This is a genomic window from Paraburkholderia sp. GAS448 (genome assembly GCF_050435685.1).
In the GTDB taxonomy this organism is placed as follows: Bacteria; Pseudomonadota; Gammaproteobacteria; order Burkholderiales; family Burkholderiaceae; genus Paraburkholderia.
This window is the reverse complement of the sequence record NZ_JBNDKT010000005.1, coordinates 283710-339814: the sequence shown is the minus strand read 5'-3', so window position 1 is coordinate 339814 and position 56105 is coordinate 283710. Positions and strand designations below refer to the sequence as shown.

Here is a 56105-nt window from a genome sequence, read left to right as displayed (position 1 = left end):
AGCTTCAACGTCGCCAGGCTGCGATCGGCAGCACGCGACCCTCATGCGACGTTCATGTTATCGCGGCGAACTACCGCAGTAGCAGTGGGAGCGGACAGTCGTATGCCTTGGGGGCTTGACGAGCACAGTGTGACCCGCACTTCTGGCGTCATATTCCGTAAGCTGGCGACGTTATCCTATTGGGCGAATCCCGGCCTCCTGCGCCGTGCCTACGAAGCGCTTCGTGTTAGGTCCTCGGACGGCAACATTCAACGATATAGAACTTCCGCTCATGCATAGCCGTCACAACGCCGCTTTCACTGCTCTTCTGGCAGCCGCGCTATTCGGCGCAACCACACCTCTCGCCAAGACCCTGCTCGGCTCTCTCTCGCCCTTCATGGTCGCGGGTCTGTTTTACCTTGGTAGCGGTGTCGGTCTTGCCTTCGGAATTCTCTTTCAGCGGTTCCGTCGCACGGCCGGTGGACGAGAAAACGAAAGCCGGATTCAGCTCGCCGAGGTGCCCTGGCTCCTTGGCGCAATCGCAGCAGGCGGCGTCGCGGGACCTGCGCTGCTGATGCTCGGCCTCAGCACGACGCCTGCTGCAACCAGTTCCCTGCTGCTGAACCTCGAGGGCGTATTCACGGCGGTGATTGCCTGGGTTGTGTTCCGCGAGAATGTCGACGTGCAGATATTTCTCGGGATGGTCGCAATCGTGTCAGGTGGCGTCGTGCTGTCGTGGCAGCCGGGTGCCGCTGGCGTCGCGCCAGGTGCATTGCTCGTGGTCGCAGCCTGCGTTGCGTGGGCAGTCGACAATAATTTGACGCGTAAGGTGTCAGCGAACGACGCGATGGTCATTGCCTGTCTGAAAGGACTGGTCGCGGGCTCAGTCAATCTGTGCATCGCGCTGCTTCTCGGCGCGCATCTACCCGGCATCGGCAAGATTGCGGCAGCCATGCTGACCGGCTTCGCTGGGTACGGCGTAAGCCTGGTTCTTTTTGTCGTCGCCCTGCGAAATCTCGGTGCCGCCCGAACCGGCGCGTATTTTTCTGTCGCCCCAATATTCGGCGTCGCGTTATCGCTTTTCTTCTGGCCCGAAGTGCCATCGCTGTCTTTCTGGATTGCGGCTGCGCTCATGGCTCTTGGAATCTGGCTGCATATCCGTGAGTGGCATGAACATCCGCACACTCACGAGGTCCTGGACCATACCCATCGGCATCGGCACGACGAGCACCATCAGCACACACACGACTTTGAGTGGGACGGTGAGGAGCCCCACACGCATCCCCACCAGCACACGCCTATTACCCACACGCACGCGCATTTCCCCGATATTCATCACCGCCACATTCACTAAGGCCGCAAGCGAGTTCCCGCTTCGTCCAGGTGACGGCCGGTGCCTTCTGCAGCCGCCGCCAGAAACCGGTTCATCTTCAGACCCAACCTGATCCTCGACGTCGCTCCCAACCAGCTCTCCAGCTAGTTGTGCGAGCCCCGCCGGCCACAGCTCCCGGGCCCGGACTGCGGCGATCGTGATCGTCTCGAACATCCGCCAGGCTGGAGCGTGCGTGACATGGCTCGAGTTCGAGCCGGCTCCTTGTAAATCAAATGTCCTGGAAGCCAGGTCGTGCGCCAGTGCCTGGCAGCCGCATGCCAGGCACTGGCGCACCTCGGCCCTTCAATTCCACGACATGCATTGCGCTCCCTGCCGGAACTGAAACAAAAATCGTTTGTAAATAACGCTACACGCGTGTAGCTTACTTTACATGAATAGTCTAACCACCTGGTCTGTCCTCGTCCTGACGTTCCCAACCGAAAACGCCACCGCGCGCATGCGGGCGTGGCGGGCGCTGAAGGCGAAGGGGTGCGTCGTCCTGCGCGACGGCATCTACGTGTTGCCGCATACCGCGGAGCGTGAGGACATGCTGCGCGAACTCGCTGGCAGCATCGACGAAGCCGGCGGCACCGCCCATCTGCTGCGCGCGCAAAGCCTCGACGCGCCGCAGGAAGCGGACTTTCGGTCGCTGTTCGATCGGAACGACGACTACGCGACCTTCGTCGCGTCACTGGGAGCCGCGCGGAAAACGCTGGGAGGCCAGCCACCCGCAGAGGTCACCCGCCTCTTACGGCGCCTGCGCAAGGACTATGACGCGATCCGGACCATCGACTACTTCCCGGGAGCGGCATCGACCGACGCCGAAGTCGCCTGGGAAGACTTTCTGGGGCTCGCGGATACGGTCCTGTCGCCGGGTGAGCCGCATGCGGCCGAGCAGGCCATCCGGCCGTTACGGCGCGACGAGTACCAGGCCCGCACGTGGGCAACCCGGCAGCGGGTGTGGGTCGACCGCGTCGCCAGCGCCTGGCTGATCCGTCGCTTCATCGACCCGAAGGCGCGCTTCCTCTGGCTGGATTCGCCGGAGGCCTGCCCGCCGGATGCACTCGGATTCGACTTCGACGGCGCCGCTTTTACTCACGTAGGCGATCGCGTGACATTTGAGGTGCTGGTCGTGAGCTTCGGTCTCGGTGACGATGCGGCGCTTCTTCGGCTCGGTGAATTGGTGCACGCGCTCGATGTCGGCGGCGCACCGGTGCCCGAGGCAATCGGCTTCGAAGCAGTGATGGCCGGCGCGCGGCAACGCGCGTTGGACGACGATCAACTGCTCGACGAGATGGGTCGCGTGCTGGATTCAATCTACGCACACTTTACGGCGAGCACAAAAAACAGCAACGAAGGGGGCCGGTCATGAACACCACGACGGCGACCACACCAGACTATACGCTTGGCCAGTTGATCCTTTACATGCTGCGGCTCGGTACCTTCGGGTTTGGCGGCCCGGTGGCGCTCGTTGGCTACATGCACCGCGACCTCGTCGAACGCCGTGCCTGGATCAGCGAACAGGACTACAAGGAGGGGTTGGCTCTGGCTCAAATGATGCCGGGTCCTCTCGCTGCACAACTCGGCATTTACCTTGGCTACGTACATTACCGCGTCGTCGGTGCAACGGTGGCCGGTATCGCTTTCGTCCTGCCTTCGTTCCTGATGGTTGTGGCGCTCGGCTGGGCCTATGCCCAGTATGGCGGCCTCTCCTGGATGCAGGCAGTCTTCTACGGCGTGGGCGCCGCGGTGGTCGGAATCATCGCGATGAGCGCATACAAGCTGACCAGGAAGACCGTCGGCTCGAACAGACTTCTGTGGGCGATATTCCTGACGCTCGCGGTCGTCACCGTGGTCACCCAATCCGAGATCGCATGGTTGTTTATCGCGGGCGGCCTGCTCAACTGGTTCTGGCGTGCCCCACCGAACTGGTTCAGCAAGGGCGGACTGAATGCGCTTGCCGTGACGCAGGCCCCCGGCATGAGCGGCGTCCTCAGTGGTCTTGACCTGCCGCTGCTCGGCCAGATCGGCCTTTTCTTCGCCAAGGCCGGCGCGTTCGTGTTCGGCTCGGGACTCGCGATCGTGCCGTTCCTCTACGGCGGCGTGGTGACCGAACATCACTGGCTCAACGACAAGCAGTTCGTCGATGCGGTGGCCGTCGCGATGATCACGCCGGGACCGGTCGTGATCACGGTCGGCTTCATCGGTTTCCTGGTCGCGGGGCTGCCGGGGGCCTGCGTCGCCGCGCTCGGGACCTTCCTGCCCTGCTACCTGTTCACCGTACTGCCGGCGCCGTACTTCAAGAAGTACGGCAGGTTACCTGCCGTCAAGGCGTTCGTCCACGGCATCACGGCCGCTGCAGTGGGTGCCATCACGGGCTCAGTAATTGTCATCGCGCGGCGCTCCATCGTTGACTGGCCGACCGTTGTGCTCGCCCTTGCGACCGTCGTGCTGCTCTGGCGCTTCAAGAAGCTGCAGGAGCCGGTGATTGTCGTTGCGGCTGCCCTGTTTGGTCTGGCCGTCTATCCGCTCATCCATTCGCACGCCATCTGACGGCACGCGCGTGCGCGCAATCCAGGAGGAACGTAATCATGGCAACACGTCGTACCTTCCTGCACGACACCGCTGCGGTTGGCGCGGGCATCATGCTGGCCCAGGCACAAACTGTAAGTGCCGCAGAAGAGCCCGGTTACACCGACAAGCTCACTGACGCGGACGGCAAGTATGCCGCTGGACCGCTGCCATTTGCCTACGACGCGCTTGAACCGGTCATCGACGCGCGCACCGTCGAACTGCACTACAACTTTCACCACAAGCCCGCTGTGGTTGCCGCGAACAAGGCTGAAGACGGCCTCGCGAAGGCGCGGGACTCAAACGATTTCGCGCTGGTGAAGTTCTACCAGAAAGAACTCGCGTTCCAGCTATCGAGCCACATCCTGCACACGATTTACTGGACCAGCATCTCCGGTAAAGGCGGTGAACCGAAGGGCGACCTTGCAAAGGCAATCGACAGGAACTTCGGCTCCTATGCGAAGTTCAAGGCACAACTGGTTGCCGCAACGATTGCTGTAGAAGCATCGGGCTGGGGTGTCGTTGGCTACCACCCTGCGACGGGCAAGCTCATGATCCTGCAATGCGAGAACCATCAGAAGCTGACCGCCTGGGGCATCCAGCCCATCCTCATCCTCGACGTTTTCGAGCACGCGTACTACCTGAAGTACCAGAACCGGCGAAACGATTACGTCAATCAGCTTTTTAGCCTCATCAACTGGGACAACGCGGCGCTCAGGCTGCAGGCGGCGTTGCCTGCCCGGAGACCGTCATGAAATGGATCACGCGCGAACGTCCGAAGGTCGACCGGATCGCCTGTCCCTGGCTGATCGTCAGGTTCATCGACAGTCAGGCCGAGTTCCTTTACGTGCCGCGTGATGACGTGCAACGGGTGGCACAGGAAACGGGTGCCATTCCCTACGACGTGCCGAATGTCGAACTGGGTCACCACGGCGAACTGTGCAGCTTCGACGCGTTCCTGCGCAGGTATCGGCTGACCGACCCGGCTCTACTGAAGCTCGCGCAGATCGTACGTGGTGCAGATACCAGCCGGCTCGACCTCGCGCCCGAGGCGAGCGGCCTTTACGCAATTTCGGTGGGGCTGTCGCGCCATTTCGCCGACGATCACGAACAGCTACGTTACGGCATGGTCGTCTATGACGCGCTCTACGCATGGTGTCAGGGCGATGCGCACGCCTAGGACAGCGGTCTCGACCGCAAGCCACCATGCGGCAATACGCCTGATGCTGCCGGCTGGTGCCGACGCAAGCGCGTTGCCGATCCTCATCGGTCGCGGATTACGTGGCATTTGCGACGGGTTTGTCGCCGTGTTGCTGCCCGCTTACCTGCTTGCGCTCGGTTTCGGTCAACTGGACGTGGGACTGGTCAGCAGCGCCACACTGATCGGCTCGGCGGCAGCAACGATCCTGGTCGGCATCTTCGCCCGTCGTTATGCACTGCGTCGCATGCTCATTCTGGCGGCAGGCCTGATGACCGCGACCGGCATGGGTTTCGCCGGCCTGTCTGCATTGTGGCCGTTACTGCTTGTTGCGTTCGTCGGCACGCTTAATCCCAGTTCAGGTGACGTTAGCCTGTTCCTGCCGCTGGAACTGGCGCGTCTCGCCGGTGCGGCCGCCGGGGACGCCCGTACGGCGATATTCGCCCGTTACAGTCTGGTGGGCGCGGTGTGCGCCGCGACAGGCGCATTGGCTGCCGCGATTCCCGGCTGGCTCGTCGCGCATGCGGGCCTGTCACTGCTCGCAGCCATGCGCGCGATGTTCGGCGTTTATGCGCTGGTCGGCATCGCGCTATGGTTCCTCTATCGCAAGCTGCCCGAGCCGCAGTCGCAGGACCGGTCGCGCAGTGCGCCGCTGGGTCCGTCGCGTGGGATCGTCACGCGACTCGCGCTGCTTTTCAGCGTGGACGCATTTGCCGGCGGCCTCGTTGTCAACTCGTTGCTATCGCTATGGCTGATGCAGCGCTTTGGACTTTCGCTGGCGGGCGCAGGCCAGTTCTTTTTCTGGGCAGGGCTGTTGACGGCCGGCTCCCAGCTCGCCGCGGTGCCGCTGTCGCGCAAAATCGGTTTGCTGAACACGATGGTGTTCACCCATATCCCGTCCAGCCTCTGCCTGATCGCTGCTGCCTTCGCACCGTCCTTGCTGTCGACACTGGCACTACTGCTCGTGCGCAGCGCGCTGTCGCAAATGGACGTACCAACCCGGACCGCCTACGTGATGGCAGTCGTGACGCCGCCCGAGCGCCCGGCGGCTGCGAGCTTCACGTCGGTCCCCAGAAGCCTCGCTTCGGCGCTCGGTCCCACGCTGGCTGGTGCACTGCTGGCGCTGGGCTGGGCCAGCGCACCGCTTGTTGCCTGTGGGCTGCTCAAGATTGGCTATGACCTAACGCTGCTGGGAGCATTCCGGCGCGTGAAACTCACCGATTGAAATTCCCATCATGAATGCGCTTCGGACCCGGTCCGCTGCCCGTTGGCTGCTTCCCGTCGCGTGTGCTATCGCTGCCGCGCTGGGGGCGGTGGTGTTCTCCGCATCAGGCGCAGACAACAGTGTTGGAATGGACGCTCTTCCGTTGAAACAGGTCGCCGACGTTCCGCTGGGCGGACGGCCGACCCGACTCGACTACGCAAGCGTTGACACGGATCGCCATCTGCTGTTTATCGCCCATCTGGGTGACGGCGAGGTGGTCGTGTTCGACACACGCGCTGCGCGCGTGATCGCCCGGATTCCAGACGTGGCCTCTGTCCACGGCGTACTCGCCATTCCCGAGCTGTCACGCGTGTATGCGTCGGCCACCGGCTCAAATGAGGTCGTCGGGATCGACGAAGCCACGCTCAAGATCACCGCGCGCCTGCCGGGCGGCATTTATCCCGACGGCATGGCTTATGCGCCCGACACCCACAAGCTGTATGTCTCCGATGAAACAGGCGAAACCGAGACAGTGATCGACGTTCGCTCGAACACTCGGGTCGCGACGATCCCGCTAGGCGGCGAGGTCGGCAATACCCAATACGATCCGGTTTCCCGGCATATTTTCGTCAACGAGCAATCACGACGACAACTGGTCGAGATCGATCCCGCCACCGACCGGATCATCACGCGCATCGATTTGCCGGGCGCGCGAGGCAATCACGGACTGCTGATCGACCCGAAGCAACGACTCGCCTTCATCGCCTGCGAAGGCAACGACAAGCTGCTAGTGCTCGACATGCAAACGATGCGCGTCACTTCATCTTTCGACGTCGGCGAGGATCCGGACGTCCTCGCCTTCGACCCGCAACTGCATCTGCTCTACATTGCCGGCGAAGCCGGCATCGTCTCCATGTTCAAGACCGACGCAGGCCATGTGTCGAAGGTAGGCGACGGCCACATCGGCCCCAATGCGCATGTCGTCGCAGTGGATGCCTCGACGCACCGCGCCTACTTCCCGCTCAAGAATATTCAGGGGCGAACGACGTTGCGCATCATGGAGCCGAAAGGCTGAGCCCGGCGTGGTAGATGCAACGCCTCTATCCCTCATCAGATCACAGTCTGGTTAGCAGCTTCTCACCATCCGGCCGCAACTCGCCTTTGGGCGGCACGTAACGGTAGAGCGTCCGTTGGGTGATGCCTGGTTCCTCACACAGCCGGCTCACCTTGCTCCCCGGTAATTCGATCACCGCCATCGCAAGCCGCAGCCTGGCGGTCGGCATCGTGAACGGGCGGCCTCCCTTTCGCCCTCTTGCACGGGCAGAGGCCAGGCCGGCTACGGTACGCTCCGAAATGAGTTCTCGTTCGAACTCGGCCGGTGCCGCGAAGGTACCGACGACCAGCCTGGCAGCCGCGGTCGTGGTGTCGACGGCGTCCACGACGAGTGTGTCTCCTTCCTCCGGAGGCTCACTGGGCAATGCATCAACCGCCACCGACGGCGGCCCGGCATGGTTACCCGACCGCCCTGCAGCAGCAGCGGCGCTGCTGCTGCATCGGCGGGCACTTCACGGAACCGAACGAGCAGAATACGCAGCAGTCCCCCGGATTGGCGCGCAACAGGGCCTTGCAGTGGCTGCACTCGTAAAAGAACTGGCAGGCATCCGTGGGCATGGTTTCCTGTCGGGCAAAACCACAGTGCGGACAGGTCAGCACGGATTCCAGGACGATCGCATCCATCGCAGCCTCACTTCTGTAGAGTCGAGGGATAGCCCGCATTCGTGGCCGCCCTGGTCAGAGCCTCGGGTTGTGCCTTGCCGGGATCATAGGTGACCGTGGCCGTCTTCCTGCCGAAATCGACTTTGACGACGCTCACGCCGGGCACCTTTTCGAGCGACTTCCGAACTGTGACCGGACAAAGTTCGCACGTCATGTTCTTCACGTCGAGCGTGACAGTTTTCGGCGCAGCGGCCAGCGCCAGGAGCGGCAAGGCGGCAAGCGCGGTAATCAGCAGTTTGCGCATGGGAACCTCCTTTCAGGAGAACAGTGAGGCCAGTGACGGCACGGCCAGCAGTCCGAGCAGCAGCACGGTAACGATCCAGAACGTTATCCGCCGTCGCTTCACCACGCCTGGATCGATGCAGGGTGCGCCCGGCGCACAGACCTGCGGCACCAGGTAGAGCCTGCGAAAAGCCAGACCGAGAAACAGCAGTGTGAGCCCGATGAAGATGGGCCGGTACGGCGCCATCGCGGTCAGGCTACCCACCCACGTGCCGCCGATGCCAAGCGCCAGCAGCACGAGCGGTGCGACACAGCACACCGAGGCACCGAGGGCGGCCAGTACGCCGGCAATCAGTGAGCCCTTTCCGGCAAGCGGTGTCATTTCCATTTCCTTGAAGCGGTTTGTCCGCGTGAGTCCCCGGATTCCGTGGCGTCGCCAACCTTCAGGGCCCCGGCCCAAGGCGCACCTTCGCCAATCGTCCCTGTCGGTCCGACTCATCCCTGCGGCGCCACCCAGCCGAACAGCCGGCGTCCGTACAGGCCGCTGAGAGCCAGGAGCAGCGTCGCCACGCCGAAGTTCCACATCAGGATCATGACCGTCGCATCGAGCGGATGGAACAGCGACAGAGCGGCCGCGGTCGTCGCGGCAACTGCGAGGCTTCCCGTCATCACCACAGGTGTCGGAGCCAGGCGCGCCACGTACCGCAGCATGATGAGCATCACCAGCGACAGCGGGATCCCGGTGATCGCGAGCGTCGCGAAGCAGCGCGCGGTTTCGCCCGGCGACATCCCGTCCGGCCCGATGCTCACCCAGTTCGTCAGACAGCCATAGCCAATCGTGGAAATCCACACCACGACGGCGGGTGCAGGCAGCCAGAGCCACCGTCGCGACCGGCCCGGCACGCTCGCAATGAACGACGCCGTCGAGGCGAGCGCGGCGGTGATCAGCGCTGCCGCCACGCCAATGACAAAGGTAGGTTGACGCAGCTTGAGCATCAGGTCAGGGCGAACGCCATGCACGAGCGCGACCAGCGTCAGCATCAGCGCCGCAAACAGCAACCAGCACAGAGCCCGTGTCACAGGCGGTCGCAGGCGCCGCACCGGCTTTGCGTCCGCGACCAGCGAATCGATCAGATCGGAGGTTGAGGTCATGACCGGCCACCCCGCTTTTCGATCAACCGGCGCAGATTCGTCAAGGCCCGATGCGTTGCCACTTTCAGCGCAGCCACGGACATGCCGCTCGCGGCAGCGGCTTCCTTCAGCGACATTTCTTCAAGTTTCAGCATGCGTATGGCGTCCCGCTGTCCGGCCGGCAGGCGCTCAACCGCGTCGCGCAGGGTGCCAGCATCCGCCGCCTCTTCCTGTAGATTCGCTTCGGCAGCCTGAAAGGTTTCATGTTCCGGATCGAACTGTGCTTCGTGCGCGCCGAGACGCCCCTGACGCCGCAGCCTGTCGACGATGCGCCGGTTGGCGATGGTGATCAGCCAGGGGCCAAACGGAAGGGCTGGGTCGTACGTCTGACGCACCGTGTGGAGGGTCAGCAGAATGTCCTGAACCGTATCTTCGACGTCGCTCCGGTTACCGATCTGGCGGGCCGCGAGCGCCCGCAGATACGGTGTGATCGCTTCGAGCAGGCGCCGGTACGCGTCCCGGTCGCCCGCCTGCGCGTGAGCCATCAGGATCGACCAGTCGAGCGTGCCATCGGGGCGCGTCTCCGACGTTTCGGGAGCGTGATCAGCCTGTGCCGCATCGCGAGCATTCCGTACGACGCTCAGCGTTGGGCCGGGGCGGTGTGTTCTGAAGGACATGCACCAATTTTGCACGTCGGGCAGCCGTTTTCGTAAAAAATAAATTTTGCGAGCGGCGTAACCTTTGCACCTTGCCCGACGAATCTTCCTGCAGGTTGCGATTCTGCGACCTCAACCTCAGGAGGATGCGAAATGAGCAAGCAACTGGGTAAGCCGCTACTGGCCGCTTCGACCCTCTCCGCCGCGATCGGTCTCGCGCTTGCGATGCAGGCGTTGCCAGGACAGGCGCAGGAGATGAAGGACATGAGCAAGATGCCGCAGGTCGTCCAGGACAACATGGCGCGGATGCAGAAGAACAAGCTGGAAAAATGCTACGGCGTCAATTCGGTCGCGAAGAACGACTGCGCCGAGGGCGCCCACTCGTGTGCCGGTCAGGCGACCCAGGCGCGCGATCCGAAGTCGTTCGTGCTGCTGCCGGCCGGTGACTGCTCGAAGATTCAGGGCGGCAAGCTGCAGGCAAGCTGAGCCGATACCCACTGATGAGCGTTCCCATGGTCCACGCGCAGCGGGCTTCCAGCCCGATTCCGATGAAAGCCGGCATCGGGCTGCGCTTTCGCCATCACCAGGCGGTGCTCGACACGCGACCCGCAGTCGCCTGGTTCGAGGTGCATACCGAGAACTACATGGGCGGCGGCAGCGCACCCCAATACCTGGACACAATTCGCCGCGACTATCCGGTGTCGCTGCACGGCGTGGGGCTGTCCCTCGGCAGCGCCGAAGGGCTTGATGCCGCGCATCTGGCGCGGGTGCGCAGTGTAGTCGAGCGGGTCGACCCCGGCCTCGTTTCCGAACATCTGTCATGGAGCGTCGCCGGCGGCACGTATATGGCCGACCTGTTGCCGCTGCCGATGACTGAAGAGGCGTTGAACATTGTTTGCCAACATGTCGATGAAGTGCAGGCCTGTCTCAGGCGGCGCATCCTGGTGGAGAACCCGTCGACCTATCTGCGGTTCAGTCACTCGACGATTCCGGAGTGGGAATTCCTCGCCCAGGTCGCACAGCGCGCGGGTTGCGGCATCCTGTGCGACGTCAACAACATCTACGTGAGCGCCTGCAATCACGGCTGGAATGCGATGACCTACCTCGATGCCTTGCCTGCGGCCGCGATTGGCGAAATCCATCTCGCCGGGCACAGCATCCGGCTGCTCGATCACGGACAGAGCTTGCGTATCGACGACCACGGTTCACGCGTCGCACCGCAGGTCTGGGCGCTTTATCACGAGGCGCTCAAGCGCTTCGGGCCGGTTCCGACGCTGATCGAATGGGATACCGACGTGCCGCCGATTGAAACCCTGATCGAGGAGGCAGCCCTTGCCGACACCGAACTGGACAGACGACGCCATGGACGCGCAGACGCCAGCGCTGCTTGAATTGCAGCGCGCGATACAGCGAAGCCTGCTGGAACGTGCGGACGGCGACGCGTCGGCCTGGGTGATCGCGGACGGCCTGGACGCGGGCGCACGGCTCGACATCTATCGCAACACACGCGCCAACGTCCTGGCGACGGCCCTCAGTCTGGCTTTCCCGGCGGTGCAGCATCTGGTCGGTCCGGAGTTTTTTGAGGGCGCCGCGGGGCTATTCATCGCGCAAGCTCCACCGCGCAGTGCGTGGCTCGATGAATACGGTGCAGAATTTCCGGACTTTCTCGGCGGGCTACCGCAGGCGGCGTCGGTGCCTTACCTCGCCGACGTGGCACGTCTGGAATGGCACGTCAACGTTGTCCTGCACGCCCCCGACGCCCCTTCGCTCGATATCGCGCGCCTGACGGCACAGAGCGAAGCCGGGCCGGCGCAATTGCGCTTCCAGTCCCATCCGGCGGTGCGACTGCTGCGATGTGAATTCCCGGTCGACATCATCTGGTGTGCGGTACTGAAGCGCGATGACCGGGCCATGGCAGCGATCGATCTCGCGGAGGGACCTGTCTGGCTGCTCGTTCACCGGACGCGGAGCGGTATCGAGGTAACGCGTATGGGCGAGTGCGAATGGCGCCTTACGGCAGGCCTGTTTTCGGGAAAGCCGTTGTCCGCGGCACTGGAAGGGACGCCATGCGACGACGCGCACAGCGTGCTCGCCACGCTTCTGGCCAGCGGATGCCTTGCAGAGGTCAGCGTGGTTCCGGAGGCAGTTGCAAGCGAGATCCGGAGGACCCACCCATGACACGCTCTCATCAACCCATCACCCTGTCACCGGTCAATAGCAGTCGAATCATGCGTCTTGCCGGATGGCTCGAGCGTGTACCCTACGCGCTCCTCGCCATCCCTTTACGCATTGCGGTTGCCACGGTCTTCTGGAACTCCGCGATGACCAAACTGGCGAACTGGGAAGCCGCCCTTGCCCTGTTCCGCGACGAATACAGATTGCCGCTCCTGCCGCCGGAGCTTGCCGCCTACATGGCCGTGTCGATCGAGTTGACAACGCCGGTATTGCTGATACTCGGCCTGGCCACCCGGCCCGTGGCGTTAGTGCTTCTGGGGATGACAACCGTCATCGAAATATTCGTCTATCCCCAGGCATGGCCCACGCATATCCAGTGGGTGGCCATGCTGCTGGTGCTCCTATGCCGCGGTGCCGGACCCTTGTCCGTCGATCATTGGCTACGAGACCGCTGGATCGGCTAATTCGTCAACGACTGGCCGACTTCAAAGAATCTGATGTTGTCTAACGGAAACTTCACAGCCCCCTTGCGTAGCATCCATCTCTGGCGCCATCTCATCATGCTGCCAGGGGCGCTGTCCGAGCGCGATCTGCGGCTGCCTGGGACCGGGATCTTCGAAACGTTCTGGGACGCACTCGCATGTCCCAGTGCAGGTTTTGCAGCTTGCAACGAACGTGTGCGACGCGCGCTACATTTTCAAGTGGATGTGTCCGTAGACGCCGTCCACTTCCCCGCTGGTTCCTGCTGCAGAACTCCCGAAACAGGCTGGCTTTAGCTACCGGCCTTCGACCGATTACCCTGAGCGCTTCTATTTGAACTGACTCTCTGCTTAACCCATTCGCGTCCACCATCCCCGAACGACCTCACGCCATCGGGGAAAGCGAATCGTGGTGCATCAAAGCCCCATGACGCAGGCAGGTCAGGGCGTGACGACCAAAGAGGCATGCAAACCCATCGAGTAATGGCCGGGTCGGTTGCAAAATAACACGTAGTGGCCCGGTGCCAACTTGAGTGTCATATGTTTGCTCGTCCCCGGCGCTATGTCCTCCACCTCTCCCAACTTTTTGAACTGGCTCTCTGGCACCTGTCCGTTTTTAACCGGCAACTTGTCGGCGGCCAGGTCCGTTTTGAGGACCACGAATTCGTGTGTCATACCGGTGTCGGGTGCGTTGCTCACGTCGAACGCGACTGACCCGGCCTTCACTTGACTCGTATCAAGCTGGATCGTCTTGGTTTTGAGCAGCGTGGCTTTTATCGTCTCCTCTGCGTAACCAGGGCTGCAAACGAGGCCGAGCGCGGTCACACCAAGAAAGATCGCGGTGCGTGGACTGGGGATCATGATGTTTTCCTCCAGAAATCGCCTCGAGCATCGTGCGTGTGGCTGACCGCGCTACGCATGATGGCGCAGCGGGGCGATTCATTGTTAAGGTCCGGACGAAGTGCCATGAACCGACGTGCACTGTCGATCGTCATCAACACGCGTTCAGCGCAGCCTGGTTATTCCGATTTTCCAGATAGCGCGACTGGGACAATCATCGACCTTCGCGAGTACAAACGGTCTGAACCCCTTGCATCCGAAATAGCCCAAAGGGGCCACTTAAAAACGAACTGCGTAACAAGCTACGCAAGCCGCTCAATGATTCAGGAGTGCTGCCGGTCGCTGTTAGCCGGTGGCGATGTCGACGTCAAGCTGATGGCAAAAACGCTCATTGAGGAGTACGTCGTGGCAGTCTGACATACAAAGGGAACCGCTTGTCTGGGTTTACGATGGACCAGGAATCTAGTTCCATGACGACGTCCAGCAGTGGAAGCGGCGGTGGCAGTAGCGGTAGCAGTGGCGGATATTGATGACCGCGCCGGGGTTGCAGGGACCAGGATTACTTCCATGAGTCTCGAAGCCGGACGGGTAGGCCGGGCGAGCGCGACGGGCTGGTTCTGCGCAACGTGCATTGCAGGCACCATTGCCTGCCCGTCGGGCAACCCCGGATCCGGCCGTTGGCCCATGCTCGACATTCCGTTATCACGAGGCCCCGAACCGGGGTAGTGTGAAACGCGCCATGAACGACGATAGTGACTGGGAGAGGCAAGGCTCGGACGCGCTGGATCTGCGGCCGCTATCGGCGTTTGCCGACAATGAGCTGTCCGCCACTGATCGCTCAGCCACGCTCGTCTGGCTGACGATCGACCTCGGGGCGGCCGACCGCGTGGCCGGTTACCGCGCGCAAAAAGCTGCGTTGACTGCACTGATCGGGAACCCGCGAGACGATGGGCGATGTATCGTCGTGCGACACCGCGTGCCGTGGTGGCGGCAGGCAGGCGTGGCAGCCTCCTGCATGGCAATGGGATTCGCTGATCGGCGGTCGCCTGCTGCCCGGCGAGTCCGGCCCGGCCGCGCAATTCATGTATCAGAGCACGGCCGGCGCCCGGCGCACGATGTACGTCGCAGCGGTTCCAAAGGACGCGACGGCGTTCCGCCCGTTTCGTGACGGCAACCGCAGCACGTTCTACTGGGGGAGTCAGGGGATGGGATGCGCGCTGACCGGCCAAGGCTCCGAAGCGCAATTGCGATCCATGGCAATCGACGTATGCAGCGCACAGTGGGGGCCATTGCGAAGCCTGGCACTCGGCGATGGTTTGAACCCGTGATGCTTTATGGATCTCGGCTTGCTGTTCATCCAGCAAGCCGGAGCACGCTGCCTGCTGCAGGATGGCAGGCAACCGCGCGGACGTTGCTGCGTGCGCTCGCGTTCACCTGCATGATCATCTCAGGTGGCGCTTTTGCCCAACCGACCAGCCCAATTGAGCCGGCTTCATCCGGTACGTCGGCGAGATGCACCGATGCTGCCACATCGGATGCCGTGAGCGCAGACGTCGACCAGTTCCGGTGTCTGACCGCAGACAAACAGGCGGCGTCATTGCGCACGCGGATCGAAAACCACTCCCTTCTGGCCCTGACGGACGAGCAGATCCTGTCCCTGATGGACGCGATGAAACCGGAGGCCTTCGTCGATTACGCAAAGTCGGACATGGTCCTCGACGACGCCTACGAATACCGGATGTTCCGGCAGGAACGCGTATCCGGCAGATGGCCCGACCGTCCCGATCACATGGTTATCCGATACCAGGACAATCCACGAAAAGTCTACGCAAAATGGCTACCGGACGGTGCCCATGCTGGACAGGAGATTCTTTACGACGAAACGGCCGATCCAGATAGTATCTTCGGCCATCTGGGTGGCCCACTGCATATCGTGTCAGGGAAGATCGCAATCGATGGTCTGTTCGCTCACGCCCAGTCCCGCCATAGCGTCCGCGATCTCGGTCTGCAGTTCATTGCGCGCACCGTCGAGCACGACGTCCGCAGCTTTCGTGACGAGGGCCTTACTGAAAAGCCGACCCGCATCGAGCTCGTGAACGTGCAAGGCATGCGGTTGCTTGCCTGGACATGGACTGCTCCGTCGGGCCCCCCCGCGCACTACGCGCAGCGTGTGAGACTGCTATTCGATCTTCAACACCTCTGGCCGATCGGCGAAGCCACGTGGGATGAACGCGGCAGACTATTAGAGCTGATCCATTTCGAAGACGTCGTGCCTCGCCACTGGAGCGAATCCACCTTCGATCGGCGTAACCCCGAATACGGTTTCCACTGACGCCGAGTCCAGCGAACCGTCCACGCAACGGTCTCTCCACTCGAAACGTATAAGAGCCCAATTCCGGTCACGCAACGCTGATTGCAATCCTGCCCGACACGGCGGCGACCCTGACCTGGGCCGACGCCCAGTATGGCGGCCTCTCCTGGATGCAGGCGGTCTTCTATGGCGTTGGCGCCGCGGTGGTCGGAATCATCGCGATGAGCGCATACAAGCTGACCAGGAAGACCGTCGGCACGAACAGACTTCTGTGGGCGATATTCCTGACGCTCGCGGTCGTCACCGTGGTCACCCAATCCGAGATCGCATGGTTGTTTATCGCAGGCGGCCTGCTCAACTGGTTCTGGCGTGCCCCACCGAACTGGTTCAGCAAGGGCGGACTGAATGCGCTTGCCGTGACGCAGGCCCCCGGCATGAGCGGCGTCCTCAGTGGTCTTGACCTGCCGCTGCTCGGCCAGATCGGCCTTTTCTTCGCCAAGGCCGGCGCGTTCGTGTTCGGCTCGGGCCTCGCAATCGTGCCGTTCCTCTACGGTGGCGTGGTGACTGAACATCACTGGCTCAACGACAAGCAGTTCGTCGATGCGGTGGCCGTCGCGATGATCACGCCGGGGCCGGTCGTGATCACGGTCGGCTTCATCGGTTACCTGGTCGCAGGACTGCCGGGGGCCTGCGTCGCCGCGCTCGGGACCTTCCTGCCCTGCTACCTGTTCACCGTACTGCCGGCGCCGTACTTCAAGTAGTACGGCAGGTTACCTGCCGTCAAGGCTCGGTTTTCGCCATACCGGACCAGGCGCCGGCGGCCATTGCTCGCCTCGTGAAGGAACGTCTGCGTAAAAAATAGACCTCGATCTGAGGTTTCACCGACGTGCGAGCAGCATGATTTGCGTAGCCAACCCCGTCACCAAGCATCAGGATGCGACGTCGGGCAACTGGAGCAAGTCCAGGAAGGCCCGGGCAAGTGGTGTCAGCTCGTTGCGCACGCCGCCCCTGAATACCGCCGCAAGCTCCCAGCAGGGTTCCTCGCTTTCGCGCAACGTTGCAGTCGCGATCGACGCGCCGCGCGTATCGCGCACCCGTGCGGCGGCCACCGATTCAGGCACCATGGTGATCGCAAGGCCCTGCGCGGCCAGTTCGAGCAACATCGGCAGATCGTTGACCTCGAAGCCGGTTCGACGGTGCAGCCCGGCAGCCGCAAAGCTTCGATCGACGAGGCGCCGCACGCTCCAGTCAGAACGGAGGTCGGCAAACGTTTCTTCGCTGAGATCGGACAGCTTGAGGTCGCTCGCGCCCGCGAGCCGGTGATTCTCCGCGCAGACCACGACCATCCCCTCACACGCGAACATGTGCATCCCCAGATCGTCGGGCAAGGGATCCGGCGGCTGCGTGAATGCGAGATCGAGGCGGCCTTCGCGCACCTGATCAATCAACGCGCGCGAGCCGTCGAGTGTCAGTTCGATGTCGATCCCGCTGAACGCGGCCCGAAACTGCCCCAGTGAAGCAGGCAGATCGACGAAGGGCGCAAGGCTATGAATCGCACCAATGCCAAGCCGACCGCGTGCGAGCCCATGCACCTGCGTCACGGCGTGCCGCGCCTCGCGCGCTGCGGCGAGCACGCGCCGCGCCTCGTCGAAGAGCACTTCGCCAGCGGGCGTCAGGCCGACACTCCTCGTGCTGCGGACAAACAATGGTCCGCCGAGGTCCTCCTCCAATGACCGGATCGACGCCGACAACCCGGACTGAACCAGGTTGAGACGCCGCGACGCGCGCGTGAAATGCCTTTCTTCCGCGACTGCCACAAAATGTTCAAGCTGCTTCAGATCCACGCCGCGTCCCTCGCACTCTGGTTCCACGATTAAGCACTACAAGTGCACAATTTAATCACATATTTCTGTTTGAATGATAATTCAATCTCCTCTATTGTTGAATGCCTGACCGCGCTCTCGCAACGACATCGGGCACGCTTTGTCCGCGAAGATGATCGAAACGGCCCCGCGCGGGTCCTGGATTCTTGGCAACAGCTATAGGAGATGGCTTCAACATGGAATATCGTCAACTCGGCCGTTCGGGTCTCAAGGTATCGACTATCACCCTTGGCACCATGACGATGGGCGGCAAAGGCAAATTCGCACAGGTCGGCGAGGTCGGCCTCGAAGAGGCGCGCCGGCAGATCGACATGTGTATCGACGCCGGCGTCAATCTGATCGATACAGCGGATGTCTATTCGAATGGCGCGTCGGAGGAGATCGTCGGCGCGGCGCTCGGTGGCAAACGCAAGGGTGGCGTGCTGATCGCCACCAAGGCGCGCTTCCCCATGGGCGACGGTCCGAACGATCGGGGCCTGTCGCGGCATCATCTGATAGAAGCGTGCGAAGCGAGCCTCCGGCGCCTCAAGACCGATGTGATCGACCTCTACCAGGTTCATCAATGGGATGGGATAACGCCGCTTGAAGAAACGCTCGAAGCGCTCGATCTGCTGGTCCGTCAGGGCAAGGTCCGATACGTCGGCTGCTCGAACTACTCGGGCTGGCACCTCATGAAGGCGTTGCATGTGAGCGAACGAGACCGCCTGCCGCGTTTCATAAGCCAGCAGATCCACTACACGCTCGAAGCACGCGAAGCGGAATACGAGCTCGCGCCGATCGCACTCGATCAGGGGCTCGGCATTCTCGTATGGAGTCCGCTCGCAGGCGGCCTGCTATCCGGAAAGCACCGTCGCAACGCGACGCCTGGGGGCACGCGCCAGCTTGCTGGCTGGACCGAGCCACCGATCCGCAATGAGGAGCGGTTGTGGTCGATCGTCGATGTACTCGTGGGGATTGCCGACGAGCATCAGGTCTCGGCCGCTCAGGTTGCGCTTGCGTGGACGCTTGGGCGCCCCGCCGTCGCCTCGGTCATCATCGGCGGACGCAACGAGACCCAGTTGCGCGACAACCTCGACGCCGCGAATCTCACATTGACCGCCGGGCAACGCGCACGACTCGACAAGGTGAGCGCGCCGCCTCTGCTCTACCCCTACTGGCACCAGGTACAGACCGCACACGACCGTCTTGGAGGCGCCGACCTGCCGCTACTGGGACCGTATCTGCGCGGATAGGCCGACTGCGTCGGCGTCGTCTGTCAACCACGCCGAAAGGGCCGCGCCACAGCGAGAGGGCGATCGCTCCCACTGAAGAACCGTGAGCGCATCGTGTCAAAAAGCAACGCACGGAACCGGCGCCAGAGGATGTTTGACTGGCGCCACCGTCTTTGCCCTCATACTTCCACGATCACTTCAAAGCCGCCGTAGATCAGCCGCTTGCCGTCGAAAGGCATGGGATTCGTGTCAGGCTGTACCCGCGGGTCGGCCATTACCGCTTTCATTCCCTTATCTCGCGCCTGACGCGAAGGCCAGACAACCCAGGAAAACACCACCGCCTCATCATCCTGACGTTTGACCGCCATCGGAAAAGACGTCAACTTACCTTCCGGGACGTCATCTCCCCAGCACTCGACCACGCTCAGTGCGCCGTGCTCCTTGAAGACAGCCGCTGCCGATCCGGCATGCTTTCTGTACGCTTCACGATTGGCCACGGGCACGGCGGCGACAAATCCATCTACGTAAGTCATGAACGATCTCCTTTCGAGTAGAAAAGGAACAGGGGCCGCAATGCGGCGCCTTTTCGATGGGCGCCGCATTGCCACAGCCCTCCCCTAAGACACGACGAACGACGCCTTGAGAAATCGACAACACTCACCATCGATTTCGGGATTCTCCGAAACATACACACGGGCGGCGCAGAACCATTGCGTTCCCGAAAGCGACTAATCCGCGATAGAGACGTATTCTTCAAACAGTCGACCCAGGTCCGAATTCATGCATCAATCTGGATAGGGGAACGGAAGTCGAGCGCGGCTCATGACAGCCGCGGTGCGCTTGCTCAATTCGCCATGGCCACCTTCGTCGCAGCCGGCTTTGCAGTCTTCACCTGCGCCGTCTTCACCGTCGCCTCCATCTCGTTCTGCCCGATGATCTTCGCGATCTCCGCATCGGCCTGTTCGCCGTACTTCGCAAACACATCGGTGTGATACGTCGTGTTCACCGCAGCGGCGAGCTGCGTGCCGGAGTCGTCGCGCGTGTCGGCGTCGACCACCATCGACAACCCGATGCGCAGCGAATGCGCATCCAGTTCCTTCGGGTCGAGCTGGATACGCACCGGCAGGCGCTGCACGATCTTGATCCAGTTGCCGGTCGCGTTCTGCGGCGGCAGCGTCGCGAACGCGCTGCCCGTGCCCGCCGAGAAGCCGATCACCTTGCCGTGGTACTTGACCTTCGAACCGTAGACATCCGCCGTCATCGTGACCGGCTGGCCGATGCGCATCCGGCGCAGCTGCACTTCCTTGAAGTTCGCATCGACCCACACGCCGTCGAGCGGCACGATCGACATCAGCGGCGTGCCCGGCCCGACGCGCTCGCCAACTTGCACCGAGCGCTGCGCCACGTAGCCCGTCACCGGCGCCGGCAGCGTATTGCGTGCGTAGTCGAGATAGGCGTCGCGAACCTTGGTGGCAGCGGCCTGCACGTCCGGATGCTGCTCAACCGACGTGCGGTCGGTCAGCGCATGGTTCGATTCCGCCTGCTGGTGAGCGGCATCGAGCGCTGCCTGAGCGGCAGCCACGGCGTCACGGGCATGCGAGACATCTTCCGCCGACACCGCGCCGGTGCTTTCCACGGCGACACGGCGCTTCAGATCGTCCTGCGCACGCGCCAGGTCCGACTCGCGCTGCGCCACGTTGGCCGCGTAGTAGCTGTTGTTCACGTAGAGCGTGCTCACCTTGCGCACGGCCTGGCCGAGCGCCGCCTCGGCGTTCAGCAGCACGATCCGCGAATCGGCCGGGTCCAGCGTGACCACCGGGTCGCCCACCTTCACGATCTGCGTGTCGTCCGCGTTGACCGCGTTCACCGTGCCGGTCACCTGCGGCGTGAGCTGCACGAGGTTGCCGTTGACGTACGCGTCATCGGTCGACTCGTGATATTGCCCATAGTTGAAGTAGTACCCGCCATACGCCGCGCCCGCGACCACGATGCCGAGGCCGAGCAGCGCCAACCACAGCTTGCGCTTGCCTGAGGCCGCGAGCGGCGTCGCGTTCGGCGAGGTGCCGGCGGGGGCATTGGCAGCGCCGTTGTTGTTCGATTGTGCCCGGTCCGCATTCGTGCGGTCAGAAGTGATGGTATCGCTCATGTCAGTTCACCAAGGAGTTTGCAAACGTGCCGGTTCAACGCGCGGCGGCGACGGGGGTGGAAGGCGCAGCGGAATCCGCGCTGCGTGTTGCATCGGCAGACGTATCGACATAGCCGCCACCGAGTGCCGATGCGAGCGCGATCTGCTGGTCGCGCCGGTCCATCAGCAGGTTGGCGACCGCCTGATCGGCCTGCAGCGCGTTCATGTCGGCGTTGAGCACGGTCAGCTGGTTCGTCAGGCCGCCCTTGTACTGCGTGATCGCCAGACCGTCGGCCTCGCGTGCGGCCTGCTGCGCCGTTTGCGAATCGCCAAGCTGCACGTCGCTCGAGCGGATCTGCGCAAGCTGCGTCGCCACGCCGCTCAAGGCGCCGATCAGCGTCTGGTCGTAGGTCGCGACGGCGTCGTCGAAATCGGCGTAACGGCCCTTCAACTGCGCACGCAGTTCACCCGCGTCGAAAATCGGCAGATGGATCGCCGCTCCTGCCGAACCCGTGCGGCTCGCAGCGGTGAGAAACCGGCCGAAACCGAACGCATCCAGGCCGATTGCGGCGCTCAGATTGATGTTCGGGTAGAACTCGGCCTTCGCTTCCTTCACTTCGTGCGTGATCGCATCGACGCGCCAGCGGGCCGCGACGATGTCCGGACGGCGGCTCACGAGGTCGGCGGGCAGGTTGTCCGGCAGGCGCACCGCGTCGCCGACGCCCAGCGCAGGCCGCGCGATCGAGAGCCCGCGGTCCGGGCCCTCGCCCAGGAGCGCGGCCAGCTGGTAGCGGGTCGTCAGGATGCTGCCGTCGAGCGCGGCGAGCGCCGAGCGGGCGGTCGCGAGATTCGCCTGCGCCGTCTTGCGCTCGACCTGGGTATCGAGCCCGGTCGCGATGCGGCCGGCCGTGATGCGGTCGATCTGTTCGCGGCGCTCGACTTCCTGCTGGGCGATATCGCGCAGCACGTAAAGCCGCGCAAGCTGGTTATAGGTGCGGGCGACTGCGGTCGTGAGCGTGAGCTTCACGACTTCCGCGTCGGCCTCGCTTGCCTGCAGTTGGGAGACCGCCGTCTTCAGCGCTTCGCGATTCTTGCCCCACAGATCCAGATCGTATGAAGCGCTCAACAGTCCGCTGTTCTGGGTTTGCCAGCTGCCCGCGTAGGGCGGCGGCACTGCCGCCGTGCCGCTGAACTGCTGGCGTGTCAGCGAGTAATCGGCGTCGACGTGCGGCATCGTGCTGGCCTTCGCGGTTTCCGCATAGGCTTGCGCCCCGGCGATGCGGGCGCGCGCCTGCGCAATCGTCGGGCTGCCCTTGAGCGCTTCTTCGAGCAGGGTCTTCAGTTGCGCGTCGCCGAACTGGTCGGCCCAGTTGGCCGCCGGCCAGTGGCCGCTTTCGGCCGGCAGGCTTTGCGTCGTCGCGAACTGTTGCGGCTGGGCCATTTTCTGGTCGCTGTGAATGCCCGCATAGTTGACGCATGCCGAGAGCAGCGCCACCAGGATCGCCGACAACCCCGCTTTGATCGCGCGGGCCCCGCTTGCGGATTTACTAATCTGCGTCTTCATCTTCTGACCTGTCAGATAAATGGTGAAAAAAAGGGGGAGCGCTACGGCGCTCACTCTCCAATGAACTTGTTAAGCAAAAAACACAACCCTTCGAACTCCGCCTTCGTGAACTTCTTCAACCGCGCGTTCAGCACTTCGGGCGCGATATTTGGAATCTCGGCCGCGATTTCTGCGCCCTTTTTTGTCAGCACCAGGTTGACCACCCGGCGATCGTCCACGCTGCGCGAGCGTTCCAGCAACCCCTTCGTTTCCAGCTTGTCCAGCATCCGCGTCATCAGTCCGGTGTCGACGGACAACAACTTCGCGAGCTCAAACGGCGTGGAGGCCAGGCCGCGTTGCATCGCAAGGAAAATGCCCATCTGCGAGCCGGTGACGTCGAGATCCTTGAGGGCCGTGTCCACTTCCGCGGTGATCAGGTTGCGCGCCTTGGTCAGCAAGTACCCGACGCTTTGCGTCAGCGAGAAACTTTCGGGTGTGTAGTGCTTCATGGCGCGTCCTCAGGGTGAATGACTATGACAATAACTGCAAAGTCAGATTTATACAAGAGGTATTTCTGCGATTTTTCCGTTCAGGCGGCGCGCTGCTCAATGACCGCCCGCGCCCGCTGCGTTCTTCGCGCCGTCCTTGCTGGGTTGGGTGATCCAGATGAGCGGAATGATCAGGACAAAGATCACCGCCGACAGCCAGAACACATCGTTCAGGCCGAGCATCGATGCCTGCGCGTTCAGTTGGGTTTCGAAAAAGACCTCGGCTTTGAAGAGACTCGCGTGCAGCGTCGTCTGAATACCGGCGAGCGCGTGCATATAGGCCGGGTTATTGACGCTGGTCTGCTCGGCAAGCTGCGAATGGTGCTGGATCGTGCGGTCGTTCCAGATGGTGCTCAGGAGCGAGGTGCCTGCCGCGCCGGCGAAGATCCGGGCGAAGTTCGACAGTCCCGCGGCCGCCGGGATCTTCTCCGGAGGCAGGCCCGACAGGACGATCGCCGTGAGCGGCGTGAAGAACAGCGCCATCGGGATGCCCTGCAGCAGCGTCGGCAGAACGAGCGTGTAGGGGTCGATGTCCGTCGTGTACCACGAGCGCATCAGGAACACGCCCGCAAAGCCGAGGAAGGCAAGCGTCGCCAGCACCCGCATGTCCGATTTCGGCATGATCTTGCCCATCACCGGCGCAAGAATCACAGCGAAGATGCCGAGCGGCGCTGTCACGAGCCCCGCATCGACGGCCCGGTAGCCCAGGTATTCCTGAATCCACGTCGGCAGGATCACGAGGTTGGCGAAAAAGACGGCGTACGCGATCGATATCGCGACGGTACCGCCCAGGAAGTTGCGTCCCTTGAACAGGCGCAGGTCGACAATTGGCCTCGCCTCGGTCAGCTCCCAGATCACGAAGAACAGGAACCCGACCAGCGCGACGATCGTGAGCGCCCAGATCACCGGCGAATTGAACCAGTCGAGATCCTTGCCCTTGTCGAGCATGATCTGAAGCGCGCCCACCCAGACAATCAGCGAAATGAGCCCCACCTTGTCGATTGGCAGCTTGCGCGACGGCGTTTCGCGCTTGCGGTACAGCGCCCAGATCACCGCGGCGGCGAAGAGGCCGACGGGCACATTGATGTAGAAGATCCACGACCAGTTGTAGTTGTCGGTGATCCAGCCGCCCAGCGCCGGCCCGGCGATCGGCCCGACCGTTGCGGTCATCGCCCACAGAGACAGCGCGCTCGAGCTTTTTTCCTTCGGAAACGAGGAGAGCAGGAGCGATTGCGACAGCGGCACCAGCGGCCCCGCCACCGCGCCCTGCACGATACGCGCCACGAGCAGGATAGGCAGGCTGGGGGCGAAGCCGCACGCCGCGGACGACAGTACGAACAGCAGGATCGCGGCCACGAAGAGCTTGACCTGCCCGACCCGCTGCGTGAGCCAGCCGGTCAGCGGAATCGACACCGCGTTGGCCGCGGAGAACAGCGTGATGACCCATGTGCCTTCGTCGACCGACACGCCCAGGTCACCAGAGAGTGTCGGGATCGCGACATTGGCGATCGACGAGTCCAGCACATTCATGAAGGTGGCGAGGGCCACAGCGAATGTGCCCAGTGCGAACTGCCAGCCAGCTAATGGCGCCGGAGTGCTCGCGTTGTTTGGCGGGTTCATGTTGCGTCCTTTAAGGGGCTTGATGGGCGGCTGTTCTCAAGCCGTCGCCGGGTATCTGATGTGTCAGATATTTGGTTAAAAAAATGGCTCATTCATCCAGCAACCTGCCGAGGAGGCGGCATAAGGCCGCGAACTCCAGCGGGGTAAAACCTGCCAGGCGCCGGTTCAGCACCGCCGGCACGATCTCTGCGATCCGCGCGGCAAGATTCCGACCGGCTTCGGTCAACGTCAGGTTGACCACCCGCCGGTCCGGACTGTTGCGATCCCGGCGCACGAGGCCCTGCCTTTCCAGATGGTCGACCACTCGTGTGACGAATCCCGAATTGATGCCCAACTGCCTGGACAACCCGACCGACGAGCGCGCAATGCCCCGCGACAGGACCAACAGCGCGCTGATGTGCGAACCACTGACGCCCGTGCCCGCAAGCGCGACATCCATTTCCGCTGTGAGCAGGTTGCGGGCTTTGCTCAGCGCATAGACGATGCGCTGAACCGGCAAAAAACTGTCTTCGCGGCAGTGACTCATAGCTGATATCTCCATTTCTGATTCGAACTATATCTGACTTATCGGATATATGCAAAGACTTTTTTAAGACGCCGGATGGTGGCCGCGATGCCCACCATGTGGCTGTCATTCGCGCCGCGTCTATCTGCGGCGGGTCGATCTTTGCGGACGGTTGTGAATCGCGGCCGCGCAGAGCTGGATTGATCGCGCAGATCGCGGCGCTACACCATGTGCCCCAGCGGTTCGCCGAACTGGAGGGCGGCAAGCTGCGCGTAAAGCGGTGAGGTCTGCAGAAGCTCGGCGTGACGGCCCTGCGCGACGATGCGACCTCGTTCCAGCACGACAATGCGGTCGGCCTGTTGTACGGTAGCAAGGCGGTGCGCAATGACCAGCGTGGTGCGGTTCTGTGCGGCATTGTCCAGCGCCTGTTGTACGAGCCGTTCGCTGGCGGCATCAAGTGCGCTGGTGGCCTCGTCGAGCAGCAAGATGGGCGGATTCTTCAGGATCGCGCGGGCGATCGCAATGCGTTGACGTTGCCCGCCAGAGAGCCGCACCCCGCGCTCGCCGAGAAACGTGTCGTAGCGTTGCGGCAACTCTTCGATAAAACCGGTCGCAGCGGCCATGTCTGCAGCGTGCTGTACTTGCGCGAGGGTGGCATCGGGCGCGCCGTAGCGGATATTGTCGAGCACAGTGCCTGAAAAGATCACCGACTCCTGCAGTACCACGCCGATTTCCCGGCGCAACTCGGCGAGCGGCACCTGCCGCGTCGGGACGCCGTTGATCAGGATGCTGCCGGACTGCGGATCGTAAAAGCGCAGCAGCAGCTGGAACAGTGTGGTCTTACCGCCACCGGATGGCCCAACCAATGCGACATGCTCGCCCGGACGGACATCGAGCGAGAGTCCAGAAAGCGCGGCGATGCCCGGGCGCGAGGGATACGAGAAGCTAACGTTGTCGAAACGGATGCCCTCCCCGCGCGTCGGCAGCGGTACAGTGGCCTCGGCCTGCGCCACCGGCGAGCGCGCCGCCAGCAGCTGCAGCAGCCGCTCCGTGGCGCCGGCGGCTCGCTGCAGATCGCCCCACACTTCGGCGACCGCCCCCACCGCCCCGGCGGTGACCACCGCGTAGAGGATGAACTGGGACAATTGGCCCGCCGTCATGCTGCCAGCCAGTACCGCCTGCGCCCCGAGCCACAGCACGAACACAATGGCGGCGAACACCAGCACGATCACCACAGCGGTCAGCCAGGCGCGCGCCCGAATCCGCGTGAGCGCCGTCTCGAATGCGACTTCCACCGCGCCGGCGAAGCGCCTTGCCTCGCGGGGCTCCTGCGCAAAGGACTGCACGGTTGGCATGGCGTTGAGTACCTCGCCCGCCAGCGCGCTTGCGTTGGCTACCTTGTCCTGGCTGGCGCGCGAGAGCCGCCGCACGCGCCGCCCGAAGATGACGATGGGCGCGACCACGACGACCAGCGTGGCCATGATGTAGCCGGACAGCACGGGGCTCGTCACAGCCAGCATCGCGACGCCGCCGGCAAGCAGGAAGAAGTTGCGCAACCCCATCGACAGGCTGGTGCCCACTACCGTCTGGATCAGCGTGGTGTCAGCGGTGAGCCGCGACAGCACCTCCCCGGTCTGCGTGGTCTCGAAGAACTGTGGACTCATCCCGAGGATGTGCTCGTAGACCGCGCGCCGCAAATCAGCCGTGACCCGCTCACCCAGCCACGACACAAGGTAGAAGCGCAGCGCTGTGGCGGCGGCCAATACCAGCGAAACGACGAACAACGCCAGAAAATAACGATCGATATGCGTCCGGTTGCCGCCCGCGAAGCCCCGGTCGATCAGGTATTTGAATGCCACTGGCAACGTCAGTGTCGCACCCGCCGACGTCACCAGCGCCACGAAGGCCAGCGCCCAGCGCCCGGTATAACGACGCAGGAAGGGCAACAAGGCGAACAGCGGACCGAGACGCGAAGCGCGCGGGGCGAGATCTGGCATGAGGATTCCTGAGCGGATCGAATGTCTCCCGATTTTGCCAGTCCTGCGGATTCGAAGGCGTCCGACGTAGAAGCCTGGCACGGATCCGTGAGTACCGCGGTGTGCACTTGTGCCGTTCCGGAAGTCCCGCCTGTCTGGCTATGCGGCGCCCGGTAGACTGCTTCCGCGAGCTTGCCGCGACTGCCCATCTGTATCAAGATCAAGTCGACTCATCAGCCGTAAGCCATTGCCATGACAGACAGTCCGGATCCTGACAAACTGAAAGGCCCCGGCGGCTTGACGTTCCGCCAGATCCACGAACAGGTGCTAAAGAGCGTCGAGCGCGACCGCGAAGCGCAGGTAACGCGCAACGCTCCCGCTCCGCCGCAGAGCCGGTGGCGACGTTGGGTGCGCTATGTGTGGGGCCGCAGCGGGCGTCGCTAGAAGCCATTCGTCCTGGCATCTTCGCACCGGGGGACCGCATGCCCTCGCAGCGTGCGATTGCCGGCGATCTGGGCTTTCACGTCAATACCATCAATGCGGCGTTTCGCGAAGCGGCGCGGCGCGGGTTCGTCCGCGGCTGTGCGCGTCGCGGGACCATGGTGCTTTGAGGGTACCCGGTCAAGTCGAGGTCGATCACCTCGACTTGCGTCGCCTCGCCGCTGAAGACGCCGCGCGCGCGGACCGGATCGCGGCGAATGACTCTGTTACGACGCCGTGGTCTTCAGGAGCAAAGGGGCGTTGAGGTACAGATCGGGAAACATCTTTTTCAGGTTGTCGACTTTCGGTAAGTCGTTGATGACGATGTACGGGTCCTTGGAATGCAGCGCGAGAAAATTCTGGTGGTAGGCTTCGGCCGGATAGAACCCATTGAAGTTCTCCACGCGAGTGACGACCGGCGCCGAAAATACATGGGCTTTTCCGAGTTGCGCGATATACGCCTGAGCAACGCTGCGCTGATCCTGATTGACCGGGAACACGGCCGAGCGATATTGCGTGCCGCGGTCGGGACCTTGGTAGTTCAATTCAGTCGGATCATGCGCGACCGAGAAAAAGATCTGCAGCAGACGCCCATACGTGATCTGCGTCGGGTCGTAAGTGACCTGTACCGATTCCGCATGACCGGTGTCCCCTTCTTCGACGGTGTCGTAGTGTGCCGTGCTGGCCGCACCGCCCGTATAGCCTGACGCGACCTGTTTAACGCCGCGCACGTGCTCGAACACACCCTGCATGCCCCAGAAACAGCCGCCGGCGAACACGGCGGTTTCGCTATGCGCCGCGACGACTTTTTCGTCCTGGGCCGGAGCGGGAATCTTCGTTGCCGGTTCGGCCGAATTCGCGAAACGCTGCGATGCGATTACCCCCACGGCCAGCGTAACGAGGCCGGCAAGTCTGGCCATGGACGAACGGCTTCGCCGGGAAGCGGTGATGGTCGGTGTCTTGTTCACGGTTGTCAGTCCTTTGAGTGATCAGTGTATGTGCGCCGGTCCGCAAGGCATCAGCCGAACGTGAATGCATAGGCTTCGACGCCCGGGTCCAGAAACTCGATCGAGAAAGTGTGATCCTTGACGTCACCGGTCTGCCGCACCAGTTGATAAAGCCGCTGCCCGGTCACGGTTCCGCTGCCGTCGGCGGTGACGTCTGTGCCGTGCGCGTCGCCAGGCGGAGCACCGTCGATGCTGACGCGAAACCGAACCGGCTTGCCGTCGCTGCCCGGTCCGAGCACCAGATGCAGATCGCGCGCATGAAACTGGTAGACGATGCGCCCGGACGCTGCCGCAAGCGTCGCGTACTCGGCACCGACCTTCCACGTGCCTCCGAGCCCCCAGTCATTCAAGGCAGGCTGCGCGGGTGCGGTGTACGTATGCGGCTGGTCCTGCGTTTCGCCGCCGGGTGAAGCGAAATTCTCAGCGCGCCCGTAGCCGATATAGGTTTCCGGCGACTGCAGATCGGCGGAGTCGGCAGCCGCCTGCACGCCCTCTACGCTGGCGTTTGTCAGCCCCGCCGCGATCCTTGCTGCATCCGGGTGACCCGCTTCGGTCAGCAACTGCTGGATGACCTTTTCCGACTGTGCATCGTCGCCTTCGCCAAAATGGTGGTAGCGGATTTGCCCCCTGGCGTCGACGAAATAATGCGCCGGCCAGTACTGGTTGTTCAGCGCGCGCCAGATCGCGTAGTTGTTGTCGATCGCGACGGGGTAATCGATGCCGAGGTCATGCGTAGCCTTCTTCACGTTCTCGATGTTGCGTTCAAACGCGAATTCGGGCGCATGCACGCCAATTACGACGAGTCCCTGATCCTTGTATTTCTGCGCCCAGGCTTTCACGTACGGCAGCGTGCGCAGGCAGTTGATGCACGAGTACGTCCAGAAATCGACTAGCACGACCTTGCCGCGCAGCCCCTGCGCGGTCAGCGGCGGCGAGTTCAGCCACTGAACCGCGCCGCCTAGCGTGGGCAGCACGCCTTCGACGGGGAGCGGCGCTGCGTTGTCCGCTGAGACCGCGCGGGCGGGTGTCGCGCTGGGAGAGAACCGGTCGATCAGTTTCTGTTCAAGGCCGCCCGTGGCAATGGTCGATACGCGGGTCAATGCCCCGGTGTCGAGGCCAAGTGCAATGGCCGCCACGCCGCACAGCATCGCCACGCCAATCGCTCGGCGGATCCATTCGCCGGCACCAAGCGAACGTTTCATTGCAGCAAACACCCGGCCGCCGATCAGCAGTGCCACTGCCAGAGAGGTCGCCGCTCCGGCCGCGTAGGCGAACAGCAGGAGCGTGGTGCCAACGCTCGCGCCGCGCAGGGCCGCACCCGTCAGCACAAGACCGAGGATCGGTCCGGCGCATGGTGCCCACAGCAAGCCGGTTGCGATACCCAGCAAAAACGAGGAACCCGCGCGAACCTGCTGGCCGTTACCCTGGGCGAACGTCGAAAGCCGGTTGCCGGCGCTCACCAGCGGGCGCATCAGATAGTCGGCAAAGCGCGGCAGCAGCAGCGTCAGTCCGAACACCGCAAGCAGCGCGATCGCGAGCCAGCGGCCGTATCGATTGGCCTCGGCGACCCAGCCGCCGCCGACGGCCGCGAGCGTCGCCACGACGGCGAACGTGAGTGCCATGCCGGTAAGCAGCGGCAAGCCGCTGCGAACAAAAGGCTGGTCGGCGCGAGCGAAAACGAAGGGCAGCACGGGCAGGATGCATGGGCTGAGGATCGTGAGGGCACCGCCCAGGTAGGCGAGAACGATGAGTAACATGATTTGTTGAGCCGTTTGTCTTCGTAGGCATCTGGGGCACGCGAAAACGCGCGTGCGATGGTCGTCATCGAACAGGGCGCTGTGAGGCCGTTCGGTGCCCTCGTGAGGCAGTACGGTGTACTGTGCCAGCGTCAGCAGCCGGAGCCATTGGTCATCCGCGCGGGTCTTCGAAGCTGTCGGCGTCGGCCGTAGCGGCAGCGGCAGCGGCTGCGGCTACGGCTGCGGCAGCGGCAGCGGCAGCGGCAGCGGCAGCCAGCGTGCGCCAACGGCGTTATTGGCCGAAGTAGATCGGCTTCATGCCGTCATCAGTTGCGGAGCGGGCGGCCACCAGGGCACCTGATGCCGACGAACCGCCGACAGTCCCGCCCATGCCGCCTGTCGCATCGTTTTGCGCAGCCACGCGGGCTTCAGCAGCCTAGATGTCGTTCGGGTAATACGCATCGGCGCTGCGGGCCGGGTTAAAGCCGGCCTTTTCGAGCTGAACCAGTTCGGCGCGAACTTGCGCACGGGTCAGGGGCTGGCTCGACTGGGCGAAGGAGGCGAGCGGAGCAGCGAGCACAGCAGCAACGACAACGGCTTGAATGAGCGATTTCATGATGACTTATCTCCAGAGTGGGTCATGTCCTGCCAGAAAGACGTCCGGATCTCACGGACCACGGGCCGCAGTCTGGTTAGGATCTGCGAGGTGGAATGCATTTCGATTCCGGCGTTGATGCATTTGAACTCGCAGAGGTATCTGGCATGTGTCTGGATAGCCGGTCAATTGCAATGTTGTGTATCACATTGGCCGGCAGATACACTGAGACACAAATATCGCTCTGGCTCGCGTTCACGCTATAAAGCAGGCTCTGATATCGGAGGGGCGAACCGAGGAGATAGGTGTTGACGTCGGCGTTATCATGTTGACCGATCAGTCGCGTCGAGGTGATCGTGACGTACGAGGCGATCCGGTGCTGGTGCGACAAATTCGGGCCGGCTTGGCTCACCAGGTGAAAGCGGCACGACATGGCTGCCGCGCAACGCTTCTTCAAGCGCGCGCTGCGCTGCCAGCGTTTCGTCTCACTCCCGGCAAGTGGATAATGCCCCGCCCCGTTGCACGCCCTGTCGCTGAACCTCGACAGTCGTCAGCCTGTCTTCGCCCTGCCCGTCCGTTCTGTTCATTCACCCAGGGCTTCGTGCTCAAGCTGCTCACGCGGGATGTGGCGCACGTCCTTGCCTTTGACGATATAGATGATGAATTCCGCTATGTTCGTCGCATGGTCGCCGATGCGTTCAATGGCCTTGGCAATGAAGAGATAATCCAGCCCGATGGAGATGATTCGAGGGTCCTTTGTCATGCTCGTCACCAGCTTGCGTACGAACGCACGAAATTGTTCGTCGATAGCTTCGTCATCGCGGACCACTTGAGCTGCGGCAACGGTATCGAGGCGAGCGAAGGCATCAAGCGCACGGCGGAGGATGGTAACGGCCATCTCGCCGGACACAGTGACTTCCGCGGTGTTGATGGTCCCGGCCTTACCGTCTTCCGCAATTCGACGGGTTCGCTTCGCGACCTTCCGCGCTTCATCTCCGGCACGTTCGAGATTCGTGACGGTCTTCGAGATGGACATCAGCAGACGCAGGTCGCGTGCAGCGGGCTGGCGCCGCGCGATAATGTTGATGCACTCTTCATCGACTTCCGCTTCCATTGCATTGAGTCGACGCTCGTCGACGAGGATTCTGCTGACCAGGTCCAGATCGAAGTGGTTGAGCGCCTGTAGCGCATTGGCGACTTGTGACTCAACGATGCCGCCCATCTCGAATACCTTCGACAGTACCAGATTGAGGTCAGAATCGAATCGACTGGAAAGGTGCTTGTCGGGCATCGGACCCCCCACGTCAGCTGAACCGGCCGGTTACGCAATCCTTGCTCGATTTCGCGAGCGCCACATCACGGCACGCTGGCGTCGAAAGGAACGGTGGCCGAAGTTGCATGTAACGTGCGTAAGTATCCAGCAAAGCGCACTGCTCGCCTCCGGGCCGCATGCGCAGCCCGCCTGAGGTGACGTACAGCTACGATTTTGCTGGGCGCCCCGTCTTGACAGTTTCGACCGCCAAAATCGCCTCAACCAGACGCTTGGCAGGAGCCGAGTCCAGCAAATGCAGACCAGCGCGAAGAAGCTCACTCTTTTTCACCGAGACGCCTGCGTCGAGACACTTCTGTTTCAGTGACGCGATTTTCTCGTAGTCGGACTTTGGCATCGTGAAGCTGTCGCGTACCACCTTCTCTTTCCTGGCGCGTTTTGCTTTCACCTCTGCGGCCGGGCTGACTGGTGCAGCATCAACGGGTTTCCCGCGCTTCGGTTTGGCGGCCTTCGTCGGAGCCGGTTGGGCATCCGGGGCTGCGGCTGCGGGAGCGTTTTCCTCATTCGCCTGCTTCTCATCCGCCTTCGCGTGGCCGTTGGCATGCTTTGGAAAGTGAAAGGCCTTCTTCGTCGGCTTCCTCGTGCTGGGTTGACTCATCATCTTCTCCTGATTGATAAACGATATAAACAGTATATATCGTTTATCGATGATTACCAGACTGCATTGGAGATGCCATGCCCCACCGACGACCGCAAAGTTGTCCACATAATCTGTTTGCAAGGCTGTGGACAAGTTACGGGCAAGCGGAATAAGTCGCTGAAACGATTGAATTTGTGCGGTGCGCGTCCGGCGTGTGCATTTGCAGGCCGACAACACGAAACGCAGGACGGTGGAGTAAGCACACCCTGACCTGGAAAACACAGGCGCATCTCTCTACAGGCGGCAAGTCGCTTCCAGGCGTCGGACTTTGGCAGGCACCCTGAAAGCTCGTCGGGATCTTTGCGATCGCGTGCGTGCCCGTCGTCGACGCCGCCCGTATGGTCCGGTAAGTTCGTTGACCCAGAGTAGCCGCAGGACTGTACTGGATGACGGCAAGTTATGAAACAACCCGCGAAATTGAAATCGAACTGAATGGTTTGCGCTATCGAGCGCCGGTATCGTGTCATGGCCGGTACGGTCATTGCCTATTACGAAACGGAAATCAAGTTTGCCGAGTACGGCATGAATATGCCGGAAGTCGTCGCAAAGTAGCTGTTGAGGGACCTTTGGCGCCGCGTCGAAGCGAACAAGCGAAAGTCCAGCACTGGCTAATCGCTACCAGGGGTTGCCGGGGGTTCGGCAGCTGCCCGGCTACCATGCCGCGTTCAGCATGTCCTGTGCGGCGCGCATGCGACGTTTCTTCTGCTCTTCCAGATACCTGACGGCTTCTTTGACTGTGGTGTGCTCACCAAGCTGGGGCGAGTACTCCCGAAGTAGCGTTTCGCTCGTGACGATGTCGTTAAGCTTCCCGAGTTCGTCCTGCACCGACGTTAGCCGCTCAATCGTCGCCTGATGGTTGCCTTCGACGACTGGCGAAAAGAACTCAAGCAAATACCGCAGCCTCTTTCCTGAGATTCGGACCTCGTGAAGCACTGCGTAGCCTGGGTCTTCATGCGACACCGCCCGCTTCAACCGCTGCTTGAGTGCCTTCTCTGCTGACCCGACACGGTCTTCAGCAAACTCCGCAAGCCTAGAACGGGTGGCTCGCGAATCGAGTTGATAGCGCGCCCCCACCAGTGCGCTCTCCAGTATTCGCTCGACGCCGGCATTTCCGATTGCAGTCCGGCTAAAGGACAGCGCGTCGGCGCGATGCTCGTCTACAGAACCGAGTAGAGATGTAAATGAATACTGCATCGACTCATCAGACAAAAGGAGGTCGCGCAAGACGTCCCAGTCTCGTGTTTTGCCGGCGGCGGTGGCCAGAGATTTGAATTCACCGCGCTGAAATTTTGCGTCCTTCCTGTCAAGTAACGGCTCGTACGCCCACCAGAGCGAACGCAACCGGCGTAGTGCGACGCGAAGCTTGTGGAGCACCTCAGGGTCCGCTTTCGAATCAAGCTTACGAACTCGTCGCCCTGCCTCCTCGGCGGGCGCAGTAGCGAGAAACGAAAAAGCGTCGGCAACCGACATTTCAGGGGTTATCAAGCCTGCACGGTCGCTACTGGGGGAGAAGCCTGCGTCGGGTGATTCCGCCTCTGCTGATACGCTGGGTAGGGAACTCATTTCTGGCAGCTCCTTGAGACGATAAGGCGGACGGGAACGCATTAAACCACCTGCAGAACAGGCCACGTCGAGCGCAGGCTGGCCATGAGCTGGCTAGATATTGCAACCTGGGCAACGCCGAGGGGACCAATGAAATGCTCGCGTCTCAGGCAACACCGTGGTTTAGCGCAACGAATTGTACGATGCGAAAATATTCGTGTCGGCTTTGTATTCGACAGGATCGAACGCATCGCAGCCACGCTGGGAAAGCTGGATGCTTCGGGCGGCACTTCCAAACCCAATTGGCAGATGTTCGGATTGGTGGCCGACAACAACGTCTCAAAACGCACGGATGTCTACATTCAGGCAACGGCGCAGAAAGTCAACGGTCATACCGGTACGGCACTCGATCAGGCCTATTTGACGGCTGCCGACGACTCCTCGTCGAATGACCGCCAGCTTATGGCGCGAGTCGGGATACGTCACAAGTTCCAAGCCTGAAGCGATCGTTCAGTTTCTTCCTGCATCGCAAAGCCTGCCCGACTTCCGAAAAATCAGCAAACACGAAAACTCACATTGAGCGCGCTGCGGTATTCGCTGCCTGGAAGCCAGGGCAGGCTTGATGCGTTTGTTTCGACCGGCCTGAATAGTCCAAGATGCAATCGCAATGTTACTCAAAAGCTATGGCTGGGCGGCAACCAGTTAAACCGACATGTTTCGCATGGCATAGCCGGATCCAGCGAGCACCCGCGCCAGTTCATGCCGCGACTTTTCGTTCCGCGCCGAGGGGCAATTCAGGCATATCACGGTCAGACTGCGGCACAGAGCCAAGCCGGCGATGCACGTCATGCGTCACGAAACCCTGTTCGCGGGTCGGCACATCGAACCACTCCCGGTGGGCAAACGAATCGCGGATGTCTTCGAGACCGCTCTCCCAGTGCTCCTGCATCGTGTCGATGCTGAACTCGTAGTCCTTGTAGTGCCCCTCATAAGGCTTATTCTTGTATATGAGGTGCACCACATTGATCGCGCTGCCGTCGGCCGCTTCTTCAGCGAGCCGGAAAAGTGGATCGGTCCTGCGCAGATCGGCGGGAATGTGCGCGAGCAACTCCTTGATGAACCGCGCATGTTTCTGACGATCCGCCAGCATGCTGGTAATCGCCCGTGTGCGGCTCGAGTACTGGATGTCTTTGGCACGCTCCGACACATCAAGAAAATCCCCAGGCGCATTGCCTCTCGCGCTCCACAGATCGACCTGAAAAACCAGCGCATCCTTGTGGTCCGCGTCGCGAAGCACTTCAGTCAGCGGAGTGTTGGAAACCAGGCCGCCGTCCCAGTAGTACTCGCCGTCGATCTCAACCGCCGGAAAACCGGGCGGCAACGCACCCGACGCCATGAAATGCTCCGGTTCCAGACGCATTTTTTTGTTGTCGAAGTACACCAGATTGCCGGTCCGTACGTTCACCGCGCCCACCGAAACGCGGATGTCGCCGTCGTTGATACGGTCGAAATCGGCGAACCTCAACAGCGTGTCCCTCAGCGCGGCCGTGTTGTAGTAACTGACCACATTGGGGCTTTGCTTGCCGAAACCTGCCATCGGCAATGGAACGCGCGGCGAGAAAAAGCCCGGCTGGCCCTCAGTCAACGCGCGCCCGGCTGCCCACATGCTGCCCCACTTGCGCGACAGGTCGTGCAAGCCGAATCCGGGCAGCGTCCAGGCGCCCAGGCCGCCTAACCAGTCGAGCGGATGGCAGATCGAATTCCAGAAACCGTGTAACGCTTCCACGCGTTTCTCCGGCGCATTGCCGGCAATGATCGCGGTGTTCAGCGCGCCGATCGAAACGCCGGCGATCCAGTTCGGGTGCACTCCGGCCTCGGCCAGGCCTTCGTAGACGCCTGCCTGGTAAGACCCAAGCGCGCCGCCGCCCTGAAGCACCAGGGCAATTTCGTCGTAGCGCGGCAACACGAATGCATCCGGCTGCCGGATAGCTCTTTTTGTACTGCTGCGCATGCGCGCCCCCTTATTGCATTGACCAGCCGTGGCTGACGATCACGGACTGCCCAGTAAGCGCAGATGATTCGAAGCCCGCAAGAAACGCAACCGTATTGGCGACATCCTCGACCGTGGTGAATTCGCCATCCACGGTTTCCTTGAGCATCACGTTCTTCACGACTTCGTCTTCGGAGATACCGAGCGCCCTCGCCTGCTCGGGAATCTGCTTGTCGACGAGCGGTGTACGCACAAATCCCGGACAAACCACGTTCGCCCGCACGCCGCGCGGGCCGCCTTCCTTCGCGACCACCCGGGCCAGTCCCAGCAAACCATGCTTGGCCGTCACATAGGCAGACTTCAGTTTCGACGCCTCATGCGAATGCACCGACCCCATGTAGACGATCGAGCCGCCCTTGCCGCCTGCGTACATGTGTTTGATCGCCGCCTTCGTGGTGAGGAAGGCGCCATCCAGATGGATCGCCAACATCTTCTTCCAGTCGGAGAACGCATACTCCTCAATGGGAGCGACGATCTGGATGCCCGCGTTCGACACGAGCACATCAAGGCTGCCCAACTCCTGCACCGCGCGTTCAACGCCGCGATTGACCGCTTCTTCGCTGGTGACATCCATTGCGACTGCAAGCGCCTTGCCGCCCGCCGCGACGATGCTGCTGGCTACCTTCTGCGCGTTTTCGAGATTCAGGTCGGCAATTACCACTGCGGCGCCGAGACTGGCGAGTTTGCGAGCACACTGCTCACCAATACCGCTTGCTGCGCCGGTCACAAGCGCGACTTTATGATTCAACGACATGTTGCTTTCCTTCCTTATCGGTTCACGGATCGTTATTGGTTGACCGCGAGCTTCACGCTCCCGGTTGAGGCCATCTCAGCAGAGGCGAGATAGTCGAGCGCAACCTCGCCGACATCCAGCGTGAGATTGGCGATCACATGTCGCGCGCCGACCACCCGCTTCACCGGCAGATCGGCGACGGGCGCCAGGGCGTGCGGATGCAGTTCAAGCGCGGCCGGACCTGTCCAGGCACCGAGGATGCTCACGTCGCGCAGATAGAAGCGCACCAGTTCGCACACACGCGGTGAACCGTCAACATGCGGTATCACCTTCAGGAGGTAATTCGGTGTGTCCGCAAGCTTCTTGCGTTCGAGTTCAAGGTCAAGAGGAACATGCTTGAAGCCCATTGTGCCGGTTGCGATCCGTTGTGTGCCGTAATCGAGCGTGCCGAGCAGCGTGTCGTTGCCATCGACGCTCAAGGTCGGTCTGGCCAGCTTCTTCGGAAAGCCCCAGATTTCCCGGCCACCGGCGATCGGACCTTCGTCATCGAGGTACATCGAATGCGTGTAGTTGCCGAGGCGCCCTTGCTGGTCGCGCACCGAGATGACCTGACCGCTTTCGGTGTAGTCGCCGAAGCCCGACGAGTCCGGCATGCGAATGAATTCGTAATGAACGAGATCGTTTTCCGGACGCAACGGCTCCGGCACGATGGCGCGCAGCGCATCGAAATCGGTCTCATATGAAATGATGAAGTATTCCCGATTGATGAAGCGGTACGGCGGCCGGGGATAGGCGGGGTTGTGAACGGGCATCGCAAAGGCGTCTTTGCGGATCGAAGAAATGTTCATGAAACTCCTGATGACGGGCAGCGCATAGCGCGCCGGTCAAATAGTAGAGGCAATACTCACGCGACGTGAACGACTGTTTCCCCAAAACACCGTTTTCAAAAATGCAACACTGCCGCTGGAACTTTGGCTGCGTCATGCAACTCAGTGCACGTTCAAATGCGCCATGAGCGAGAGACGCAGGCCCGGAAAGACAGTGCCTTCGAAGATATGTCTGGTTGCGCTACGGCCCAACAGCGAGGGAGAACGCAGGTGCACAAAAGAGGGAATCGACACGAGTCGTATCTATAGAGCGTCGTTGCACGGTCTTTGGTAGCAGACGACAACCTCGCCTTGCAGCACAACCTCCGTGCCGTCCACAGAATCAGGCAAGACTTCCAGAGTTTTCGAACAACCGAAAAACCTGGCCTTGAGTCAAACTCGGACAGGTTTCCACTGCTTCGCCAGAGCCCCGCACGCCGTGGCCGTGAAAGCACTGGCAACCGCAGCGACCGCTTCGCCGCAGTGCTCCGGCCGCGCTCAAAACCGGCCGCGAGACTAAGCGCCAGGCATACGCGATACCAGAACCCGAATCACACGCGGAGTCATCGATGTCCACCACCCTGATTCTCAACGGCAAGTCCACCACGCTAGACGCCGATCCCAATATGCCGCTGCTATGGGCGATCCGCGAAGTCGCGGGTCTGCACGGAACGAAGTTTGGTTGCGGCATGGCGCAATGCGGCGCGTGCACGGTCCATCTCGAAGGACAGCCGATACGCTCGTGCATCACGCCGCTGTCCGCCGTCGAGGGCCGCCATATCACCACGATCGAGGGCCTGCAGGGCAAGCCGGGCAAAGCGGTGCAGGCCGCGTGGGTCAAGCTGCAGGTCCCGCAGTGCGGCTACTGCCAGTCCGGACAGATCATGTCCGCCGCCGCGCTGCTAGTGCAAAACCCGGCGCCCACCGATGCGGACATCGACGCCGCGATGAGCGGCAACATCTGTCGCTGTGCGACCTACACGCGGATTCGCGCGGCGATCCACGCCGCCGCCGACACGATCAAGGGGTGAGCGATGACGACCGATATCGTTGACATGCAGAGCCCGTCGCGGCGCACGTTCCTCAAGGGCGTCGGCACGGCGGCCGCGCTGGCGTTGACCATTGGCTTCGAATGGGGCGGCTCGTCCCGGCGCGCCGTCGCTGCGGAGACAACCGGCGGCACGTTCGCGCCCAACGCGTTTCTGCGGGTCGGCGCCGACGACAGCGTGACCGTGATCGCCAAGCACGTGGAGATGGGCCAAGGCGCCTACACGGGCATCGCGACGATCGTCGCCGAGGAACTCGACGCGGACTGGGCGCACGTTCGCGTCGAAAGCGCGCCCGCCGATGCGAATCGCTATGCGAATCTTGCGTTCGGCACGATGCAGGGGACGGGCGGCAGTTCGGCAATGGCCAATTCGTGGATGCAGCTCCGCGAGGCCGGAGCCAAGGCCCGCGTGATGCTGGTCGCGGCCGCCGCAAAGCAGTGGCAAGTGCCGGCTTCCGAGCTGCGCACAGAGCGCGGCTCCGTTTATCACGACGCGAGCGGAAAGCGGGCATCGTATGGATCGCTCGCGTCCGCGGCGGCAACGCTGCCGGTGCCGGAAAAAGCTGCACTCAAGGACCCTCGAAACTTCCGGCTGATCGGCACCCGGGCCCCCCGGGTCGACGTGCCGCCGAAAACCGACGGCACTGCGCAGTTCACGATCGACGTCACGTTCCCCGGCATGCTGGTCGCGCTGATGCAGCGCCCGCCCCTGTTCGGTGCGACCGTGCGGTCCTTCGATGCGTCGGCGGCAAAGGCGGTGCCTGGCGTCGTGGACGTGGTGCAGGTTCCGCGGGGCGTCGCGGTCGTGGCGAAGAGCTTCTGGGCGGCGAAGCAGGGCCGCGACGCGCTTAAGGTGGAATGGGACGACTCGCACGCGGAAAAGCGCAGCTCGGCGGACATCATGGCCGAATACCGCCGGATCGCTGAAAAGCCGGGCCTTCCCGCACGCGTGGAAGGAGACGCGTCGAAGGCGATTGAGGGGGCAGCGCGCAAGATCTCCGCGAGCTACGAATTCCCGTACCTGGCCCACGCGCCGATGGAGCCGCTCGACGCGGTCGTCAAACTAACCGCCAATAGCTGCGAGATCTGGGCGGGCGACCAGTTCCAGACCGTTGATCAGGCGAACGCGGCGCGCGCGGCGGGCCTGCAGCCGCAGCAGGTCAGCATTCACACGCTGTACGCGGGCGGCAGCTTTGGCCGGCGCGCCAATCCGGGATCGGACTACATTGTTGAAGCGGTGTCGATCGCGAAAGCACTAGGCGCGAACGGCACGCCAGTCAAGCTCCAGTGGACACGCGAGGACGACATCCACGGCGGTCTCTACCGCCCGATGTATTTCCACAAGCTCGAGGCAGGGCTGACTCGCGATGGCAAGCTCGTGGGCTGGCGGCATGTGATCGTCGGGCAGTCGATCGTCGCGGACACGCCGTTTGCGGCGATGGTCAAGAACGGGATCGACCCGACTTCAGTGGAAGGCGCCGCGAACATCGCGTATGCGATTCCCAACGTCTCGGTCGAGCTTGCGACGACGCGCACTGGCGTGCCCGTCCTGTGGTGGCGGGTCGTAGGCAGTTCGCACACGGCATTCGCCGTCGAAGCATTCATCGACGAAGCGGCGCACGCGGCGGGCCAGGATCCATTCAGGTTCCGACGCAACCTGCTCGCGCATCAGCCCCGCATGCAGGCCGTGCTCGATCTGGCAGCCGAGCGGGCTGGCTGGAGCGGCGCGCCTCTGCCGCCCGGCAAAGGTCGTGGAATTGCGGTAGCCGAAGCGTTCCACACGTTCGTCGCGCAGGTTGCCGAAGTCTCCGTCGACAAGGACGGGAAGGTCAGGGTCGACCGGGTCGTCTGCGCGGTAGACTGCGGCACCGCGATCAACCCCGACGTGATTGCCGCGCAGATAGAAGGCGGCATCGGCTTCGGGCTCGGCGCCATGCTGTATGGCGCGATCACGTTGAAGGACGGCCGGATCGGGCAGAACAATTTCGACGGCTACCAGGTGCTGCGGATCGACGCGATGCCGAAGGTCGAGGTGCATATCGTGCCTTCGACGGAAGCGCCTACCGGCATCGGCGAGCCTGGTGTGGCGCCCATTGGGCCCGCTGTCGCCAATGCGATTTTCGCGGCCACCGGCAAGCGGGTCTACGCGCTGCCGTTTGCAACGCAAAGCCAGGCCTGAAGCGGGCAATCAAGAGAGTCGAGTCGTGTGAAGGTCGGATCGGGGTCGTCGGGGCGGCCCTGGTTCGGCGGGCGGCGTTGAGCCCGTGGTGAACGAGCATTCATGCTGGTCGCTCAACAAGGTCACGCAGGCTGAGCTTGTAGCGCAGGTACAAGCGTACGCACAGAATGATCAGGTCCCGAATGAAGTGACGACCCGCGAACAACTTACCTATGCTTTTCAGCTTGCCCATCGTCCGTTCTTAATTCGGTCGGCCTAATACCTTAACCGGTTCAACCTCGCTATTTGCGCCACAACCCGCAAAAGACCCGCATTCTTCCGCGAATGAAACGGAGCCCAGACATTGCTGCAACTCAATCCCTGTGAGTGATGCCGTGTGATACTGCGCCTGTGTCGGTGACGTACGCAGTCGCTTCCGGGGTATGTCCGCATCGGGAAAGTCCCGATGCACCTATGGCCGCTCAGGACGTTACAACTGTGTAGGTGCTCTTCGGGTCACGGCGAAGATATCCGCACCAGAAATTTTGTCGGGCCGCGCACAACGTAGAAGACGTCGTTACGCATCTGTTGTTCATGCGTGCAACTGGTAAGAAGAACCGGGGGAATATCGTGCCTGAATTATCTGAACGTCCTGGACCGATCTCCTGCGTGACAGCCGATCTGGCACAGTCCGCCCCTCTGCCCCGACCGGACACGCAACGCCGATTAATCTGCGTTGCCCGCGCACCGGATGAAGCGCTCCTTGCAGAGATGCGCTCAGCCGGCTGGGACATCACAATCGCGAAAACCGCTGCCGGAGCGGAGGTCGCCGCGAAAGCGGCAGGCCCCGCAGCGGGCCTCATCGATTTCCATGACTTCACGCCGCGCGACCTTACCACCCTCAAGGCAAGCTTGAGTCAACCGACCATCGGTTGGGTAGCGATTACGGGCGAAGGAGAGTCAGCAAGCCGCAGCGTGCTCGAGCTGATTCGCAATTACTGTTTCGACTACGTCACACTGCCAATGCCGCCTGAATGGATCTCGCACGTGCTCGGACACGCGCGTGGCATGGTAGCGTTGAACTATGTCGACACTGTCGCGGAGGTCACGCTTAAGGGCAACAACAGCATGGTCGGCGCGAGTGCAGCCATGCAGCAGCTTCTTCGCACGATCGGCAAGGTCGCTAAAACGAACGCAAGCGTGTTCATTTCCGGCGAATCGGGTACAGGCAAGGAACTCACCGCCCTTGCGATCCACGAGCGTTCCCCGCGCCGCAAGGCGCCGTTCGTTGCGATCAATTGCGGCGCGATTCCGCATCATCTTCTGCAATCGGAACTGTTTGGCTACGAGCGCGGCGCCTTCACGGGTGCAGACCAGCGCAAGATCGGCCGCATCGAATCGGCGAATGGAGGCACCCTGTTTCTCGATGAGATCGGCGACATGCCGATCGAGGCGCAGGCGAGCCTGCTGCGCTTCCTGCAGGAAGGCAAAATCGAGCGACTCGGGGGCCACGAGTCGCTTCCTGTCGACATACGCGTGATATCGGCGACGCACGTCAACCTCGAAGCAGCGGTACGCGACGGGCGCTTTCGGGCCGATCTGTTCCACCGGCTGTGCGTGCTGCGCGTCGACGAGCCGCCGCTGCGCATGCGCGGCCGGGACATCGAAATACTGGCACATCACGTCCTGCAGAAGTACAAGATCGACAGCGCCCGAAAGATTCAGGGCTTTACGCCATCAGCGATCGAGGCGATGTACAGCTACCACTGGCCGGGCAATGTGCGCGAGTTGATCAACCGCGTGCGCCGCGCGCTCGTGATGGGTGAAGGCCGACTCCTTACCGCTCGCGATCTCGACCTTGAATCCCAGGTTGAGACGGAGATGACCACGCTTGATCAGATACGCGAAGCGGCCGAGCGCAGCGCCATTGAATCGGCCTTGTTGCGGCACAATCACCGATTGAGCAAGGCGGCAGCGTCGCTCGGCATCTCGCGCACCACACTGTACAGAATGATGATCGCGTACGGGATGAACGCCCCGGATACGGCTGCTGACGATGAAAATGAGGGTGAGATAGTCGGGGAGTTAAACCGCGAGGCCTCCGTCTGACCCTCGCGCGATCTTTCAATGCCCGTATAATCGCGACACGATGCCGCAGGTGCCCGCCCGCACGCCCGCCGTGCCCCGGCACACCTCGGCCACCTATCGGAGACACCCGGAACCCCCGGAGACAGAAGCCCGTCGCGCCCGCGTCCGCAGCAGCGGCGCTCATCGCGCGCGACGGCGTCAGGAGAATGCGCGCGTGCACGTCAAACATCAATTGTTCGCGGACGCGGATCATCACGCCAGTGCGCTGCAAGGTTGGGACCAGCGCTACGACCAGCTGAGCGCAGGGCGCTTTCAGAGCACGCTGCGCCAGTTGCAGGTCGAAGGCGTCCAGGTTTTTCACGAAGCCGCCAACCGGCAGATCGTCCAGCAAGGCGAGCTGCCCGCCGACACGCTCATCTTCGGCATCCCGCTGTCCGGGGTGTCGGAGTGGACGTTTCGCAACCTGCAGGTGCAGCGCGATTCGATCATCGCCTGCTCGGGCGGCCAGGAGTTCGTGCTGCATTCGCCGCCGCAAATGGAAATGGTTGGCATCGCGCTTGGCGCGTCGTTTATCGAACTGCTGAACGAAGCGCTCGGCAGCAACATGACTGCGATTACGCGCGGCAAACCGGTGCTCGACGTGCCGCATGCCGCCTACGAACGCGCGGCGCTGCAACTCGTCAGACTGTTGTGCGAGATCGACGCGAGTTCGCCCGAACCCGCAGCCGCGCAGGATGCGTCCCTCGATCACGCCGGGGCAGCCCCCGCGTTCCATGCCTCCGACCGGCCGTCCAGCCGCGCGCTCGCACACCAGGTGGTCGATCTGCTCGCGCAGACGCTCATGTTCGCGATGCCCGACGCCAGCACGCCGCTCACGCATGCGTGCCAGAGCGATATCGTGCGGCGCAGCCATGAACTCGTGCTCGCGCATCCCGAGGAGCCGCTGTCGGTGCTCGACCTGTGCGCGAAGCTGAAAGTCAGCCGCCGCACGATGCAGAACAGCTTCCAGGCGATCTCGCGCATGACGCCCGTCGACTATCTGCGCTCGATCCGTCTGAACGCCGCGCGACGTGTACTGCACAGCACCCGTGCGCGCGATGTCAGCATCCGTGAGGCCGCGCGTCGCTGGGGCTTTCTGCATCTCGGCCACTTTGCGCGCGAATACCAGTTGCAGTTCGGCGAACTGCCTTCGCAAACCGCTCGTCGCACGTGAGTCTTTTAGCGCGCGTCCGAGGTCGCGAAGACACGCCCAAACGACGCTGCGCACGCTCACAACCTTCTGACGAATCCCCTTCCTCCCAGGGTTTTCCAGCGGCCCAACCGGCCTGAACCCGCCGAAACCCGACAGCTTCCTTACCACCCTTTCGCTTCGTCTACTGATGTCCTGAATCGGCAATCACGCGCTGCCGCTTTCGGACCTGCGTGCCGATTTCGTCGATCTAGAGTCTCTTCCACCGAAACACACCCCGTGAATCGATCAAGGAGACGACATGAGATTGAGGCGACGAACCGCGGCGACCGCGGCGGCTCTGGCGTTTGCGTCGGCCCTGGCGTGCAGCGCACAGGCCGTCGAGAAGCCCGAGGAACTGACGGTAGCGAAAATGCCACCGTGGCATCCCCATGAGATTTTCGTCGTCGACATTTCGATGCCGTCGATGACCGACGCTCGCGTCTATGTCTACGATGCCGACGCGAATCGGCTGCTCGGCCAGATCGATGCAGGCTTTACGCCGGGTTTTGCGATTTCGCCGGACCATAAGACGAGCTACGTATCGACGACGTATTTCTCGCGCGGCTCCCGTGGCAAGCGCACCGACGTCGTTGAGATGACCGACAACGCGACGCTCGACCACAGCGACGAAATCGTCATCCCGCCAAAGCGCGGCCAGCATGTGCCGTCGCCGTACAACACGGCGTTCAGCGCGGACGGCACGCGCCTGTATGTCGCGAACATCACGCCGGCTGCATCGCTCACCGTGATCGACGTGAAGTCGAAGAAGGTGCTCTCCGAAATCGACATGGCGGCATGCGTGCTCGCGTACCCGTCCGGAAACAACCGCGTGACGTCGATGTGCGAAAGCGGCAAGGCGCTCACCGTCACGCTCGATACGGCCGGCAAGGAAGTGAAGCGAACGATGTCGGATGCGTTCATCGACGTCGATCGCGATCCGGCGTTCGTCAACGCTTCGCCGTGGCAGGGCGGCTACCTGTTCACCACCTATCACGGCAGGGTGCACAGCGCGGATTTTCGCGGCGACAAGCCGGTGTTCGGCCAGCCGTGGTCACTGCTGAGCGACGCGGAACGCGCGGAAGGCTGGCGTCCGGGCGGGCTTCAGCAAACCGCCGTGCAGGCGAAGCTGGGACGTTTCTATGTCGCGATGCATAAGGGTGTCGACGGCTCGCACAAGGATCCCGCCACCGAAATCTGGGTGTTCGACCTGAACACGAAAAAGCGCATCGCGCGCTGGGATCTCGCGCAGCAGAAGATCGACCCGCTCATCTCGATCCAGGTCAGCGAAGACGCGCAGCCGCTCTTTTACGGCATCACCGCCACCTCCGACCTCGTCGCGATGGACGCGAAGAGCGGCAAGCTCCGCCACGTCGAAAAGCAGGTGGGCAATACGTCCTCGCTGCTCGTGAATCCGTGAGGCCGCGATGATGATCGATCCTGTTCTCACCACCGCTGCTCAGGCCGGCACCGCGATCGTCGTATTGCTTGGCGCGGTCGCGAAATGGCGCAGGCCGGCCGCGTTTCGCACGGCGCTCGCGCAATACCACCTGCTGCCCGATGCGCTCGTTGCACCTGCCGCGTTTTCGATCACGGCAGCGGAAACGATTGGTGCAGGCGCGCTGCTGTTTCCCGATACGCGCATGGTCGGCGCCATCGTGCTCACCGCGTTGCTGATCGCGTTCGCGTGCGGTCTCGCGATCAACATTGCGCGCGGCCATACCGATATCGACTGCGGCTGTTCGTTCTCCGCCGCGCTCAATGCGTCGCGGCGCGACACACCGCAAGGCATCGGCTGGTGGCATGTGGCCCGCGCTTTGCTGCTGGCCGCGCTCGCCGCAACCGCGTTGATCGACCCTGCGCTGCGCGCCATCGTCTGGTTCGACTACCTGACGCTCTTCTTCGCCGTCCTGCTCATCGTCTGTGCGCTACTCACGCTCGACGTGCTGCTCGCCAACGTGCCCCGGCTCACCCATTTGAGGAATTCATGATGTCAACCGCTCTCACCGTTTCCACCGCCCTGCTGTGGGTCGCCGTGCTCGCGCTCGGCGCCATCTGTCTCGCACTGGTGCGCCAGGTCGGCATTCTGTATGAACGCATGATGCCCGTCGGCGCATTGATGATCGACAAGGGCCCCGCCGTCGGCGCACTCGCACCGACCTTCGAACTGAACGACCTGTTCGGCCGCCAGGTGAAGGTCGGCGGCATCGACGCGGCGGGCAAGGGAACGCTGCTGTTCTTCCTGTCGCCGACCTGCCCGGTCTGCAAGAAGCTTCTGCCGCTGTTGCCGTCGATCCAGGCGAGCGAAGCGACACCCGTGAACATCGTGCTCGCGAGCGACGGCGAAGTTGCCGAACACACACGCTTCGCGCAGAAGCATTCGCTCGACCGCTTCCCGTATGTGCTGTCGCAGGAACTCGGCATGGCTTACCAGATCGGCAAGCTGCCGTACGCGGTACTGCTCGACGAAAGCGGCAAGGTGCGCGCGAAGGGTCTCGTCAATTCGCGCGAACACCTCGAAAGCCTGTTCGAAGCCCGCGAACTCGGTGTCGCGTCGCTGCAGCAGTACGTGCACGGCGCTGAGCACGAGCACCACGAACAGCACGCTTAATGCGTCCGGCTTCTGACCTGACAGACGGAGAAAAAACATATGGCCTGGTTTGATTCATGGTTCGAGCAGTCGGCGCGCGGCGTCGCGCAGCGAAGCTCGCGACGCAGCGCGATGGCGAAGCTCGGCAAGGTGCTGGTGGGTTCGGCGCTGGTGCCGCTCCTGCCGGTGGACCGCACTGCCTATGCGGCGGATGCGCCCGCCTCGGGCGCGGCCGGTGGATCGGGCGCCTCGGCGTCGAGCGACGACCCGATGAGCTGCGACTACTGGAAGTACTGCGCGATCGACGGCTGGCTGTGCAGCTGCTGCGGCGGCACGTCGAGCAGTTGTCCGCCCGGCACGACGGCTTCGCCGATCACGTGGATCGGCACCTGCCGCAATCCGCACGACGGTTCCGACTACATCGTGTCGTACAACGACTGCTGCGGCAAAACCTCCTGCGGCAAGTGCTTCTGTAACCGCAACGAACGCGAGAAGCCGCTCTACAAGCTCTCGCTGAACAACGACATCAACTGGTGCATGGCCAACAAGGACGCGAACTATCACTGTTCCGTGTCGGTCCTGCTGGGAGCAGCAAAGCAATGATCAGCCTCAACGCAAAACGGCTGGCGATGGCACTGACCACGTGCGCGGCGGCAGCGGCGTCGGGCGCGGCCTTCGCGCAGCAGTCCGTGCACTACCCCGCCGGCAAGAGCATGTTCGACGCGCAATGCGCGGTGTGCCATCAGGCGGGCGGTAAGGGACAGGACGGACTCGCGCCGCCCCTCACCGACTATCCCGGCAAATACGCGGGCACCGCAGCGGGCCGGCAGCAGCTCACGGCGACCGTGGTGCACGGGATGTTCGGCGAGATCAAGGTGAACGACAAAACATTCAACTTCAAGATGCCGAGCTTCGCGAGTGCGAGCGATGAAGACCTGGCCCAGGTCCTCAACTACGTCGTGTTCGATCTGAACGCGCAGCACGGCAGTGCGAAGCCGTTCACCGCGAGCGACATCAAGACCGCCCGTGGCCAGGCGATGGACAGCAGCGCCGTGCACGCCCAGCGCGCGGTCGTCACGAAGAGTCTCGGGCTGTGAACGCGGCCGCCGCCCGTCTGCTCGGTGCGACGCTGGTGGCGGGCGCGGCGGCGTGCGTCGCTGCGCCCGCTGCCGAGGCCGGCCCGGATGCGTCGCTCGCGCAACAGCACTGGGTGCTCAACTGCATGGGCTGCCACACCGCAACCGGCAGCGGCATTCCCGGCAAAGTGCCGCCGCTTGCCGGATCGCTCGGCTACTTCGAGCATCTGCCCGCCGGACGCGAGTACGTGATGCGTGTACCGGGCGCATCGAACTCGGCGCTTTCCGACGCGGAACTCGCCGATGTCCTCAACTGGCTGCTGACCACGAAGAACCGCGACTCGCTGCCGCGCGACTTCAAGCCGTATACCGCCGACGAAGTCGCCACGCATCGCCGCCCGGCTTTTGCCGATGTCGCGACCGTTCGGGCGGGGCTCATCAAGGCGTTGAAAAACCAAGGCATCCACGGCGCCGCCGAGCGCTACTGAACCCGCTCATTCGCCAATCGATCATCAAGGACAGGAACATGGAGACAGGCAACACCCCCGCAGAATTTCCGCTGCTCGACGCCACCCGCGCTTTTCTCGCGAAACCGAAGAAGATGCTGATCGGCGGCGAATGGAGCGAAGCCGCAACAGGCCGCGTGCTCGACGTGCTGAACCCGGCCAACGCGACGCTGCTCGCACGCGTGCCCGAGGCCGATGCGACCGATGTGCAGCAGGCCGTCGCCGCCGCCCGCCGCGCGTTCGATCAGGGCCCGTGGCGCAGCATGAAAACCACCGATCGCGAGCGCCTGCTGCTGAAGCTCGCCGACCTCGTCGAAGCGAACGCGCGCGAACTCGCGGAAATCGAATCGCTCGACAACGGCAAGTCGGTGCTCGTCGCGCAGGGACTCGACGTCGCGATGGCCGCACAGTGCTTCCGCTACATGGCCGGCTGGGCGACGAAGATCGAAGGCAGCGTGATCGATGCAGGCATCCCCTACATGCCCGATAGCGAAGTGTTCTCGTACACGCGCAAGGAGCCAGTCGGCGTGGTCGGCGCGATCATTCCGTGGAATTTTCCGCTGCTGATGGCCGCGTGGAAAATCGCGCCGGCACTCGCGACCGGCTGCACCGTCGTTCTGAAACCCGCTGAAGACACGCCGCTGTCCGCACTGCGCTTAGGTGAGCTGATCCAGGAGGCCGGCTATCCGGCGGGTGTCGTCAACATCGTCACGGGCTATGGACACACGGCCGGTGCAGCACTCGCGAGTCACCCGCAGATCGACAAGATCGCCTTCACCGGCTCGACGCAGACGGGCAAACTGATCGGCCACGCCGCGCTCGACAACATGACGCGCATGTCGCTGGAACTCGGCGGCAAATCGCCGGTGATCGTCCTGCCGGACGTCGATGTCGACAGGGCGGCCGCAGGCGTGGCCAACGCGATCTTCTTCAACCAGGGTCAGGTGTGCACGGCTGGCTCGCGCGTCTATATCCATGACAAGGTCTTCGACCAGGTGATCGAAGGCGTCGCGAAGATCGCGCAGTCCATGAAGCTCGGCCCCGGCATGGACCCCGCCACGCAGATCGGGCCGCTCGTGTCGGCGAAGCAGCGCGAGCGTGTGTGCGGCTACATCGAGTCCGGCTTCGCTGAAGGCGCGCGTGGGGTGGCTGGCGGAAAACGTCTGGAATGCCCGGGCTATTTCGTCGAGCCGACCGTACTGGTCGATACGAACCACACGATGAAAGTGGTGCGCGAGGAGATCTTCGGACCCGTGCTGGTGGCGATGCCCTTCTCCGACATCGACACCGCCGTGCAGCTCGCGAACGATACGCCCTACGGCCTCGGCGCCAGCATCTGGTCGAACGATCTGTCCGCGATCCACAAGCTGATTCCACGCATCCACGCGGGCACGGTGTGGGTCAACTGTCACTCGCTGCTCGATAACGCGCTGCCGTTCGGCGGCATGAAGCAGTCGGGCTTCGGCCGCGAACTGGGCCGCGCGGTGATCGACCAGTACACGGAAAGCAAATCCGTGATGATGAATTACGCCTGACCCGTTCAACGCAATCAGGCGACGACAACAGGGGAAACACATTGAGAAACAAGCCGACGACGCCGCGTACCATCGCGGCGGCGGCGGTAGCGCTCGCCGCTACTGCCGCCACGCCGCACGCCTTCGCGCAGAGCGGTATCACACTGTACGGCACCATGGATGCCGGCATCACGTACACCAGCAACCAGCAGACCACGCGCGCCGACGGCAGCGTAACCGGGGGCCAGAACTGGCAACTGGGCGGCGGCAATCTCGGGCCATCGCGTTTCGGCCTGACCGGCACGGAAGATATCGGCGGCGGCAACAGCGTATCGTTCAAGCTGGAAAACAGCTTCTTTTCCGCGAATGGCGGGTTGATTCAGTCTGGCGCCCTCTTCAATCAGGCGGCGTGGGTCGGCCTGACGAACGACCGCTTCGGTACGCTGACGTTCGGGCGCCAGTTCGATTCGTACACGAACGTGATTGCGCCGTATTCGTCGAGCGTGATCTGGTCGACGCTATACGGTTCGAGCTTCGGCGATATCGACAACCTGAATGCAACGCTCAATCTCAACAACGCGATTCAATATGTGAGTCCCGCCATCGCCGGGCTGACGTTCAGCGGCACGTATAGCCCTGGCGGCGTCGCGGGCGATTTCTCGCAGAAGCGCGGCTGGGCGGTATCCGCGAATTACGCCGGTGCACCGGTATCGTTCGGGGTCGGCTATCTGGCGCTCAACAATCCGCTCGATGCGGCGCTGGGGGGATCGCAAGGATATTTCGGCGCGCTCGCCTGTTCGAATCCGGATGCGATGTACTGCCAGTTGCAGAACGCGCACTCGCTGAAGGTGTTCGGAGCAGGCGGCTCGTATACGTATGGCCCGGCCACCGTCTCGCTCGTCTACACGCACACGACCCTCGACGACAGCCAGTACTTCGCCAGCGCCGTGCGCCCCGAAGGCGCGGACGCGCGCTTCGATATCGTGCAGGTGAATGGCACGTGGGCGATCACGCCCGCATGGAGCGTCGGCGCGGCCTACATCTACAACTCGATGAGAACGGATGTCAGTGGTTCGCCGAAATTCCATCAGGTGAATCTCGGCACGTCGTACAACCTGTCGAAACGCACGACGCTATACGCGGTGGGGATTTTCCAGAAGGCGGCAGGTAGCGGCATCGCCACCGATCCCGCCACGGGTGCGACAGTGAACTATGCGCAGATTCCGAATCTGCCGAATTCGAATTCGGACCGGCAGATATCGCTGACCATAGGATTGAAGCACGCTTTCTAACTTCGAGCGCTTTAAGAAAACCGTCGTCGCCCTGACACCAGCGGCGACGGTTGATCGGCAATACGCCCAGCACGCTGTCGATGCCACGCGCGGCAGCACGTGGCGCTTCCTGCGCGCTCCCTCAGGGTGTGTCATGGGCCGCAACACCCGGACTGAGATAACGGGGAAGTGACGAGATGTCAGGCTTGCGCAGCGGTTTGCTGTAGAGGAAACCTTGGGCGACCTGACAACCATGCACATCAAGAAACGTCGCCTGCTCCATCGTCTCGACGCCTTCAGCGACGACCCGCTGCCCAAGGCAGCGCGCGATGGAAAGAATCGCCTTGACGAGCTCGGCATGACGCCGGTCGGTGGTGACCCGTTGCACGAACGTACGATCGATCTTAAGCGTGTCAATTGGAAAGCGAGCCAGATAGCTGAGCGCGGAGTAGCCGGTGCCAAAATCATCGATCGCGATCGATAGCCCCATGTTCCTGAACGCCAGAAGCGCGCTCATGACCGAGTCGTCTTCTTCCAGCAGCAGGCTTTCGGTGATCTCGAACTCCAGCCATTCGGGGCGGCAACCGGTTTCATCGAGGATATCCCTTACCATCAGCGCCAGGTCGCGAGACTGAAACTGCCTGGCCGACAGATTGATTGCCACCTTGTGACGCGCTCCGCCGCCGGCGTTCCACTCGAAGGCCGCGCGACAGGCCTCGCGAAGCACCCATCTGCCGAGATCGACGATAAGGCCAGTTTCCTCTGCAACCGGCACGAACTGATCCGGCGAAATGAAACCCATGCCAGGCCGATTCCACCTCAACAACGCTTCGGAACCGATCACTTCTGCACCGCGAAACGACACCTGGGGCTGGTAATGCAGTTCAAGCTCGCCTTGATCGATCGCGCGACGAAGCTCCGACTCGAGCAACAGATGCGCGGTGGCTTTGATGGTCAGATCCTTCGTGTAAAAGCGAAAACCGCGACGACCTGAGCGCTTCGCGAGGTACATCGCCGAATCCGCATATCTCAGCAGATCTTCGGCATCGATACTGTCGATCGGATACAGCGCGATGCCGAGGCTGCACGAAATGAACACTTCTTTTCCGTCCAGCGAGAAACGCTCGTCGAGCCTGTTAATGATCATCGCGGAGATCTGCTCCAGAGTGCAATGATCGCGAACCTCGGGCAGCAGAACGGCGAACTCGTCGCCACCGAAGCGCGCGACCGTGTCGCCTGGACGCACGCAGGCGAGCAGGCGCCCCGCCGCTTCACGCAACAGCTCATCACCGACCGCATGGCCCATCGTGTCATTGACGCCCTTGAAACGGTCCAGATCGATCATCATGACGGCCGTCAAGCGACCGTGCGCGCTGGTGGAGATTGTCTGTTGCAGGTATTCGTTGAACAGGGCGCGGTTCGGCAGCGCTGTCAGCGCATCGAAATACGCCATGCGATGGATCTTCTCTCTCGACGCATGGAGCTCCGTGATGTCCCGCCCCACGGCAAGGACCGTTTCCACCGTGCCGTTCGCCCCGAGCTCCGGGGTCAGCCTGATCAGGTGGCATAGCTGCCTGACCTCGGCCGGCCCCCATTTCAACTCGAATTCCCTATCGCTTGCCGTGGCGAATACTTCCTCGAGCTGTTGCTCGTAGAGGACCGTATTGGGGCCGCCAGGATATTCGCTCGGCGTCTTGCCGATCAGTGCCTCTGCTCCCCCCTTGGCGAGCGATGCGAAAGTCGGATTGACGTAGATGCGTCGAAAATCCCTTCCGTAGCGGGCAACCGTATCGGGCGAGTGTTCGACGAGGGTTCTGAATTCCCGCTCCCGCCGGGCCAGTGTTTCGTCGAAACGGCGCCGCTCGGTCATGTCTCGCGCCACGCCGAGCACGCCCGTCACCGCCCCCTGCGCATCGAATACCGGCAGCCTGCGCGTCTCCAGCAACTTACGTTCGCCGGTCGCGGGAGAGACCACCCATTCGTCATTGACGCAAACACGCATTGCATCGATTGCTGCCTTGTCGCGTTCGCGAATGAAGTCGGCAAATCCGGGATCAAAAAAGTCGTAGTCGGTTTTCCCGAGAATTTCCGCTTTCGACTTACCGACAAATCGCTCAACGCTGTGATTGCACAGCATGAAGACACCAGCCGTGCTCTTTAGCCACACCATATCGGGAATGGTATGTAGCACGTTCATCAGCTGTGCGCGTGCCTCGGATAATTCCAGCGCCTTATCTTCGAGACTCTTGTTGAGCTGGAGAATCTTTTCGTATTGTGCCCGCTGCTCTGCTTCTGCCCGCTTGCGTTCGGTGATGTCCAGAATCGCACCGATCAACCCGGCCTTGCGGCCCTCTCCGTCGTGAAAAACCGCCTTGCTGAATTCCACGTCGCGCACCTCTTTCAGCGCGTTTCGGGCCTTGAATTCGTATCGCTGGATGCCCCCATTCGCGAAGAGATCCTCGTCCATGGCGAAATAGGTTTTCGCCAATTCGTAGGGGCTCGTCTCGAAGACGGTCTTACCGACGAATTGTTGCTTTGATATGCCCAAAAACGCTTCAAAGGCCCTGTTGAGGTGCAGATAGCGCCCTTCCCTGTCCTTCGAGAAAACGGGAATGGGAATGGTATCGAGCAGCGATTCGAGAAAGGACTCCCGCTCGCGGAGTTTTGCCTCCGCCCGCTTGCGCGCGGTGATGTCGAAATAGATCGCGAGCACACCGGGTTCCCCGTCCCGAACCGGATCGGTCACGAACTGTACGAAGTAGTATTCGCGCTGTGCCGCACGGATACCGTCGAACGCCAGTTCCAACTCGCGCGCGACGCCAGTGGTGGCGACTTCGCGAATGGCGTCGAGGTAATGCCGCAGCGTCTGCGGCGACAGCAACTCGGCTTCGGTGAACAACACCCGGGAGCCTTCGGATGCGGCACTCATCGTCGTTGCCGCGGCGCGATTCATGTAGCGCCGTTGACCCTGCGCGTCGTAACGGATGACGGGCATATGTAAATCGCTGACCGGCACGCAGTATTCGTTTTCGCTGTCGATTCCAGGGTTTTCCATGCTGTCAAAGAGACTGTTTATCCGCAAAACGCCGTCTACGCTGCAGTTCCCGGAATCGGCAACTTCACCAATGCGCATCAAGGCATGCCATCAGTACGGTAACGGCAGGAAACGGAGATTCTGAAGAGCGCCGATTGGGATCCTCCGGATTTGCCGAAAAAATACCGCGCGCCGCGGCTCACCTCGTCATCGCGGTCCAACATACCGTCCAGCGTAGAATCTGACTCTTTCGAAAGCTACCGCAAGCCGGTCGAAGTGATACGGAACAGATATGGAAATCAAGTGGATTGAGGACTTCATCGCGCTCTCCCAGTATCAGAGTTTCTCGCGCGCCGCTGAATTCCGGAATGTCACTCAGTCAGGGTTCAGCAGGCGAATCCAGTCGCTTGAGCAGTGGGTGGGCGCGGACCTCATCGACCGGAGCAGCTTCCCCCCGACGCTGACACCCGCCGGTCAACTGTTTCGGGAAGCCGCGGAAGACATACTTGGAAAGCTGTTCGATACGCGAGCCATCATACGCACCGAGCAACGCATGGCGGGCAAAGGCCTGCAGATTGCAGCGGGCCACTCGATCGCGCTTGGTTTCCTGCCCGCCTGGCTGAAGGCGCTCACTGCGCGTTTTGGCGAGGTGCGCGCGCGAGTGATTCCGACCAATGTCCACGATTCGATTCTGATGCTCGTCAACGGCAACTGCGAGTTGATGTTCGCCTATCACCACCCCGAGCTACCGCTCCACCTGGACCCGACGAGGTACGAACACCTTACCGTGGGTGTCGACACATTCATGCCGGTCTGCAGGCCAAACCAACGTTCCGCACCGATGTTTCGCTTGCCGGGAACGGCGGACCGGCCATTGCCACTTATTTCGTATACGGAAACCAGCTATTTCGGCCGCTGTCTTGCGCTCCTGTTGGGTCACGCTGAGGCGACGCCGGCTTTGCGCCTTCACTACGAGTCCGACATGGCCGAGGTCCTCAAAAAGCTGGTCATGGAAGGCGAAGGGGTCGCGTGGCTTCCCAAAAGCTCCATCGCCGCCGAGCTTGATGCGGGAGAGCTGGTTGCAGCTGGCAGGCCAAACTGGAATCTCGAAGTCGAGCTTCGGGTGTATCGGGACGCCTCGAATCGAAGTGAGTTTCTGGACACGCTATGGCGGCACCTTCGGGCCGCTTCGCAGCCCTCTGAATAGGGTTATCCCGAACTATGCGAAATTCGCATGACCATATGCCGGACTAGCATCGAAGTTTTTTTGACCATCCCTACTATCCGT

The 56105-nt window shown here is 62.3% G+C and carries 55 protein-coding genes and 3 pseudogenes; 32 read left to right on the top strand and 26 right to left on the bottom strand.

What is annotated here, in order from left to right; all coding sequences use genetic code 11:
- Positions 1-271 precede the first annotated feature (271 nt).
- From P3T23_RS12925 to P3T23_RS12895, 7 genes are all read left to right on the top strand, one after another.
- Positions 272-1333: a DMT family transporter gene (locus P3T23_RS12925; protein ID WP_429316548.1), complete on the top strand. Its 1062-nt coding sequence runs from the start codon at positions 272-274 to the stop codon at positions 1331-1333.
- A gap of 409 nt (positions 1334-1742) precedes the next feature.
- On the top strand, positions 1743-2723 hold the full coding sequence (locus P3T23_RS12920; protein WP_429316547.1) for a chromate resistance protein ChrB domain-containing protein: 981 nt from the start codon (positions 1743-1745) through the stop codon (positions 2721-2723).
- Positions 2720-3904 carry a chromate transporter gene (locus P3T23_RS12915; RefSeq protein ID WP_429316546.1) on the top strand — a complete coding sequence of 395 codons (1185 nt, stop codon included), beginning with the start codon at positions 2720-2722 and terminating at the stop codon, positions 3902-3904. The genes P3T23_RS12920 and P3T23_RS12915 overlap by 4 nt, the downstream gene beginning before the upstream one ends.
- Before the next feature lie 38 nt (positions 3905-3942).
- On the top strand, positions 3943-4677 hold the full coding sequence (locus P3T23_RS12910) for a superoxide dismutase (RefSeq protein ID WP_429316545.1): 735 nt from the start codon (positions 3943-3945) through the stop codon (positions 4675-4677).
- Positions 4674-5102, top strand: coding sequence for a chromate resistance protein ChrB domain-containing protein (locus P3T23_RS12905; RefSeq protein WP_429316544.1), 429 nt, complete (start codon positions 4674-4676; stop codon positions 5100-5102). The genes P3T23_RS12910 and P3T23_RS12905 overlap by 4 nt, the downstream gene beginning before the upstream one ends.
- A complete protein-coding gene (locus tag P3T23_RS12900; RefSeq protein ID WP_429316543.1) occupies positions 5089-6345 on the top strand; it encodes an MFS transporter in 1257 nt (418 codons plus the stop codon). The genes P3T23_RS12905 and P3T23_RS12900 overlap by 14 nt, the downstream gene beginning before the upstream one ends.
- Positions 6346-6355: 10 nt before the next feature.
- Entirely contained in the window at positions 6356-7399 is a 1044-nt protein-coding gene (locus P3T23_RS12895) for a YncE family protein (protein ID WP_429316542.1), read from the top strand.
- 40 nt (positions 7400-7439) lie between these two features.
- Here P3T23_RS12895 and P3T23_RS12890 read toward each other — a convergent pair whose 3' ends face one another.
- The 6 genes from P3T23_RS12890 to P3T23_RS12865 form a co-directional block, all read right to left on the bottom strand.
- On the bottom strand, positions 7440-7802 hold the full coding sequence (locus P3T23_RS12890; protein WP_429316541.1) for a recombinase family protein: 363 nt from the start codon (positions 7800-7802) through the stop codon (positions 7440-7442).
- 34 nt (positions 7803-7836) lie between these two features.
- Positions 7837-8061 carry a GDCCVxC domain-containing (seleno)protein gene (locus P3T23_RS12885; RefSeq protein ID WP_429316540.1) on the bottom strand — a complete coding sequence of 75 codons (225 nt, stop codon included), beginning with the start codon at positions 8059-8061 and terminating at the stop codon, positions 7837-7839.
- 7 nt (positions 8062-8068) lie between these two features.
- The gene (gene merP, locus P3T23_RS12880) at positions 8069-8344 is read right to left on the bottom strand and encodes a mercury resistance system periplasmic binding protein MerP (protein WP_429316539.1); all 276 of its coding nucleotides are present in this window, start codon (positions 8342-8344) and stop codon (positions 8069-8071) included.
- Positions 8345-8356: 12 nt separating this feature from the next.
- Positions 8357-8704, bottom strand: a complete 348-nt coding sequence (locus P3T23_RS12875) for a mercuric transporter MerT family protein (protein ID WP_429316538.1) — start codon at positions 8702-8704, stop codon at positions 8357-8359.
- Between the two features lie 113 nt (positions 8705-8817).
- On the bottom strand, positions 8818-9474 hold the full coding sequence (locus tag P3T23_RS12870; RefSeq protein ID WP_429316537.1) for an NrsF family protein: 657 nt from the start codon (positions 9472-9474) through the stop codon (positions 8818-8820).
- Positions 9471-10130 (bottom strand): sigma-70 family RNA polymerase sigma factor, encoded by a 660-nt coding sequence (locus tag P3T23_RS12865; protein ID WP_429316536.1) that lies wholly within the window; start codon positions 10128-10130, stop codon positions 9471-9473. The genes P3T23_RS12870 and P3T23_RS12865 overlap by 4 nt, the downstream gene beginning before the upstream one ends.
- A gap of 132 nt (positions 10131-10262) precedes the next feature.
- Here P3T23_RS12865 and P3T23_RS12860 point away from each other — a divergent pair, with 132 nt between their 5' ends.
- The 4 genes from P3T23_RS12860 to P3T23_RS12845 are packed head-to-tail and all read left to right on the top strand — an operon-like array spanning position 10263 to position 12748.
- Complete coding sequence (locus P3T23_RS12860) at positions 10263-10595, top strand: BufA1 family periplasmic bufferin-type metallophore (RefSeq protein ID WP_429316535.1); 333 nt, start codon at positions 10263-10265, stop codon at positions 10593-10595.
- Between the two features lie 14 nt (positions 10596-10609).
- Entirely contained in the window at positions 10610-11500 is an 891-nt protein-coding gene (gene bufB / locus P3T23_RS12855; RefSeq protein ID WP_429316534.1) for an MNIO family bufferin maturase, read from the top strand.
- Entirely contained in the window at positions 11472-12287 is an 816-nt protein-coding gene (locus P3T23_RS12850; RefSeq protein ID WP_429316533.1) for a DNA-binding domain-containing protein, read from the top strand. The genes bufB and P3T23_RS12850 overlap by 29 nt, the downstream gene beginning before the upstream one ends.
- A 50-nt stretch (positions 12288-12337) precedes the next feature.
- Complete coding sequence (locus tag P3T23_RS12845; protein WP_429316673.1) at positions 12338-12748, top strand: DoxX family protein; 411 nt, start codon at positions 12338-12340, stop codon at positions 12746-12748.
- Positions 12749-13204: 456 nt separating this feature from the next.
- Here the strand turns inward: P3T23_RS12845 and P3T23_RS12840 are convergent, their stop codons facing one another.
- Positions 13205-13624 carry a hypothetical protein gene (locus P3T23_RS12840; RefSeq protein WP_429316532.1) on the bottom strand — a complete coding sequence of 140 codons (420 nt, stop codon included), beginning with the start codon at positions 13622-13624 and terminating at the stop codon, positions 13205-13207.
- A 105-nt stretch (positions 13625-13729) separates the two neighbouring features.
- Between P3T23_RS12840 and P3T23_RS12835 the strand changes: the two genes are divergently transcribed.
- The 4 genes and pseudogenes from P3T23_RS12835 to chrA all read left to right on the top strand — a co-directional run.
- Positions 13730-14020 carry a hypothetical protein gene (locus P3T23_RS12835; RefSeq protein ID WP_429316531.1) on the top strand — a complete coding sequence of 97 codons (291 nt, stop codon included), beginning with the start codon at positions 13730-13732 and terminating at the stop codon, positions 14018-14020.
- A 530-nt stretch (positions 14021-14550) separates the two neighbouring features.
- Positions 14551-14931: an anti-sigma factor family protein gene (locus tag P3T23_RS12830; protein ID WP_429316530.1), complete on the top strand. Its 381-nt coding sequence runs from the start codon at positions 14551-14553 to the stop codon at positions 14929-14931.
- Positions 14932-15143: 212 nt separating this feature from the next.
- Positions 15144-15935 carry a DUF1571 domain-containing protein gene (locus tag P3T23_RS12825; RefSeq protein WP_429316529.1) on the top strand — a complete coding sequence of 264 codons (792 nt, stop codon included), beginning with the start codon at positions 15144-15146 and terminating at the stop codon, positions 15933-15935.
- Between the two features lie 71 nt (positions 15936-16006).
- Positions 16007-16672: pseudogene (gene chrA, locus P3T23_RS12820) on the top strand (chromate efflux transporter); the annotation flags it as partial.
- A gap of 171 nt (positions 16673-16843) precedes the next feature.
- Here chrA and P3T23_RS12815 read toward each other — a convergent pair.
- Complete coding sequence (locus P3T23_RS12815; RefSeq protein WP_429316528.1) at positions 16844-17758, bottom strand: LysR family transcriptional regulator; 915 nt, start codon at positions 17756-17758, stop codon at positions 16844-16846.
- A gap of 215 nt (positions 17759-17973) precedes the next feature.
- Here P3T23_RS12815 and P3T23_RS12810 point away from each other — a divergent pair, with 215 nt between their 5' ends.
- Positions 17974-19029, top strand: a complete 1056-nt coding sequence (locus P3T23_RS12810) for an aldo/keto reductase (protein ID WP_429316527.1) — start codon at positions 17974-17976, stop codon at positions 19027-19029.
- A 158-nt stretch (positions 19030-19187) separates the two neighbouring features.
- Here P3T23_RS12810 and P3T23_RS12805 read toward each other — a convergent pair whose 3' ends face one another.
- From P3T23_RS12805 to P3T23_RS12775, 7 genes are all read right to left on the bottom strand, one after another.
- Positions 19188-19541 (bottom strand): DUF1428 domain-containing protein, encoded by a 354-nt coding sequence (locus P3T23_RS12805; protein ID WP_429316526.1) that lies wholly within the window; start codon positions 19539-19541, stop codon positions 19188-19190.
- Positions 19542-19852: 311 nt separating this feature from the next.
- A complete protein-coding gene (locus P3T23_RS12800; RefSeq protein WP_429316525.1) occupies positions 19853-21154 on the bottom strand; it encodes an HlyD family efflux transporter periplasmic adaptor subunit in 1302 nt (433 codons plus the stop codon).
- 34 nt (positions 21155-21188) lie between these two features.
- Positions 21189-22697, bottom strand: coding sequence for an efflux transporter outer membrane subunit (locus P3T23_RS12795; RefSeq protein ID WP_429316524.1), 1509 nt, complete (start codon positions 22695-22697; stop codon positions 21189-21191).
- 50 nt (positions 22698-22747) lie between these two features.
- On the bottom strand, positions 22748-23185 hold the full coding sequence (locus P3T23_RS12790; RefSeq protein ID WP_429316523.1) for a MarR family winged helix-turn-helix transcriptional regulator: 438 nt from the start codon (positions 23183-23185) through the stop codon (positions 22748-22750).
- 96 nt (positions 23186-23281) lie between these two features.
- Positions 23282-24844 carry a DHA2 family efflux MFS transporter permease subunit gene (locus P3T23_RS12785; protein ID WP_429316522.1) on the bottom strand — a complete coding sequence of 521 codons (1563 nt, stop codon included), beginning with the start codon at positions 24842-24844 and terminating at the stop codon, positions 23282-23284.
- Between the two features lie 88 nt (positions 24845-24932).
- Complete coding sequence (locus P3T23_RS12780; protein WP_429316521.1) at positions 24933-25370, bottom strand: MarR family winged helix-turn-helix transcriptional regulator; 438 nt, start codon at positions 25368-25370, stop codon at positions 24933-24935.
- A gap of 200 nt (positions 25371-25570) precedes the next feature.
- The gene (locus P3T23_RS12775; protein WP_429316520.1) at positions 25571-27346 is read right to left on the bottom strand and encodes an ABC transporter transmembrane domain-containing protein; all 1776 of its coding nucleotides are present in this window, start codon (positions 27344-27346) and stop codon (positions 25571-25573) included.
- Positions 27347-27577: 231 nt separating this feature from the next.
- Here P3T23_RS12775 and P3T23_RS12770 point away from each other — a divergent pair, with 231 nt between their 5' ends.
- Both P3T23_RS12770 and P3T23_RS12765 read left to right on the top strand, forming a co-directional pair.
- On the top strand, positions 27578-27769 hold the full coding sequence (locus P3T23_RS12770; RefSeq protein ID WP_429316519.1) for a hypothetical protein: 192 nt from the start codon (positions 27578-27580) through the stop codon (positions 27767-27769).
- Positions 27721-27936 carry a GntR family transcriptional regulator gene (locus P3T23_RS12765; protein ID WP_429316518.1) on the top strand — a complete coding sequence of 72 codons (216 nt, stop codon included), beginning with the start codon at positions 27721-27723 and terminating at the stop codon, positions 27934-27936. The genes P3T23_RS12770 and P3T23_RS12765 overlap by 49 nt, the downstream gene beginning before the upstream one ends.
- Before the next feature lie 96 nt (positions 27937-28032).
- Here the strand turns inward: P3T23_RS12765 and msrA are convergent, their stop codons facing one another.
- From msrA to P3T23_RS12735, 6 genes and pseudogenes are all read right to left on the bottom strand, one after another.
- A complete protein-coding gene (gene msrA, locus P3T23_RS12760; protein ID WP_429316672.1) occupies positions 28033-28725 on the bottom strand; it encodes a peptide-methionine (S)-S-oxide reductase MsrA in 693 nt (230 codons plus the stop codon).
- Between the two features lie 98 nt (positions 28726-28823).
- Positions 28824-30569 (bottom strand): cytochrome c biogenesis protein DipZ, encoded by a 1746-nt coding sequence (locus tag P3T23_RS12755; protein WP_429316517.1) that lies wholly within the window; start codon positions 30567-30569, stop codon positions 28824-28826.
- A 271-nt stretch (positions 30570-30840) separates the two neighbouring features.
- A pseudogene (locus P3T23_RS12750) lies at positions 30841-31164 on the bottom strand (DUF4148 domain-containing protein).
- A 562-nt stretch (positions 31165-31726) separates the two neighbouring features.
- Positions 31727-32434 (bottom strand): phosphate signaling complex protein PhoU, encoded by a 708-nt coding sequence (gene phoU, locus P3T23_RS12745; protein WP_429316516.1) that lies wholly within the window; start codon positions 32432-32434, stop codon positions 31727-31729.
- Positions 32435-32621: 187 nt separating this feature from the next.
- Positions 32622-33071: a hypothetical protein gene (locus P3T23_RS12740; protein ID WP_429316515.1), complete on the bottom strand. Its 450-nt coding sequence runs from the start codon at positions 33069-33071 to the stop codon at positions 32622-32624.
- 693 nt (positions 33072-33764) lie between these two features.
- Positions 33765-34676, bottom strand: a complete 912-nt coding sequence (locus P3T23_RS12735) for a CHAD domain-containing protein (protein WP_429316514.1) — start codon at positions 34674-34676, stop codon at positions 33765-33767.
- A gap of 84 nt (positions 34677-34760) precedes the next feature.
- Here P3T23_RS12735 and P3T23_RS12730 point away from each other — a divergent pair, with 84 nt between their 5' ends.
- Positions 34761-35156, top strand: coding sequence for a hypothetical protein (locus tag P3T23_RS12730; RefSeq protein WP_429316513.1), 396 nt, complete (start codon positions 34761-34763; stop codon positions 35154-35156).
- Positions 35157-35412: 256 nt separating this feature from the next.
- Here P3T23_RS12730 and P3T23_RS12725 read toward each other — a convergent pair whose 3' ends face one another.
- Genes P3T23_RS12725 through P3T23_RS12715 form a run of 3 tightly spaced genes read right to left on the bottom strand, consistent with a single transcriptional unit; the run spans position 35413 to position 38286 of the window.
- A complete protein-coding gene (locus P3T23_RS12725) occupies positions 35413-36666 on the bottom strand; it encodes a DUF3734 domain-containing protein (RefSeq protein ID WP_429316512.1) in 1254 nt (417 codons plus the stop codon).
- 10 nt (positions 36667-36676) lie between these two features.
- Positions 36677-37459, bottom strand: coding sequence for a 3-hydroxybutyrate dehydrogenase (locus P3T23_RS12720; protein WP_429316511.1), 783 nt, complete (start codon positions 37457-37459; stop codon positions 36677-36679).
- 32 nt (positions 37460-37491) lie between these two features.
- Positions 37492-38286: an acetoacetate decarboxylase gene (locus tag P3T23_RS12715; protein WP_429316510.1), complete on the bottom strand. Its 795-nt coding sequence runs from the start codon at positions 38284-38286 to the stop codon at positions 37492-37494.
- A 587-nt stretch (positions 38287-38873) separates the two neighbouring features.
- Here P3T23_RS12715 and P3T23_RS12710 point away from each other — a divergent pair.
- Positions 38874-39335, top strand: a complete 462-nt coding sequence (locus P3T23_RS12710; protein ID WP_429316509.1) for a (2Fe-2S)-binding protein — start codon at positions 38874-38876, stop codon at positions 39333-39335.
- 3 nt (positions 39336-39338) lie between these two features.
- Entirely contained in the window at positions 39339-41531 is a 2193-nt protein-coding gene (locus P3T23_RS12705) for a molybdopterin cofactor-binding domain-containing protein (protein WP_429316508.1), read from the top strand.
- A gap of 112 nt (positions 41532-41643) precedes the next feature.
- Here the strand turns inward: P3T23_RS12705 and P3T23_RS12700 are convergent.
- A pseudogene (locus P3T23_RS12700) lies at positions 41644-41763 on the bottom strand (IS6 family transposase); the annotation flags it as partial.
- A 341-nt stretch (positions 41764-42104) separates the two neighbouring features.
- Here P3T23_RS12700 and P3T23_RS12695 point away from each other — a divergent pair.
- From P3T23_RS12695 to P3T23_RS12650, 10 genes are all read left to right on the top strand, one after another.
- The gene (locus P3T23_RS12695; protein WP_429316507.1) at positions 42105-43619 is read left to right on the top strand and encodes a sigma 54-interacting transcriptional regulator; all 1515 of its coding nucleotides are present in this window, start codon (positions 42105-42107) and stop codon (positions 43617-43619) included.
- 193 nt (positions 43620-43812) lie between these two features.
- The gene (locus P3T23_RS12690; protein ID WP_429316506.1) at positions 43813-44811 is read left to right on the top strand and encodes a helix-turn-helix domain-containing protein; all 999 of its coding nucleotides are present in this window, start codon (positions 43813-43815) and stop codon (positions 44809-44811) included.
- 277 nt (positions 44812-45088) lie between these two features.
- A complete protein-coding gene (locus tag P3T23_RS12685; protein ID WP_429316505.1) occupies positions 45089-46246 on the top strand; it encodes an amine dehydrogenase large subunit in 1158 nt (385 codons plus the stop codon).
- 7 nt (positions 46247-46253) lie between these two features.
- On the top strand, positions 46254-46817 hold the full coding sequence (locus tag P3T23_RS12680; RefSeq protein WP_429316504.1) for a MauE/DoxX family redox-associated membrane protein: 564 nt from the start codon (positions 46254-46256) through the stop codon (positions 46815-46817).
- Complete coding sequence (gene mauD, locus P3T23_RS12675) at positions 46814-47437, top strand: methylamine dehydrogenase accessory protein MauD (RefSeq protein WP_429316503.1); 624 nt, start codon at positions 46814-46816, stop codon at positions 47435-47437. The genes P3T23_RS12680 and mauD overlap by 4 nt, the downstream gene beginning before the upstream one ends.
- A gap of 39 nt (positions 47438-47476) precedes the next feature.
- Positions 47477-48019, top strand: coding sequence for a methylamine dehydrogenase light chain (locus P3T23_RS12670; protein WP_429316502.1), 543 nt, complete (start codon positions 47477-47479; stop codon positions 48017-48019).
- Positions 48016-48513, top strand: coding sequence for a c-type cytochrome (locus tag P3T23_RS12665; protein ID WP_429316501.1), 498 nt, complete (start codon positions 48016-48018; stop codon positions 48511-48513). Before P3T23_RS12670 ends, P3T23_RS12665 begins: the two co-directional genes overlap by 4 nt.
- Complete coding sequence (locus P3T23_RS12660) at positions 48510-48980, top strand: c-type cytochrome (protein WP_429316500.1); 471 nt, start codon at positions 48510-48512, stop codon at positions 48978-48980. Before P3T23_RS12665 ends, P3T23_RS12660 begins: the two co-directional genes overlap by 4 nt.
- A 38-nt stretch (positions 48981-49018) precedes the next feature.
- Positions 49019-50533 (top strand): aldehyde dehydrogenase family protein, encoded by a 1515-nt coding sequence (locus tag P3T23_RS12655; RefSeq protein WP_429316499.1) that lies wholly within the window; start codon positions 49019-49021, stop codon positions 50531-50533.
- Positions 50534-50574: 41 nt separating this feature from the next.
- Positions 50575-51804: a porin gene (locus P3T23_RS12650; protein ID WP_429316498.1), complete on the top strand. Its 1230-nt coding sequence runs from the start codon at positions 50575-50577 to the stop codon at positions 51802-51804.
- Positions 51805-51925: 121 nt separating this feature from the next.
- Here P3T23_RS12650 and P3T23_RS12645 read toward each other — a convergent pair whose 3' ends face one another.
- Positions 51926-54838: a sensor domain-containing protein gene (locus tag P3T23_RS12645; protein WP_429316497.1), complete on the bottom strand. Its 2913-nt coding sequence runs from the start codon at positions 54836-54838 to the stop codon at positions 51926-51928.
- Positions 54839-55109: 271 nt separating this feature from the next.
- Here P3T23_RS12645 and P3T23_RS12640 point away from each other — a divergent pair, with 271 nt between their 5' ends.
- Positions 55110-56024 (top strand): LysR substrate-binding domain-containing protein, encoded by a 915-nt coding sequence (locus tag P3T23_RS12640; protein WP_429316496.1) that lies wholly within the window; start codon positions 55110-55112, stop codon positions 56022-56024.
- Positions 56025-56105 lie beyond the last annotated feature (81 nt).

Coding starts and splice junctions, on each gene's coding strand:
- P3T23_RS12835 (WP_429316531.1), top strand. CDS start 13,730: ATGAACCGACGTGCACTGTCGATCGTCATCAACACGCGTTCAGCGCAG.
- P3T23_RS12830 (WP_429316530.1), top strand. CDS start 14,551: ATGGGCGATGTATCGTCGTGCGACACCGCGTGCCGTGGTGGCGGCAGG.
- P3T23_RS12840 (WP_429316532.1), bottom strand. CDS start 13,624: ATGATCCCCAGTCCACGCACCGCGATCTTTCTTGGTGTGACCGCGCTC.
- P3T23_RS12850 (WP_429316533.1), top strand. CDS start 11,472: ATGGACGCGCAGACGCCAGCGCTGCTTGAATTGCAGCGCGCGATACAG.
- P3T23_RS12885 (WP_429316540.1), bottom strand. CDS start 8,061: ATGGATGCGATCGTCCTGGAATCCGTGCTGACCTGTCCGCACTGTGGT.
- P3T23_RS12695 (WP_429316507.1), top strand. CDS start 42,105: ATGCGTGCAACTGGTAAGAAGAACCGGGGGAATATCGTGCCTGAATTA.
- P3T23_RS12670 (WP_429316502.1), top strand. CDS start 47,477: ATGGCCTGGTTTGATTCATGGTTCGAGCAGTCGGCGCGCGGCGTCGCG.
- P3T23_RS12770 (WP_429316519.1), top strand. CDS start 27,578: ATGACAGACAGTCCGGATCCTGACAAACTGAAAGGCCCCGGCGGCTTG.
- P3T23_RS12895 (WP_429316542.1), top strand. CDS start 6,356: ATGAATGCGCTTCGGACCCGGTCCGCTGCCCGTTGGCTGCTTCCCGTC.
- P3T23_RS12810 (WP_429316527.1), top strand. CDS start 17,974: ATGGAATATCGTCAACTCGGCCGTTCGGGTCTCAAGGTATCGACTATC.
- P3T23_RS12780 (WP_429316521.1), bottom strand. CDS start 25,370: ATGAGTCACTGCCGCGAAGACAGTTTTTTGCCGGTTCAGCGCATCGTC.
- P3T23_RS12920 (WP_429316547.1), top strand. CDS start 1,743: ATGAATAGTCTAACCACCTGGTCTGTCCTCGTCCTGACGTTCCCAACC.
- merP (WP_429316539.1), bottom strand. CDS start 8,344: ATGCGCAAACTGCTGATTACCGCGCTTGCCGCCTTGCCGCTCCTGGCG.
- P3T23_RS12800 (WP_429316525.1), bottom strand. CDS start 21,154: ATGAGCGATACCATCACTTCTGACCGCACGAATGCGGACCGGGCACAA.
- P3T23_RS12755 (WP_429316517.1), bottom strand. CDS start 30,569: ATGTTACTCATCGTTCTCGCCTACCTGGGCGGTGCCCTCACGATCCTC.
- mauD (WP_429316503.1), top strand. CDS start 46,814: ATGATGTCAACCGCTCTCACCGTTTCCACCGCCCTGCTGTGGGTCGCC.
- P3T23_RS12905 (WP_429316544.1), top strand. CDS start 4,674: ATGAAATGGATCACGCGCGAACGTCCGAAGGTCGACCGGATCGCCTGT.
- P3T23_RS12665 (WP_429316501.1), top strand. CDS start 48,016: ATGATCAGCCTCAACGCAAAACGGCTGGCGATGGCACTGACCACGTGC.
- P3T23_RS12875 (WP_429316538.1), bottom strand. CDS start 8,704: ATGACACCGCTTGCCGGAAAGGGCTCACTGATTGCCGGCGTACTGGCC.
- P3T23_RS12730 (WP_429316513.1), top strand. CDS start 34,761: ATGAGCTGGCTAGATATTGCAACCTGGGCAACGCCGAGGGGACCAATG.
- P3T23_RS12925 (WP_429316548.1), top strand. CDS start 272: ATGCATAGCCGTCACAACGCCGCTTTCACTGCTCTTCTGGCAGCCGCG.
- P3T23_RS12775 (WP_429316520.1), bottom strand. CDS start 27,346: ATGCCAGATCTCGCCCCGCGCGCTTCGCGTCTCGGTCCGCTGTTCGCC.
- msrA (WP_429316672.1), bottom strand. CDS start 28,725: ATGGCCAGACTTGCCGGCCTCGTTACGCTGGCCGTGGGGGTAATCGCA.
- P3T23_RS12725 (WP_429316512.1), bottom strand. CDS start 36,666: ATGCGCAGCAGTACAAAAAGAGCTATCCGGCAGCCGGATGCATTCGTG.
- P3T23_RS12705 (WP_429316508.1), top strand. CDS start 39,339: ATGACGACCGATATCGTTGACATGCAGAGCCCGTCGCGGCGCACGTTC.
- P3T23_RS12715 (WP_429316510.1), bottom strand. CDS start 38,286: ATGAACATTTCTTCGATCCGCAAAGACGCCTTTGCGATGCCCGTTCAC.
- P3T23_RS12720 (WP_429316511.1), bottom strand. CDS start 37,459: ATGTCGTTGAATCATAAAGTCGCGCTTGTGACCGGCGCAGCAAGCGGT.
- P3T23_RS12685 (WP_429316505.1), top strand. CDS start 45,089: ATGAGATTGAGGCGACGAACCGCGGCGACCGCGGCGGCTCTGGCGTTT.
- P3T23_RS12900 (WP_429316543.1), top strand. CDS start 5,089: ATGCGCACGCCTAGGACAGCGGTCTCGACCGCAAGCCACCATGCGGCA.
- P3T23_RS12640 (WP_429316496.1), top strand. CDS start 55,110: ATGGAAATCAAGTGGATTGAGGACTTCATCGCGCTCTCCCAGTATCAG.
- P3T23_RS12740 (WP_429316515.1), bottom strand. CDS start 33,071: ATGAGTCAACCCAGCACGAGGAAGCCGACGAAGAAGGCCTTTCACTTT.
- bufB (WP_429316534.1), top strand. CDS start 10,610: ATGAGCGTTCCCATGGTCCACGCGCAGCGGGCTTCCAGCCCGATTCCG.
- P3T23_RS12795 (WP_429316524.1), bottom strand. CDS start 22,697: ATGAAGACGCAGATTAGTAAATCCGCAAGCGGGGCCCGCGCGATCAAA.
- P3T23_RS12805 (WP_429316526.1), bottom strand. CDS start 19,541: ATGACTTACGTAGATGGATTTGTCGCCGCCGTGCCCGTGGCCAATCGT.
- P3T23_RS12735 (WP_429316514.1), bottom strand. CDS start 34,676: ATGAGTTCCCTACCCAGCGTATCAGCAGAGGCGGAATCACCCGACGCA.
- P3T23_RS12790 (WP_429316523.1), bottom strand. CDS start 23,185: ATGAAGCACTACACACCCGAAAGTTTCTCGCTGACGCAAAGCGTCGGG.
- P3T23_RS12655 (WP_429316499.1), top strand. CDS start 49,019: ATGGAGACAGGCAACACCCCCGCAGAATTTCCGCTGCTCGACGCCACC.
- phoU (WP_429316516.1), bottom strand. CDS start 32,434: ATGCCCGACAAGCACCTTTCCAGTCGATTCGATTCTGACCTCAATCTG.
- P3T23_RS12710 (WP_429316509.1), top strand. CDS start 38,874: ATGTCCACCACCCTGATTCTCAACGGCAAGTCCACCACGCTAGACGCC.
- P3T23_RS12865 (WP_429316536.1), bottom strand. CDS start 10,130: ATGTCCTTCAGAACACACCGCCCCGGCCCAACGCTGAGCGTCGTACGG.
- P3T23_RS12845 (WP_429316673.1), top strand. CDS start 12,338: ATGCGTCTTGCCGGATGGCTCGAGCGTGTACCCTACGCGCTCCTCGCC.
- P3T23_RS12785 (WP_429316522.1), bottom strand. CDS start 24,844: ATGAACCCGCCAAACAACGCGAGCACTCCGGCGCCATTAGCTGGCTGG.
- P3T23_RS12870 (WP_429316537.1), bottom strand. CDS start 9,474: ATGACCTCAACCTCCGATCTGATCGATTCGCTGGTCGCGGACGCAAAG.
- P3T23_RS12645 (WP_429316497.1), bottom strand. CDS start 54,838: ATGGAAAACCCTGGAATCGACAGCGAAAACGAATACTGCGTGCCGGTC.
- P3T23_RS12915 (WP_429316546.1), top strand. CDS start 2,720: ATGAACACCACGACGGCGACCACACCAGACTATACGCTTGGCCAGTTG.
- P3T23_RS12860 (WP_429316535.1), top strand. CDS start 10,263: ATGAGCAAGCAACTGGGTAAGCCGCTACTGGCCGCTTCGACCCTCTCC.
- P3T23_RS12910 (WP_429316545.1), top strand. CDS start 3,943: ATGGCAACACGTCGTACCTTCCTGCACGACACCGCTGCGGTTGGCGCG.
- P3T23_RS12680 (WP_429316504.1), top strand. CDS start 46,254: ATGATGATCGATCCTGTTCTCACCACCGCTGCTCAGGCCGGCACCGCG.